Origin of the sequence: Phenylobacterium sp. (assembly GCF_035475775.1) — a bacterium.
GTDB lineage: Bacteria > Pseudomonadota > Alphaproteobacteria > Caulobacterales > Caulobacteraceae > Phenylobacterium.
The window spans coordinates 1-40,456 of the sequence record NZ_DATIMC010000057.1; the positions used below are offsets into that span (position 1 = coordinate 1).

Below are 40,456 nucleotides of genomic sequence, written 5' to 3' on the forward strand. Positions count from 1 at the left end.
CGTCGCAAGTGTGACGGGGCGTCAAGACGAAGGGGCTGGCGGCATGCTGACCAAGGGCGACGATTATCCGATCCACCAGACTCCGGAGCCGATCGCCTATGCGGGCTCGGATCGCAATTTCTACGACCGCTACTTCTTCAATGGCTATTCGCCGGACGGCTCGGAGTTCGTGGCGGTGGCGTTCGGGGTCTATCCGGCGCTCAACGTGGCCGACGCCCACGTGTCGATCATCCGCGACGGGGTGCAGCGCTGCCTGCACGCCTCGCGCATCCTCGGGCTCGAGCGGATGGACATCGCCGTGGGCCCGATCCGCATCGAAGTCATCGAGCCGCTGCAGAAGCTGAAGGTCACGCTCGCGCGCTCGGAAGGGATCGCCTGCGAGCTCGTCTTCGAAGGCCGGTCCTTCCCGATCGAGGAGCCCAGGTTCGTTCGCCGCAACGGCCCTCGGCTGTTCATGGACTACACGCGGCTCACCCAGAACGGCCGCGTCTCCGGCTGGCTGGAGGTCGACGGCGACCGGCGCGACATGGGTCCGGGCTGGACCGGCACCCGTGACCGGTCGTGGGGCATCCGCCCGGTGGGCGCGCCCGATCCGCAGCCGACGCCCGGGGGCGGGATCGCCGGCTTCTTCTGGCAATGGACGCCGGTGAATTTCGAGGACCGCAGCGTGTTCTTCCACGTCAACGCCGATCCGGACGGCAAGCCCTGGAACACCCGCGCAGTGATCCTGCCCGACGGCGCGGGGCCGGAGGGCGGCTGGCATTCCGATGTCCCCAGCATGGAGGATGTCGCGCTGAAGCCGGGAACCCGCCACGCCAGCGGCGGCACGCTCAAGATCCCGCTCGCGCAGGGCGAAGCCCGTGTCCGGCTGGAGCCGATCGGCCAGCCGTTCCTGATGCGCGGCATCGGCTACGGCGGCGAATGGCGTCACGGCGCGCTGAAGGGTGAGCTGGCCGTCGGCCGCGAGGACATCGAGCTCGCCGCCGTCGACATGGGCCAGCCGGAGAACTGGCACATCCAGGCGATCTCGAAGGCGACGTTCTCCGCGCCGAGCGAGCCGGAGCGTCAGGGAATCGGGGTGTTCGAGCAGCTGATCGCCGGGCCCTACAGGCCCTACGGCCTCTAGCGACGCCCGCGCGCGATTGACGGCGGAGGTCCGGCGCCCTCCCTTGGCGAGCAGCGGAAGCGCGGGAGGAATCGCAGCCATGACCGAGCCGCAGAGCGCGCCGGGCGGCGAGCAGAGCCGGGCCGGACAGGTCTTCCTCTACTTCGGCCCGCTCACCTTCCTGCTCTACCTGACCGCGCCCACCGCCTACCTGGTCGACTTCGGCACCTCCTACATGCTGAAGGACCAGCTGCACGCCACGGCGGAGCAGGTCGCCAACTTCCGCCTGATCACCGCCATCCCGACCTATTTCGCGGTGGTCTTCGGCCTGACGCGAGACCTCTGGAACCCGCTCGGGCGGCGCGACCGGGCCTACCTGTTCCTCTTCTCGCCGGTCATGGCGGCGATCTTCACCTGGCTGGCGGTGACCAAGCTCAGCTACGGCGGCCTGCTGGTCGGCATGCTGCTCCTGATGACGCTCTCCCGCTTCCAGTCGGCGGCCTACCAGGGCCTGATCGCGCTGATCGGCCAGGAGAAGCTGATGTCGGGGCGGCTGACGGCGCTCTGGCAGGTGGTGGCCTCATTCCCGCAGGTGCTGGGCGCGCTGGCGGGCGGCTGGGTCGCCGAGCACCTGAGGCCCAGCGAGACCTTCATCATCCTGGCGATCATGTCGCTGGTGCTGGGGGCCTACGGCGCCCTCAAGCCCGCCGCGGTGTTCCGCGGCGCCTACGACCAGCCGCTCGCCAAGGGGACGCACTTCTGGGGCGACGTGAAGCGGCTGGTGAAGCACAGGGCGATCTATCCGGCGGTGCTGATCGCCTTCATGTTCCAGTTCGCGCCGGGCTCCAACACGCCGCTGCAGTTCTATCTGCACGACAAGCTGCACGCCTCGGACGCCGTCTACGGCGAGTACTACGCTGTGTTCGCCGCCGCCTTCGTCCCGATGTTCTTCGTCTACGGCTGGCTGTGCAAACGGGTGTCGCTGCAGAAGCTGCTCTGGTGGGGCACCATCATCACCGTGCCGCAGATGATGCCGCTGGCGTTCATCCACTCGGCGCAGGCGGCGGTCTGGCTGGCCGCGCCGATCGGGATGATGGGGGGCATCGCCGCCGGCGCCTATTTCGACCTCGCCATGCGCTCCTGTCCCGCAGGCCTGCAGGGCACGCTGATGATGCTGGTGGAATCCGGCTTCCAGCTGTCCTACCGGGGCGGCGACGTGCTGGGCGCGAAGCTCTATAGCCTGAGCCCGACCAACGGCTTCCTCTACTGCGCGATCGCCACGACGGTGGTCTACGCCCTGATCCTGCCGGTGCTGCTGCTCATTCCCAAGGGGCTGATCGCCACGATGGACGGCGAGCGCAATCCCGAGCTCGACGCCGAGGCCAGCGCCGCAGCGGCGGCCTCAACCGGCTAGTGGTGCGAGAAGACCTGCATCAGCCGCGCCGCGGCCGGCAGCATCAGGGCGCCCAGCAGACACGGGAAGATGAACAGGACCAGCGGCACGGTGAGCTTGGCGGAGAGCGCCAGCGCCTTCTCCTCGGCCTTCAGCATGCGCTTGGCGCGCATGTCGTTGGCGAACACCGAAAGCGTCTCGCCGAGGCTCGTGCCCATCTCCTCGGCCTGTCGCAGCATGGTGGCCAGCGCCCGGGCGTCATCGATGCCCAGGCGGTCGGCGAAGGCGGCCCAGGCGTCCTTGCGGGCGCGGCCGGCGCGAAGCTCGAGCACCAGGAATTTCAGGTGGACGGTCAGGTTCGGATAGCGGCGGCCGAGTTCTTCGGTCACCCGCGTGACCGCCGCGTCGAGGCTTAGGCCGGCCTCCACCGAGGCGACCAGCAGGTCGAGCAGGTCCGGAAAGCCCTCGAGGTATTCGCGCTCGCGCCCCTGTCGGCGGATCTTCAGCACCTGGTCGGGCCCGAAGATCGCGGCTGCTGCGAAAGCGAAGGCCACGAAGAGCCCGCCCGGACCCTTGCCGGATCCCATCACCAGAGGCAGCGTCAGGATCACGGCCAGGGTGGCGACGACCAGCGCCGCGGCGCGCGCGCCCAGGTAGATCACCGGCGCTTCGCGGTTGTGGAATCCCGCCTGCATCAGCCGGGTGCGGAGCAGCGACAGCTTCGCCGGATCGCGCACCGCGCTCTGCTGGCCCAGGCGCCGCACGCCGGCCAGGACCTGGCCGGTGATCTGGCCGCCCGCCCGCGCGGGCTTGGGCGCAATCCCCGCCATCGCCGGTTGCAGCCGGGTGCGCCGCGCCGCCCTGAGGCGAAGCTCGCTGAAGGCGATGAAGCCGAGGCCTCCCAGGGCCGCCACCACCAGCAGCAGGCCCGCGACATAGATGAGGTTGTCGATGGTCATCGTCTCACAGCCGCATGTTGATCATTCGGCGCATGACCATGTTGCCGATGGCCAGCCACACGCCCAGGCCGATGAGGCCGTACTTCACGACCGGCTCGTTGATCACGTCGCCGTAGAAGTGCGGGTTGGAGATCATGATGAAGCCCATGGCGCAGAACGGCGCCGCGGTCAGGATCATCGCCGAGGCGCGGCCTTCCGACGACGCCGCCTTGATCTTCAGGCGCATCTTGTGCCGGTCGCGCACGGTGTTGGCGTTGAGCTTCAGAAGCCCCGTGAGGTTGCCGCCGGCGCGCTCCTGCAGCCGGATGGTGGCCGCGAACAGGTCGACGTCGGGGTGCTGGCAGCGCTCGGACATTCGTCCGATGGCCTGCTCCAGCGTCGCGCCATAGGCGATCTCGTCGGAGGCCATGCCGAACTCCGAGCCGATCGGATCGGGCATTTCACGGCCGACCAGCGAGACCGCCGTCGGCACGGGGTGGCCGGCCTCGAGGGAGCGCACGATGATTTCCAGCGCCTGCGGCAGCTGGAAGCCGAGCGCCTGGGCGCGGCGGTTGGCCATGAGTTTGAGGTAGCCGTATGGCACGCCCGCGCCGCCCATGGCTGCGCCGGCGATCACGCCCAGCGGACTATGGCCGAGCGCGAAGCCGCCGACCGCGCCGATGAGGCCGGCCAGGCCGACATAGGTGAGCCACTTCTTCTGGTCGTACGGCAGCCCAGAGGCCACGATCAGGTTCGAAAGCCACTGCAGTCGTCCGCCGCGCTCGCCGGCCGCGGTCAGGCCCCGTTGCTTGCGCAGCTCCAGCACCAGGGCCGAGATCCCCTCGACCTTGTCGGCGACCTTCAGCCGCTGGTTCAGCTTGCGCCGCTCGGTGGCGGTGGACAGCATGCCCACGCCCGCCTGGGCCGCCGAAAACACCGCGGCGAAGATCAGGATCAGGACGATCCATTTGCCGTCGAACTGCATGTCAGAGCGTCCGGGAGGGGTCGAAATTCGCCGGGTCGAAGGCGATGCCCCGGCGCATCATCTCGTCGAGGCAACGGGGTCGAAGGCCGGTGGCCCGGAATTCGCCGTGCACCGTGCCGTCGGCGTCGGTGTGGGTGCGGTTGAACATGAAGATGTCCTGCATCTGCACCACCTGGCCTTCCATGCCGGTGATCTCGGTGACGTAGGTGACCTTCCGCTTGCCGTCCGCCAGGCGCGAGGCCTGCACGATCAGCCCCACGGCCGAGGCGATCTGGGCCCGCATGGATTCGGCGGTGATGTTCATCCCGGACATCGCGACCATCTGCTCCAGGCGGGCGATCGCGTCGCGCGGCGTGTTGGCGTGAATCGTGGCCATGGAGCCTTCGTGGCCGGTGTTCATGGCGGAGAGCATGTCGAACGCCTCCTCGCCGCGCACCTCGCCCAGGATCACCCGGTCGGGGCGCATCCGCAGGGCGTTCTTGACCAGTTCCCGCTGGCGGATCTCGCCCTTGCCCTCGATGTTCGGGGGCCGCGTCTCCATGCGCACGACGTGCGGCTGCTGCAGCTGCAGCTCGGCGGCGTCTTCGATGGTGATCAGGCGCTCCCCATGGCTGATCGCGGCGGAGAGCGCGTTCAGCAGGGTGGTCTTGCCCGAGCCCGTGCCGCCGGAAATCACCGTCGAGACCCGCGCCTTCACCGCGCCATGCATGAAGTCGGCCATGGCCTGCGGCATGGCGTTGAACTCGATCAGCTTCTCGAGCGTCAGCGGCTTGGTGGAGAACTTCCGGATCGAGACCGCCGCGCCGTCGATGGCGATCGGGGCGATGGCGGCGTTGACCCGGGAGCCGTCGGGCAGGCGGGCGTCCACCATGGGCTGGCTCTCGTCGATCCGGCGCCCGACGCCGGCGACGATGCGGTTGACGATCCGCAGCAGGTGGTCGTTGTCGCGGAAGTGCACCGGGGTGAGCTCGAGCTCGCCCCTGCGCTCCACGTAGATCTGGTGCGGCCCGTTGATCAGGATGTCGTTGATCGACTCGTCCTTGAGCAAGGGTTCGATCGGCCCCAGGCCGACCATCTCGTCGTAGATGGACGCGCCCAGCTCCTCGACTTCCCCGGCGTTCAGCGCCACGCGCTCGCCGCGGACGAAATCGGAGACGAAGCCCATCACCTGGCGGCGGAGCTCGCCCTGCTCCAGCTTCTCGAGCTTGGAGAGGTCGAGCTCGTCGATCAGCCGCTGGTGCAGCTTCAGCCTCAGATCGATGTGCTGCGACTTGCCCGCGGCCGGGGGGGGTGGCGGCGCAGGCCGGGCCGGAGCGGCCGCCTCGACCTTGGTCTTCGGCTTGGGGGCCGGCTTGGGCGGCGCAGGCGCAGGCGCAGGTGCGGATGCAGCGGCAGCGTCAGGCGCAGGCGCCGGCGAGGCGGTGGGCGACGTCGAGGTGGCGCGGGAAAGACTGAATCGGCCCATCAGGCGGCCCTCGCGGCGTCGCGCCGAGCGGGCTCGGCGACCAGTTTCTCGACAAGCGCCTGCACGTCCTTGACGATCTTGGACTTCGGGCGGTGCTGGGCGACCGGGCCGCCGAGGTTGGCCGCGGCGGCGGCGGCTTCCCAGTCGGAGCTGACGCCGGCCAGCGCCTTGCGCTGCAGCGCCCGCTCGGCCTCGGTCATCGACGGCGCCGGTCCGAAGACGCGGCTCGCAAGCCGGTTCAGGACGATCTTGGGCTGCGCGATCCCGCTCAGCGCATGCTCCACCTCGTCGGAAAGCGAGCGGGCGGCGAGCAGCGCCGGCACGGTGAGCTCGGAGATCACCAGGATCTCGTCGCAGCCGGACAACGCCTCGAGCGACCACGCGCGCCGGTGACGCGGCATGTCCAGGATCACCCAGTCATAAGTCTCGCAGGCCACTTCGAGCAGGCGCAGAACCGCCTCGCGCGTGGCGAGATCGAAGCCCGTCGGGTCGCGCGGCGCCGCCAGCAGATCGAAACTCGGCGAAACCGCGGTGGCGAGCGCCTGCAGCACGGCGGAGTCGATGCGCTCCGGAGCCTGGGCGAAATCGGCAAGCCGGAGCGCGCCGTTGACCCCGAGATAGGCCGCCGCCGCCCCGTCGGCGAGATTGAGGTCGATCAGGCAGACCCGCGCGCTTTCGCGCGTGGAGAGCACGTGCGCCATTTCGATGGCGAGCATGGTCGCGCCGGAGCCTCCCACCGCGCCGATCACCGACCAGCAACGCGAGGCGCTGGCGGGGCCGGCCGGGACCGCCGCGGCCGCGAGGCCGGCGAGCAGGCCCTGGATCGCCGAGGTCAGCTGGTCGGGCGCAAACGGCGCCTCGAGGATGTCGGCGTGCTCGAGGCGGAGCAGATTGCGAACCAGGCCCGCGGGCAGGCTCGCGCCGACCATCAGCACCGGTGGCGGCGCCTTGGCCGCGGCGAGCGCCTTGACCGAAGCGGTCAGCGCCGCGGCGTCCCACGCGTCGGCGTCGATCAGCACCAGGTCGCAGGTGGCGAGCGAGACGTCCTCGAGGGCGTCGACGCCGACCGAGCTGACCTCCGCGCCCGCCAGCGGGCCCTCCTCGGCGAGGGCCGCCACCGCGGCGCCGAGCGCCAGGACGCGCCGACCGGTCAGGCCGTTCGCGCCTGACGAACGCTTGGATCCAAGCAGCGCCATGGGCTCACTTCATCTCTTTGGGCGCAGTGAGCGGCTTGTCCAACGCCTTGCCGTGCAGCAGGAGCTGCGAGGCCGTCGGCGTCTCGCCGGAGAGCGCCGCCTGGCGGCCGGCCGCGAAGTCCGCGGGCGTCGCCAGGTGCGGCGTCACCACGATCACCAGCTCCGTTTCATTGCGCTGCCAGCGGGTGGAGCGGAACAGCGCGCTGAGGATCGGGATGTTCCCGAGGCCGGGCACCTGGTTCACGCCGTTGGAATAGTTGTGCTGGAACAGGCCGCCGATGGCGAGTGAATCGCCGTTCTTCAGCTCGACCGTCGTATTGGCGCGTCGGGTGGTCAGCGCCGGGACGTTGATGTTGGCGAGCTTGAGCGAATTCGCCAGGTCGATCTGGCTGACTTCGGGTTCCACCTGCAGTCGGATGAGCCCGTTGTCCTCGACGATCGGCAGGAAGGTGAGCTTCACGCCGTACTGGCGGAAGTCGATGGTGACGTTGTTCAGGCCCTGCGGCACGGGATAGGGGAATTCGCCCCCGGCCAGGAAGCTGGCCTTCTCGCCGGACATGGCCACCAGATTGGGCTTGGCGAGCGTGCGGATCAGCCCCTTCGATTCCAGCGCATCCAGCCGCATGTCGATGGTGGTGTTGCCGGATCCGCCGGTCAGCCGCAGGGTGGTGTTGGCGGCGTCGCTGCCCACCAGCCCCAGGCCGTAGGCGAAGCTGAACGAATTGTTCTGGATCAGCGCCGAGAGCCCGATGTCATGGATCAGCGAGCGGCTCGCCTCCAGCACCCGGACCTCCAGCACCACCTGAGTGCCGCGCGCGGTGAGCTGTGAGTTGATCGCCTGGGGCGCAAAGCGCTCGGCGAGCGCCTTGGCGCGGTCGGCCACGCCGATGTTGGAGACCTCGCCCTGGAGCATCAGCTCGCCGCCGAGGTTGCGGACGCGGATCTGCTCGCGCGGAAAGGCCGCGGCCAGCTCGTCCTCGAGCGCGACGGGGTCGTAGCCCACGCGGATGTCGATCACCTCGTTCAGGCGGCCGCCAGGGCCGTAGACCAGCAGATTGGTGGCGCCGAGCGCCTTGCCGCGGACGTAGAAGCTGCGGTCGCCGGTGGCGATCACCTGGGCGATCTCGGCCTGCGCCACGACGATCTTGCTGGCCGGCTGGTCGAGCCGGAAAGCCAAGGTCTTGTCCTTCGGCACATAGATGACGCGGTTGAGCGCGGGCTCGGCCGCCAGCATCTGGGTGGCGTGGGCGACGGGCGCGAAGCTCGCGGCCGTGGAGGCCAGCGCGCAGGCGAGCGCGCCAATGAGGGGACGCTTCATGGAGGACACACTCTGCATGGGGTCACGCGCTGGGCGCGAAGCTGGACTTGTCGTCCTTCGGAGATTCCGCCTTGGTGGCGGAGACGGTCATCGGAGCCGGTGCGGCGGGCCGCGGGGCCGGCGCGGAGACGCCCCGGCCACCGTATTCCACGACTGAGATCACGGCGCTGAACGGACGCGCGGGGCCGAAGCGGCGGCGCGTGGCGTGGCCGCCGCCGGCGCGGATCGGCGCCGGGGCGCCGCCCGTGAGGAAGTCGCGGGTCAGCAGCGGCTTGGTGGCCTCGACCTCGGCCTCTCCGGTGCGGCGCAGCGCCAGCGACAGCGTGCCGAGCGTCGAGGCGATGGCGAGCTTCTGGGCGTCCTCGACGGAGACCTCGAGCGTCGCATTCTTCGGCTCGGCCGGCTTGTTGGAGTTGAGGTCGGCGTTGAGGTCGATGCCCAGCAGCCGGACGTCCTGCAGCACCACATCGGAGACGTAGGTGCGCACATTGCCTTGGGGCGTCAGGTCGCGCATCAGCACCACGTCGACGCGGTCGCCGGGCAGGGCGTGGCCGCCGACGCCGGCGACATCGTTCACGCGGATGGTGTAGGCGCGCATCCCGTCGGCGATCTCGGCGGCGACAGAAGGGCGAGCGCCGGGTCCGGAGAGCTTGCCCGGGAGGATGGCCTCATGGGCCGCGATCTGGGTCAGCGCCACCGGCGGGCCGCCGTGGTCCTGACTGAGCACCTGCTGCACGCTGGCGAAGGCGCCCTGCGGCGCGATGGCCTGCGGCACGCGGGCGACCACCAGCATGCGGGGGTCGAGCTTGTCGCCGAACTTGATGTCGGTGCTGGCGACCACGATCGGCACGCCTGCGCCCTGCGCGGCGGCCTGCTTGGCCGCGGCCGAGTTGGGCAGCACGGTCTTGGCGACGAAAAGGGCCGCTATTCCGAGGACGGCCGAGGCGCCGAGGCTGACGATCGTGACGACGCGCATGTCCCACCACTCATGGAAACCATCATTTCGCTCATAGGGTTAGCGGCCCGCGCCTTGCGATATCGCCAACAAGTTAGGTGAATCGCGGTCAATCAATCTGAACGGCGGCGCCGCCCGGCCCTGGCGCACGCGCCGGGCGAGGGGCTAGGCTCCGCCGGCCCGCCGAGCGGAGCGGCGGGCGTGGGATGTCATTCGAGCCGTTCAGGGACTGGTCGCGCCATGCAATTTCGTCATCTCGGCCACTCGGGCCTCAAGGTCAGCGCCGTCGGCCTCGGCTGCAACAACTTCGGCATGCGCATCGACGAGAAGCAGACCCAGGCCGTCGTCGACGCGGCTATCGAGGCGGGGATCAATTTCTTCGACACCGCCGACGTCTACGGCGGGACGAAGTCCGAGGAGTTCCTCGGCAAGGCGATCGGCAAGCGCCGCAAGGAGGTGGTCCTCGCCACCAAGTTCGGCATGGGCCAGGGCGAGCGGCAGGGCGGCTCGCGCCGCTGGATCGTGCAGGCCTGCGAGGCCAGCCTGAAGCGGCTCGGGACCGACTACATCGACCTCTACCAGATGCACCGCTACGACCCTGAGACGCCGCTCGACGAGACGCTCCGCGCCCTCGACGACCTGGTGAGCCAGGGCAAGGTCCGCTATCTCGGGAATTCCAACTACATGGGCTTCCAGATCGCCGACGCCGCCTGGACGGCGAAGACCAGGGGCTATGTCCCCTTCGTCTCGGCGCAGAACCAGTATTCGCTTCTGGAGCGCCGGGTGGAGCATGAGGTGCTGCCCGCCTGCGAGGCGTTCGGGTTGGGGTTCCTGCCGTTCTTCCCGCTGGCCTCAGGCCTGCTCACCGGCAAGTACCGGCGCGGCGAGCCGCCGCCGGAGGGCACGCGCCTGGCGGCCTGGGGCCCGCGCGGCGCCCAGGCGCTCAACGAGAAGAATTTCGAGAAGGTGGAGAAGCTGGAGGCCTGGGCCCGCGACCGCAACCACTCGATCCTGGAGCTGGCCTTCGCCTGGCTCATGGGCCACCCGGTGGTCTCCTCGGTGATCGCCGGCGCGACGTCGGCCGAGCAGGTGAAGTCCAACGCCGCCACTGCCGAGTGGGCGCTCACGCCGGAAGAGGTGAAGGATGTGGGCGGGCTGATCGCCTGAACCCCTTCACCGCTCGTTCCCGCGGAGGCGGGAACCCCTGCGGAGGAGCGGGTTGCAGGATCGTCGGCAGGTGTCTGGAAGTCGGCTTGGATCCCCGCCTGCGCGGGGATGAGCGGAGGGGGTATGTACGACCTTCTGAAAGGCCTGCGCGTGGTGGAGGGCTCGGCCTTCGTCGCCGGGCCTACCTGCGGGCTGCATCTCGCCCAGATGGGCGCCGAGGTGATCCGCTTCGACAACATCGGCGGCGGCCCCGACTTCCGGCGCTGGCCGCTCGCCGAGAACGGCGCGAGCCTCTACTGGGAGGGGCTGAACAAGGCCAAGAAATCGGTCGCCCTCGACCTCACCCGGCCCGAGGGCCGCGAGATCGCGCAGGCGCTGGCGACCGCCCCGGGCGATCGGGCGGGGTTGTTCGTCACCAATTTCCCGGTCGACGGCTTCCTCTCCTATGAGACCCTGAGCAAGCGCCGGGGCGACCTGATCTGCGTGCGCGTCATGGGCTGGGCGAACGGCGCCCAGGGCATGGACTACACGGTCAACGCCGCGCTCGGCCTGCCGCTGATGACCGGTCCGGCCGACGATCCGCGCCCGGTCAACCATGTGCTGGCGGCCTGGGACCTGCTCACCGGCGCCTATTGCGCCTTCAGCCTGGTCTCGGCGCTGATCGCCCGTGAGCGCGACGGCCAGGGCCGCGAGATCCGCGCGCCGCTCTCGGACATCGCCGCGGCCACCATGGCCAATCTCGGCATGACCGCCGAGACCGCGCTCGCGGGTCAGCAGCGCCCGCGGATGGGCAACGACGTCTTCGGCGCGTTCGGTCGCGACTTCGCCACCAGGGACGGCAAGACGCTGATGGTGCTGGCGATCACGCCGCGCCAGTGGGCCAAGGCCCTGGAGGTGCTGGGGCTCGCCGCCGAGGTCGCGGCCCTGGAAACCGAGCTCGGCGTCTCCTTCGCGCTCGACGAGGGCCTGCGCTTCAGCCATCGCGACCGGCTCTATCCGTTGTTCGAGCGCGCCTTCGCCAGGCGCACCGCCGCCGAGCTCGCCTCGGCCTTGGAGGCCGGCGGGGTCACCTGGGGCGCCTATCAGCCGCTGGAGGCGGCGCTGGAGGACACCCGGCTCTACAAGCACAATCCCCTCTTCCAGCCGGTGCGCCATCCGAGCGGGCTCACCTATCCGGCGGCGGGCGCGATGGGGACGATCCCGCAGGCCGAGCGTGCGCCGGTCGCGCCCGCGCCGCGGCTCGGCCAGCATACCGACGAGGTGCTCGCCGAGGTGCTCGGCCTCAGCTCGTCGGAGATCGCCCGCCTGCACGACCGGGGCGTGGTCGCGGGCCCCGGCTAGGGCCGCAAGGGCGCAGACTCCGTGCGGCTTTTTCGCTTGCGGCGCGCCGGACCATCGCGGAGTCTCGCGACGGGGGGATGACATGCGTAAAATATCGCTGCTGATCGGCCTTGTCGCGCTGGTGTCCGCCGGCGCTGCATCGGCCGGCGGCTATCGCGCGCCGCGCAACGCCTGGGGCCAGCCGGACCTCGGCGGGACCTGGAACTCGGACTTCGCCCTGCCGCTCGAGGCCACGCCCGGCGTGCCTCTGGTGCTGAGCGAGGCGCAGGCCAAGGCTTTCGCCCGACAGGTGGCCGAGGAGGTGAAGACCTATGCCTCTCTGAAGATCGACGGCGAGGTCCGCGACGTCGCCGACCACGACGCGCAAGGGGCGGGCGCGATCGTGAAGGGCGAGCGGCGGTCCCGCCAGGTCGTGCAGCCGGCCGACGGCATCATTCCCATGACGCCTCGGGCCCGCGGCCAGGTCCGCTTCGTCGAAAACGTGCTCCGCAACAGCTCCGAGCCGCCGATCCCGGCGGACGGGCCCGAGCAGCGGCCGGACTGGGAGCGCTGCATCGTCGGCCAGGGCCAGCCGCCGGTCGTCATCACCAACGACATTAATCCGCGCCTGATCGTGCAGACGAAGGCCGCGGTCGTGATCCTGACGGAGTACGGCCCGGACCTGCGGATCATTCCGTTCGCGGAGCAGCATGGGCCCGCCGTGCTCGCGGGTCCGTTGGGCGACTCCATCGCGCGCTGGGAGGGCGAGACGCTGGTCATCGAGACCGTGGGCTTGCCGGCGAGGGACGCCATCCGGCCGCTGCCGACCCTGCTGGTGCCCGCGAGCGCCACCGTCGAGGAGCGCTATACGCGCGTCTCTGCGACCGAGCTCCTCTACCAGTACACGGTCAAGGATCCCAGCGTGTACGCCGGCCCCTGGCTGGCCGAGTACTCGCTCTACCGCACCGACAAGCCGCTCTACGAGTTCGCCTGCCACGAGGGCAACTACGCCCTGCCCGACATCCTGGCGGGCGCCCGCGCCCAGGAAAGGGCTGCCGCCGCCAAGTAGCTCAGCGCGTGCGGCAGACCCGATGGTGGTGGCGCACGTGGCAGACGCGGACCACGTGGTGGCGATGATGCCGGCCGCTCACGCGATGATGGCGCGCGTGGCGGCGCACGGCGTGGCGATGGCGGCTCCTCAGGGCGCGGCGGTGCGTGACCGGCGCAGCCTCCTCGTAGCTGCGGGGCGGACGGCTGGACTCCACGGGACGCTCCCAGGGCGCCGGCTGGTACGCGCCGGGCGCGCGCGGGGCCGGGGCGGCGCCCGGCGGCGGCGGCGCGGGCGGCAGCGTCGCAGTGGTCGTCTGCGCGGCGGCCGCGGCGGCGAGGGTGGAGATGGCGCAGACCATGGCGGCGAGGGTGAGCTTCACGGGGTTCTCTCTCCTGGTGTGACGGGGGCGAGGTTAGCCTCTTGCGCGCGGGCGCGGGAGCTATTCGGGTTCGAGCACGATCAGCACGGCGCCCTCGACCACCTGATCGCCGGCCTTCGCCACGACATCTGCGACCTTGCCGTCGAGCGGCGCGGCGAGCGCGTACTCCATCTTCATCGCTTCGAGTGTCGCAAGGGTCTGGCCCTTGCTGACGCGCTGGCCGGTCTTGACGTTCACGGCGGTGAGCTTGCCGGGCATCGGGGCGCGGACCTGGCTGTCGCCGGCCGCGCCCTCGGCGTCGGCGCCCGGCGGGTGGTCCGCGAAGGCCATGGCTTCGCCGGACTCGAACACCACGATGTCGCCGTCCTCGGTGATCAGCACCGCGCGGTCGGGCGCGGCCTCGCTGCGCTGGACGATCACCGGCGCGCCATTGCGGAACAGGCGCACCGCCCTCTGCGGCCCGGCGTTCAGGCGAAAGCCGGCCAGCGCCCGCCAGGGCGATGCCTGCGGCTCGGCGAGCCCGTTCTCCGTCGCGACCATCGCCGCTTCGGCCGCCGCGGAAAGCGCCGCGGCCGACGGCTCCGCGGGCCGGGTCAGGGTCTCCAGGTTGCGCTCGATGAAGCCGGTATCGACGTCGCCGGCGATGAAGTCGGGCGCCTCCAGGCAGCGGGCGAGGAAGCCCGCGTTGGTCTTCACCGGCCAGACCTCGACCCCGTCGCAGGCCTCGCAGAGCTCGGCCACAGCCGCCTCGCGGCTCGGCGCATGGGCGATCAGCTTGGCGATCATCGGGTCGTAGAAGGGGGTGATCTCGCCGCCTTCCATGACCCCGGTGTCCGCCCGCACGGTCTCGGGCAGCCGGAAGTGCTCCAGCCGTCCGGTGGACGGCAGGAAGCGGCCGCCGGCCGTCGCCTCGGCGTAGAGCCGCGCCTCCACCGCGTGGCCGGTGAGCTGGATCTGGTCCTGGCTGAGCGGCAGCGGCTCGCCGGCCGCCACGCGGAGCTGCCATTCCACGAGGTCGAGCCCGGTCACCATCTCGGTCACCGGATGCTCCACCTGCAGGCGGGTGTTCATCTCCATGAACCAGATGCGGTCGGGGCGCAGGCCTTCGGAGGCGTCGGCGATGAACTCGACCGTGCCCGCGCCGACGTAGCCCACGGCCTGGGCGGCCTTCACCGCGGCTCCGGTGACGGCGGCGCGCGTCGCCGCGTCCATGCCGGGCGCGGGCGCCTCCTCGATGATCTTCTGGTGGCGGCGCTGCAGCGAGCAGTCGCGCTCGAACAGGTGGACGGCGTTCCCGTGATCATCGGCGAACACCTGCACCTCGATATGGCGCGGGCGGGTGACGTAGGTCTCCAGCAGCACGCGGTCGTCGCCGAAGGCGGCCTTGGCCTCGCGCCGGGCGCTCGCCAGCGCTTCGGCGAAATCCTCGGCCCGGTCCACCCGGCGCATGCCCTTGCCGCCGCCGCCGGCCACCGCCTTGATCAGCACGGGAAAGCCGATGCGCGCGGCTTGCGTCGCGAGCGCCGCCTCGTCCTGGTCCTCGCCCAGGTAGCCCGGGGTCACCGGCACCCCGGCCCTGGCCATCAGCGCCTTGGCGGCGTCCTTCAGGCCCATGGCGCGGATCGCGGCGGGCGACGGGCCGACCCACGTGAGGCCGGCGGCGATCACGGCCTCGGCGAACGCGGCGTTCTCGGAGAGGAAGCCGTAGCCCGGGTGGATGGCCTCGGCGCCGGTCTCCTTGGCGGCGGCGAGGATCGCCGCCCCGTCCAGATAGCTTTCCCGCGCCGGCGCAGGCCCGATCCGCACCGCCGCATCGGCCGCGCGCACGTGCAAGGCGCCCGCGTCGGCGTCGGAATAGACCGCGACGGTGGTCAGCCCCATGCGAGCCGCCGTGGCGAACACGCGGACCGCGATCTCGCCGCGATTGGCGACCAGGACCGAGCGGAACATGCCGGGCTACATCCGGAACACGCCGAAGCGGGTCTCGGGGATCGGCGCGTTCAGGGCGGCGCTGATCGACAGGCCCAGCACGTCGCGGGTCTGCACCGGATCGATGACGCCGTCGTCCCACAGCCGGGCGGTGGCGAAGTAGGGATTTCCCTCGTCCTCATAGGTCCGGCGGATCGGCGCCTTGAACGCCTCTTCATCCGCGGGGGTCCACCTGCCGGCGTCGCGGTGGACGGTGGCGAGCACCGAGGCGGCCTGCTCGCCGCCCATGACCGAGATCCGGCTGTTCGGCCAGGTCCACAGGAAACGCGGGGAGTAGGCCCGCCCGCACATGCCGTAGTTGCCGGCGCCGAACGAGCCGCCGATCAGCACGGTGAACTTGGGCACGTTGGCGCTGGCCACCGCGGTCACCATCTTGGCCCCGTCCTTGGCGATGCCGCCCGCCTCGTAGCGGCCGCCGACCATGAAGCCGGAGATGTTCTGCAGGAACACCAGCGGGATCTTCCGCTGGCAGGCGAGCTCGATGAAATGCGCCGCCTTCAGCGCGCTCTCCGAGAACAGCACCCCGTTGTTGGCCAGGATCGCCACCGGATAGCCCCAGATGCGCGCGAAGCCGGTAACCAGGGTCGCGCCGTAGAGCGGCTTGAACTCGTGGAGCTCCGAGCCGTCGACGATCCGGGCGATCACCTCGCGCACCTCGTAGGGCGCACGCACGTCGGGCGGAACGATCCCGTAGATTTCCTCGGGGTCGTAGGCCGGCGGCCGCGGCTCGGCGACCTCCAGGTCGACGCGCTTGACGCTGTTCAGGCTGGCCAGGATCGAGCGCACGATCGAGAGCGCATGCTCGTCGTCATTGGCCACGTGGTCGACCACGCCGGACTTGCGGCCGTGGGTGTCGGCGCCGCCCAGCTCCTCGGCCGAGATGACCTCGCCGGTCGCGGCCTTCACCAGCGGCGGGCCGCCCAGGAAGATCGTCCCCTGGCCGCGCACGATGATGGTCTCGTCGCTCATCGCCGGAACGTAGGCGCCGCCCGCCGTGCACGAGCCCATCACGCAGGCGATCTGGCTGATCCCGTCCGCGCTCATCCGCGCCTGGTTGTAGAAGATCCGCCCGAAGTGCTCGCGGTCCGGAAACACCTCGGCCTGGTGCGGCAGGTTCGCGCCGCCGCTATCCACCAGATAGATGCACGGCAGCCGGTTCTGCATCGCGATCTCCTGCGCGCGCAGGTGCTTCTTCACGGTGATCGGGAAATAGGCGCCGCCCTTCACCGTGGCGTCGTTGGCGACGATCATCGCCTCGCGCCCGCTGACCCGGCCGACGCCGGTGATGATCCCGGCGGCGGGCGCCTCGTCGTCGTACATGCCGTTGGCGGCGAGCTGGCCGACCTCCAAGAACGGCGAGCCCGGGTCGAGCAGGCGCATGACGCGATCCCGCGGCAGCAGCTTGCCGCGTCCGACGTGCCGCTCGCGCGACGCCTCCGGCCCGCCCAGCGCCGCCTCCGCCGCGCGCCCGCGCAGCGCCTCGGCCAGGGCGCGGTTCAGCTTGGCGTTCGCCCGGAAGCCCTCGGAGCGGACATCGACGGCTGAGCCGAGTTTCCTCATGGCTCACCTTCTGGCATGCGTTGCGGCCAAACCCAAGGTGGAGGCCGGGCGAGCCATGCCGGAGACGATCAAGCTCTACGACGCCGCGCCGGGCGTGGCGGTGGTCGCCTTCAACCGCCCCGAGGTCGCCAACGCGCTCTCCACCCAGATGGGGGAGGAGCTGATCGCCGCCTGGACCGAGCTCGCCGGCCGCGCCGACCTGCGCTGCGCGATCCTGACCGGCGAGGGCCGCCACTTCCAGGCCGGCGCCGACCTCAAGGAGCGCAACGGCATGACCGACGAGGCCTGGGCCGCCCAGCACAAGGTGTTCGAGGCCATGGCCCGCGCCCAGCTCGCCGTGCCGGCTCCGATCCTCGCCGCGGTCAATGGCGCGGCGATGGGCGGCGGCTGCGAGATGACGCTGCTCTGCGACTTCGCCTACGCCGCCGAGACTGCCCGCTTTGGGCTGCCGGAGGTGACGCTCGGCATCATGCCGGGGCTCGGCGGCACCCAGCTCCTCGCCCGCTCGGCAGGCGAGCGCCGCGCCATCGAGATCCTGGTCTCCGGCCGGCCGCTGTCGGCTCAGGAGGCGCTGGAGGCCGGCATCGTCAACCGCGTGGTCCCGGCCGGCGAGCTGATGGAGGCGGCGCTGGAGACCGCCCGCCGCATCGCCGCCAACGCGCCGCTCTCGGTGCGCGCGCTGAAGCGCGTCGTGCGCCAGGGCCACGCCCTGCCGCTCGCCGAGGCCATGGCGCTCGAGCTCGCGCACTACGACCGGCTGTTCACCACCGCCGACCGCCGCGAGGGCGTCGCCAGCTTCAACGAGAAGCGGACGCCGCAATTCCGCGGCAAGTGACGACCGCTCGTTCCCGCGAAGGCGGGAACCCATTCGGCGGCTCAGCTTGGATCCCCGCCTGCGCGGGGACGAGCGGTTGAGGAAGCGCGCCTTTGAGCGCTACGCTCCCGCCGGAGGAGGAGCCCATCCATGATCCGACGCGGCCGGCCGTACCTGGAGTTCCGCGAGGAGCCCGCCAGCCCCGAGACCGAGCAGCTGGAGCGGGAGGGCTACACGATCGTCCGCGGCCTGCTCGGCGCCGAGGAGGTGGCGCAGCTGCGCGAGGAGATCGGCGCAATCTTCGAGCGCGATCCGCCGGATCAGCGCGGCGAGCGGCCGCCCGAGGACGCCGCCATGTTCCGCTACGCCATGCTGAACCGCTCGCCCGCCGCGCAGGCGGCGGTGGCCAACCCCAGGCTGCTGGCGGTCATCGAGCCCCTGCTGGGCGAGGACTGCCACGTCATCGCCAACACCGCCTGGCGCAACCCGGCCGGCCAGCCGGGCTCGCACGGCGGCCAGAACTGGCACATCGACGCCGGCCCGCATGTGCCGCTGCCCGAGGGCGTGCGCTGGCCCGCCGAGATCCCGCATCCGGTGTTCGCCATCGGCGTGCACCTTTACCTGCAGGACTGCGCCCTGGAGGATGGCCCGACCGGCGTGATCCCCTACAGCCACCTCTCCGGCCGCCCCCCGCCCGCGGAGCGGCGGCTCGACGACGACCTCGCCTGGGACGGCCGCGGGGTGACGCCGTTCGTCGTCAAGGCGGGCGACGCGGGCCTGTTCGTCTCCGACATCTGGCACCGGCGGATGCCGACCCGCGACGGCGACCACGGGCGGTTCTTCCTGCAGGTCCACTACGGGCGGCGCGACATCGCCCAGCGGATCCTCACCACGGCGCAGGCCAACCAGCTCTCGCCGGAGGCCATCGCCCGCGCCCAGACGCCCCGCCAGCGGCGGGTGATCGGACTCCACGCGCCGTTCTTCTACGACGGCTGAGAATCCCTGCCCGGCCGGCTCACGACTTTGTCCGGTAGTCGCCGAACGCCCGGTCGCGGGCGGAAAGGCCCTCGGAGACGTTCTGGCGGATCTTCGCGAAGGTCTCGCGGCTGGAGGGCGTGGTCAGCGCCAGCGCCTGGATCTCTGTCCCGGCCCGGATCGCCGCCCGCAGGCCCATGATCTCCATGGCCCGGTGAACCGAGCGCTTGTTCATCTGCTGCACGTCGGTGGGGATCTTGGCGATGCGCTCGGCGATCGCCAGCACCTCGGCCTCCAGCCGCTCGGCCGGGAACGCGCGGTTGGCGAAGCCGACGCGCACCGCCTCGGCCCCGTCCATGGCGTCGCCGGTGAGCATCATCTCCATGGCCGGCCTGAGGCCGCACAGCCAGGCGTGGAACTGGTTGTCGGGCGGGCTCATCATGCGGACCGGCGGGTAGCCGATCTGGGCGTCCTCGGCGACGTAGACCAGGTCGCAGGCGGTCGCGAGCTCCGAGCCGCCCGCCAGGCACCAGCCGTGCACCTGGGCGATCACCGGCTTGGCGAGGTCCCAGATTCGGAAGCAGCCCTCGACCACGTGCCTCGCCCACTGGCCCGCGCCGGCCGCGGTCGCGAACGGCAGCGGCTCGCGCGTCCCGCCGCCCAGGTCGTAACCGGCCGAGAAGCAGCCGCCCGCCCCGCGCAGGATCGTCACCCTGACCTCCGGGTCTGCATCGGCCGCCTCCAGGCCCGCCAGCAGCTGCCCGCGCAGCCCGTTGGAGAGCGCGTTGCGCTTCTCCGGCCGGTTGAGGGTGAAGCGCCGCACGTGCGGCGCGGGATCGTCGACGAGCAGGACGTCCATGGCTTCCTCCGGTCTGTGGCTGGAGCTTGCGCCCATGTCGCCGCGGCAGGGAAGCCGTGGCGCCGGCGTGCGGGGCGCGGTAGTCACGGGTGCGATGAGGATGCCCGCCCCCGACGAAGCGACGCTCGCCCGCAAGGCGGAGATCGTGCGCGCGCTCAAGGCCATCGTCCCCGGCGAGGGGGTGATCGGCGAGCCCGCGGGGCTGATCCCGTTCGAATCCGACGGCCTCTCGGCCTATCGCCAGCGGCCGCTGGCGGTGGTGCTGCCGGAGACTGTGGCGCAGGTCTCCAGGGTGCTCGCCTGGTGCCAGGCGCACGGCGTCAAGGTGGTGCCGCGCGGCGCGGGGACCTCGCTCTCCGGCGGGGCCCTGCCGCTGCAGGACGGGATCATCCTGGGCATGGCCAAGTTCAACCGCATCCTGGAGGTCGACTACGACAACCGCTGCGCCGTCGTGCAGCCCGGCGTCACCAACCTGGCGATCAGCGAGGCGGTGCGGGCCGACGGCTTCTATTATGCGCCGGACCCGTCCAGCCAGATCGCCTGCACCATCGGCGGCAACGTGGCCGAGAACTCGGGCGGCGTGCACTGCCTGAAGTACGGCCTGACCACCAACAACCTGCTGGGCTGCGAGATCGTGCTGATGGACGGGCAGGTGGTCCGCCTCGGCGGCCGCGGCTACGACGCCGCCGGCTACGACCTGCTGGGCGTGGTGACCGGCTCCGAGGGCCTCTTGGGCGTGGTGACCGAGGTGACCGTCCGTCTCCTGCCGACGCCCGAGACGGCGCGCGCGCTGCTGCTGGGCTTCCCGTCGGTCGAGGCGGCCGGGGCGACCGTGGCCGACATCATCGCCGCGGGCGTGATCCCGGCCGGGCTGGAGATGATGGACAAGCCCGCCATCCGGGCCGCGGAAGCCTTCGTCCATGCCGGCTATCCCACCGACGCCGCCGCGCTGCTGATCGTCGAGCTGGACGGGCCTGAGGCCGAGTGCGCCGAGCTCGCCGCACGGGTGGAAGCGCTCGCCCAGGCGCGCGGCGCCGACTTCATCCGCGTCTCAAAGAACGACGCCGAGCGGCTTGCCTTCTGGGCCGGGCGCAAGGCGGCCTTCCCGGCCGTCGGGCGGATCTCGCCGGACTACTACTGCATGGACGGCACCATCCCCCGCCGCCAGCTGCCGCATGTGCTGACCCGCATCTACGAGCTGGGGCGGCAGTACGGCCTGGGCGTCGCCAACGTGTTCCACGCCGGCGACGGCAACCTGCACCCCCTGATCCTCTACGACGTCGAGACGCCCGGCGACCTGGAGAAGGCCGAGGCCTTCGGGGCCGACATCCTGAAGCTCTGCGTGGCGGTGGGCGGGGTGCTGACCGGCGAGCACGGCGTGGGGGTCGAGAAGCGCGACCTGATGGGCGAGATGTTCGACGCCACCGATCTCGCCTGCCAGCAGCGGGTCAAGTGCGCCTTCGACCCCGAGCTCCTGCTCAATCCCGGCAAGGTGTTCCCGACCCTGCACCGCTGCGCCGAGCTCGGCCGGGTGCACGTCCATCGCGGGAAGCTCGCCTTTCCGGAGCTGCCGCGGTTCTGATGCTGGACGCCAAGACCCGCATCCACGAACCGGCCTCGCCCGAGGAGGTGCGCGAAGTCATCGCCGAGGCGGCCCAGGTCGGGCGCCGGCTGGAGGTGGTCGGCGGCGGCACCAAGCGGTCGGTGGGCGCCGTGGCGCGGGCCGATGCGGTTCTGAGCCTGGCCCGGCTCGACGCCGTCCTGGACTACGCGCCGGAGGAGCTGGTGCTCACCGCCCGGCCCGGCGCGCGGCTGAAGGAGCTGGAGAAGCTCGTCGCCTCCGAGGGCCAGATGCTGCCGTTCGAGCCGCCCAGGCTCACCAGACTCCTGGGCGCCAGGGGCGAGCCGACCCTTGGCGGCGTGCTGGCGGCCAACCTCTCCGGCCCGCGCCGGGTGCGGGCGGGCGCGGCGCGCGACCACCTGCTGGGGTTTTCCGCGGTGAACGGCCGGGGCGAGGTGTTCAAGGCGGGCGGCAAGGTGGTGAAGAACGTCACCGGCTATGACCTCTCCAAGCTGATGGCGGGCTCCTGGGGAACGCTGGCGGTGCTCACCGAGGTCACCATCAAGGTGCTGCCGCGGCCAAGGACCGAGCTCACCCTGATGCTGTTCGGGCTGGACGAGCAGCGCGCCATCCAGGCCATGGCGGCGGCGCTGAACGCGCCGGCGGAGGTCTCGGGCGCGGCTCACATCCCGGCGGCCGTCGCCGCCCGCGCGCCGCTGAAGGCCGAGATGGCGGTCACCGCGCTTCGGCTGGAGGGCTTCGAGGCCTCGGTCAAGGCGCGCGCCGACAGCCTCGCCGAGCGGCTTCGGCGCTTCGGCCGCATCGACCGGATCGACGCCAGGCACTCGCGGCAGTTCTGGACCCAGGTGCGCGAGGTCGAGGCCTTCGCCGGCGATGCACGGCCGCTGTGGCGGATCTCCGCGCCTCCTGCCGCGGGCTGGCGCATCGGCGAGGCCGTGGGAGAGGCGCTCTACGACTGGGGCGGCGGGCTCGTCTGGGCGCCCTGGGAGGACGCCGCCGCGGTGCGCGCCGCGGCCCGGGCGGCGAGCGGCCACGCCATGCTGTGGCGCGGCGAGGCCGACGCGCCCGCCTTCGAGCCGCTGGAGGGGCCACTTGCGGCGCTCACCGCCCGGGTCAAGGCGGCCTTCGACCCCGACGGCGTGCTGAACCCCGGCCGGCTCGTCGCGGAGGTGCTGCGATGAAGACCGCCTTCACCCCCGAACAGCTCGCCGATCCGGAGTTCGCCGTCAGCCAGCAGGCGCTGCGCAACTGCGTGCACTGCGGCTTCTGCACGGCGACTTGCCCGACCTACGTGCTGCTGGGCGACGAGCGCGACAGCCCGCGCGGCCGCATCGAGCTGATCCGCGACATGCTGGAATCCGGCCGGGCGCCCACGCGGGAGGCGGTCACCCACATCGACCGCTGCCTTTCCTGCCTGGCCTGCGCCACCACCTGCCCGTCCGGCGTCGACTACGCCCAGCTGATCGGGCACGCGCGCAGCTATATCGAAGAGCGCCATCGCCGGCCGTGGCCGGAGCGGCTGCTGCGCTGGGCGATCCCGCAGGTGCTCACCCGGCCGGGGCGGCTGCGGGCCGCGCTCGCGCTCGGTCGCCACGTGCGGCGGCTGGAGCCCTGGCTCAGGCGCGCGCGCCTGCCCTCGCTGGCCGCCCTGCTGCGCCTGGTTCCGGAGCCCGGGCGGCCGAATCGCGGCGTCGGGGTCCATCCGGCGGTCGAGGCGCGCCGCGGGCGGGTGATCCTGCTGCAGGGCTGCGTCGAGCCGGAGATGGCGCCGCAGATCCGCGACGCGGCGGTCCGGCTGCTCGCCCGCGCCGGGTTCGACGTGGTGCTGGCCAGGGGCGAGGGCTGCTGCGGGGCCATCCCGGAGCATCTCGGGCAGGCGGCCGAGGCGCGCGCCCTGGCGCAGCGCAACCTGCGCGCCTGGGGCCAGGCCGGCGAAGCGGCGGCGATCGTGACCACCGCCGCCGGCTGTGGGACGACGCTGAAGGCCTATGGGCGCATCCTGGGCGAGGCGGGCGCCGGGGTTGCGGCCAAGGCGCGCGACATCCTGGAGTTCCTGGACGAGGTCGGCCTGCCGGAAATCTCCAATCCGCAGGGCCTGAGCGTCGCCTATCACGCGCCGTGCTCGCTGCAGCACGGCCAGCAGATCAAGGCGGCCCCGGCGCGCCTGCTGCGGGCGGCGGGCTTCGACGTCCGCGAGGTGGCGGAGGGCCATCTCTGCTGCGGGTCGGCCGGGGTCTACAATATCCTGCAGCCCGAGCTCGCCGGCCGCCTGCAGGCGCGCAAGGCCGCCAACATCGCCCGCACCGGCGCGCTGATCGTGGCGGCCGGCAATGTCGGCTGCATGGCGCAGATCGCGCCTGCGGTGTCAGCCCCGGTGCTGCATCCGGTCGAACTGCTGGATTGGGCGACCGGGGGGCCGCGCCCGCTGTCGCTGGATCAGGTTGTCGCCTTGGCGAAAGCCGCCCAGCCCGCAGATGCCGGCTGAACGGCGGGCGCGGTCAGCGCCGGTTCAGGTCGCCGCGCAGGCGTCGGCCAGGCCGCGATCCACCGGGATCGGGGCTTCCGCGGCGCCGGCGCCGCCCGGCGGGCGGCGGGAACTCACGAAATGTCCGAATCCGGGCGGGCCGCCGCGTCCCTTGGGCCGGATAGGGTGCTTGGACAGGGACCGGAGGCGCTCAAGCAGGTCATCGAGCGTCTCGCTCGACCCCTGGAGGTCTGGTTTCAGCTGTCGGTCGGTCATGGGCCGCCTTATGCCATTTTCCGCGACAGAACGCCACAGTTAAGAGAACAGAAATCTCTGGCGGCGCCCGATTCGTGATTCGTTGACCGCCGCAGCGGCAAGCCCGTAGGGTCCGCCTCCTGTCCCGGGAGGCGCACATGAAGCTCTACCAGTCCATCGGCCCCAATCCGCGGGCCGTGAAGATGTTCATCGCCGAGAAGGGCATCGACGTGCCCCGCCAGGACATCGACCTGATGGGCGCGGAGAACCGGCGCGCGCCCTACACCTCGAAGAATCCGGCCGGCCAGTCGCCGTGCCTGGAGCTCGACGACGGCTCGCACCTGTCGGAGATCACCGCCATCTGCGAATACCTCGAGGAAAAGCATCCGAACCCACCGCTGATCGGCGCGACGCCCGAGCAGCGCGCCGAGACGCGGATGTGGACCCGCCGTGTGGACCTGAAGATCTGCGAGCCGCTGGCCAACGGCTTCCGCTTCAGCGAGGGCCTGCAGCTGTTCAAGGACCGCATCCTGACCGTGCCGGAGGCCGCGGCGGGACTGAAGTCCATGGCCAAGGACGGCGAGACCTGGCTGGAGACCAATTTCAAGGGACCGTGGCTCGCGGGAAGCCGCTTCACCCTCGCCGACATCCTGCTCTTCAGCTTCATCGACTTCGGCGGCCAGGTGGGCCAGCCGCTCGATCCCGGCTTCGAGAAGCTCACCGCCTGGTTCGAGCGCGTGAAGGCGCGGCCGAGCGCGGCGGCCAGCGCCTGAGGCGGAGCGGGCCGATCCCCGCGGGATCGAAGGGCGGCTTGATGGGTTTTGCCGCCCATGCAGAGACCGGTGGCTGACACCCGCGCCGCGCCCGCCTCCGGTGCGCCGGACGGCCTGCCCGTCCCGCGCCGCTACTGGTCGGTGGCGACCATCTGGCTGGCGATGCTGATGTCGGTGCTGGACGGCGCGATCGCCAACGTCGCCCTGCCGACCATCGCGCGCGAGCTGCAGGCCTCGCCGGCGGGCTCGATCTGGATCGTCAACGCCTACCAGCTGGCGATCACCGTCACCCTGCTGCCGCTGGCCGCGCTCGGCGACAAGCTGGGCTACCGTCGCGTTTACATGGCGGGCCTGGCGATCTTCACCGTGGGCTCGCTGGGCTGCGCCCTGTCGCACTCGCTCGTCCAGCTCACCACGGCCCGCGTGCTGCAGGGCCTGGGCGCCGGCGGGATCATGAGCATCAACGCCGCCCTGGTCCGCCAGACCTATCCGCAGCGGATGCTCGGCCAGGGCATCGGCCTGAACGCGGTGGTGATCTCCATCTCGGCGGCGATCGGGCCGACGGTCGCCTCGGGCATCCTCTCGATCGCCTCGTGGGAGTGGCTGTTCGCGATCAACGTGCCGATCGGGGTGGTGACCATCGCCATCGCGTCGCGGGCCCTGCCGCGCACCGAGGGCTCGGGCCGCAAGCTCGACGTGACCTCGGCGATCCTCAACGCCGTCGCCTTCGGTTTCCTGATCATGGGCGCGGAGGGCGTGGTGCGCCAGAGCCTCGTGCTGGGTCTGGTCGAGCTGGCCATCGGGGCCATGGCGGCGGGCCTGCTCACCTGCCGCGAGCTGGGCCGGCCCGCGCCGCTGGTGCCGTTCGACCTGCTGCGCATCCCGATCTTCGGGCTGTCGATCGCGACCTCGATCGTCTCCTTCGCCGCCCAGATGCTGGCCTACGTCTCGCTGCCCTTCTACTTCCAGGGCGTGCTCGGCCGCAGCGCGGTGGCGACCGGCTTCCTGATGACGCCCTGGCCGCTGGCGGTGGGCCTCACCGCCCCGTTCGCCGGCCGCCTCGCCGACCGCTATCCCGCGGGCCTGCTGGGCGGGATCGGCCTGGGCGTCTTCGCGGTCGGGCTGACGCTGCTTTCGATGATCCACCCGGGCGCCTCCAACCTGGACATCGTCTGGCGGATGGCGGTCTGCGGCATGGGATTCGGCTTCTTCCAGTCGCCGAACAACCGCGCGATGCTGGATTCTGCGCCCATGCACCGTTCCGGCGCGGCCGGCGGCATGCTGGCCACGGCGCGCCTGCTGGGCCAGACCGCCGGCGCGGTCACCACGGCGGTCTTCTTCCACCTCGCCGGCACACACGCCACCACGGTCGCGCTCGCCACCGCCGCCGGCGTCGCCGCGCTCGCCGCCCTGGTCAGCCTGCTCCGCCTGAAGCTCGCACCGCCGTCACGCCCGCCCCGTGACGAGATCGGCCAACTCGCAGCCTAGCCAACATCCTTCTCCCCTTGCGGGAGAAGGTGTCGGGCGAAGCCCGACGGATGAGGGGTCGCACGGCGCAGGCGGTTGTGGTCTATCGGCTGGTCTGGGTGAGAAGGTGCAGCCGTGAAGGTGGCCATCGCCATGATGTTGATGTTGGCGCCCTCGGCATCCGCCGCAGGCCGGAGTGATCACGGTCTTGCCTCGGAGCTCGTGCGAGAGCGGCCGGCCGAAGTGCAGGCGGCGCATGAGTTCAACACAGGGCTGAGGAGCATCGGATCAACAGCACGGGTTGCGCACTGCACGGAGCTACGGCAGGCGCACCCCGGCAAAGTGCAAACGATCTACGGAGGCAGGTGCGCGCTGTCTAACAAGATCCAGGTGGTCATGTGCGCCGACACCGCCGTCGGGAACTTTGCGCTCAGCTACGACGGCGACGTGTCGGACTTCATGGACAATTGCGGGGGCTGATCGCCGCCTCGCCGGCCCCTAACCCACCATCCTCTGCCGACCTTCCCAGTAGGGCTTGCGCAGCTCGCGGCGCAGCACCTTGCCCGAGGCGTTGCGCGGCAGGGCCTCGATGAAGTCCACCGACTTCGGCGCCTTGAAGCCGGCGATCCGCGCCCGCGCCCAGGCGATGATCGCCTCGGGCTCGGGCCTGGCGCCAGGCGCCGGGACCACTATGGCCTTCACCGCCTCGCCCCAGCGCTCGTCGGGCACGCCGATCACCGCCACGTCGGCGACGCCGGGCGCGCCCATGATCGCGTTCTCGACCTCGGCCGGATAGACGTTCTCGCCGCCGGAGACGATCATGTCCTTCACCCGGTCGTGGACGAAGAAGTAGCCCTCGGCGTCGCGGTAGCCGGCGTCGCCGGTCCTGAGCCAGCCCTGCGGCGTGACCGTCTCGGCGGTGGCTTCCGGCCGGTTCCAGTAGCCCGCCATGACCAGCTCGCAGCGCATCGCGATCTCGCCGATCTCGCCGACCTCGGCGTTGGAGCCGTCGTCGCGCAGGATCTTCACCTCGATGGTGGGCCACGGCTTGCCGCACGAGCGCAAGAGCTCGCCCTCGTGCGCGGCCGGCGGCAGGTAGGTCCCCGCGCCGGTGGATTCGGTCATGCCATAGAACTGGATGAAGCCGCAGCCGAACCGCGCCTTGGCCTGCGCCAGCACCGCCTCGCCGATCGGCGAGGCGCCGTAGGCGATGGTCTTCAGGCTGGAGAGGTCCGCCGTCGCGATCTCCGGCGCCTGCAGCAGCATGTTGATCATCGCCGGCACCAGGAAGACGTGCGCCACGCGCTCTTGTTCGATCAGCCGCAGCACCTCGGCCGGCCGGAACTCCGGCAGCAGGATCACCCGCCCGCCCGCCGCCAGGCCGGAGAAGCTGATGTTGGTCCCGGCCACGTGGAACAGCGGCATGACGATCAGCACGGTGTCGTCCGGCCCGTAGTCGAAGCCTTCCACCTGGGTGCGCAGGTCGAGGAAGGCGGTGTAGTTGGCGTTGTTGAGCCGCACGCCCTTGGGCAGGCCGGTGGTGCCGGAGGTGTAGAGCTGCAGCACGTCATCTTCGGCCCGGGGCTCCGAGGGCGGCGGCTCGGGCGCCGCGTCGCGCAGGGCCTCGTAGCTCTCGAAGCCGGCGCAGTGGCCGCCCACGCCGATCAGCCCGATCGGCCGGTCCACCTGCTGCACCACTTGCTCGGCGGCGGCGAAGAACTCCGGCGTCACGAAGAACAGCTCGGCGCCGGAATCCTTCAGGATGAAGGCGATCTCCGGGATCGCCAGGCGGCTGTTGATCGGCGCGAGGCACACCCGCGCCAGCGCCGCGCCGAAGAAGATCTCAAAGAACGCCTCGGAGCTTCGGCCGAGCCAGGCGATGCGCTGGCCGGGCCGGACGCCCTGCGCCGCCAGCAGCCCCGCGGCGCGGCGGGCGCGCGCGTCCAGCTCTGCGTAGCTGAGCCGTCGATCCTCGATCTCGACGGCGGTGCGTGCGCCGAAGCTGGCGGCCTGGACGCGGGGAATGTCGGCGAGACGCCGGATCGGATCGCTCATCGCCCGGATTGCTAGCGCATCCGGTCCCGCGCCGCCACGGCGAAGCCGCTCAGGCGCCGGCCTGGCCGTAGAGGATCAGGCTCGACAGGTCGTCCGGCGCGGCGTCGCGGCGGATGCGCGGCCCGAGCGGGCTGGCCGTGCGGCGCCGGGTCCGGCGCACCCTCACGACGATGGGCGGCGGCTTCTGCCGGATGGCGCGACGCAGCGTGGTCATGGCCTCTTCTCCATGCTGACGCTGTCAAACAGCTGCGCTTTGCCGCCGGTTCCGCAGGCGCGCGGATTCAGTCGAGTTTGAACCGCACGAAGCCCATCGCCCCCTGCGGCTCGCTGCGGCCATAGGAGGCGCGAAGCGCGCCCGGCACGAAGTTGATCGCGTAGAGGCCGCCGACGCCAAAGCTCCAGTGTGGGGTGAGGCTGAAGTCCCGCACCGCCCCGACCGAGACCTTGCCGACCGTGACCGCCGGCCCATGCGCGCCCGGCGGCAGGGCGAGCTCGTCGCTCGCGACCCGCTCGGCGCGCGCGAAGATCGTCCAGTCGAGGTTCGGCCTGACAGCGCTCTCCAGCGCATAGCCGTCCAGGTCGCCATGCGCGCTCGTGCGCCGGCCCCAGGCCGCGGTCGTCGACCAGTAGCCGCCATGGCCGAACGGGACGGTGTAGATCGCGCTCGCCGACCAGCGGCGAATGTTCTCATCGGGCTCCAGCTGCTCGGGGCTCTTCTGGTCGGCCCAGGAGGCCTGCAGCGCCCAGTTGGCGCTTGGATTCCAGGAGATCCTGGCGGCCGTGGAGTCGAGCTTCGGAGCCTCGATGTCGAAGCGGTGCTGGTCGGGCTCGCGGCCGCGGAACCGCGAGACCTCGAGCTTCCAGTTCCGGTGGATGTAGCCCGCGGTCACCACGCCCATGCTGATATGGGTGGAATCCAGCCAGTGGTGGGTGATCGGCGCCTCGGGTGAGTCCATGATCGACAGCCGGTGCATGAAGGCCGGCGGCCCGAACGCCGGCTCGCCCGGCAGGCCTGCGTAGACGAACAGACTGTCCTGCCGCGCCAGCCGGTAGGCGTAGGCGCCCGAGAGCTCCATGAACAGGTCGTGCGGGTGCTGCCGGTCGACCAGCGGCGTGACCCCGTTCGCCGTCTCGCCGGTCTGCAAGAGCTCGGGGAAGCCGCTCTTTCCCATGAACGGCTCGGGGCTGAGCATGGCGCGCAGCTGCACCGTCCCCCTGTCGCCCACTTCGCGCTTGGCCATCGCCATCAGCATGCCCGAGACGAAGGCCTTGTCGCCGCCGCGCGGGCCCTGCTGCCAGTCATAGACCCCATCGATGGTGGCGTGGACCATCACCATCCAGGGGCCTTGCATCAGGTGCAGGCCCGCGTGCGGCGAGGCGTCCGGCTGCCACGAGGTGCCCGAGGCCTCGCGGTTGATCGCATAGTCGCCGAGCGCGGCGGACATCATGCTCCGCATGCCCGACATCCCGGCCATGTCGGACGTCGGCTGCGGTTGGGCCGGCATGGGCATGTCGTGTCCGGGGTCCTGCGCCAACGCCGGCGCCGCGAAGAGGGCGGCCGCGGCGGCCGTCGCCAGCAGCAGTCTCATCTGTGCGTCCGTTCGAGGAGCTCGATCAGCTCGGCCGCCTTCTTGCGCTGTTCGTTCTTGTCACCGCTGACGATGGCGCCTTCGATGCAGTGGCCGAGGTGATCGTTGAGGATCTCCGTCTCGACTCGGGCAAGCGCAGCTCGCACCGCCTGCACCTGGGTCAGGATATCGATGCAGTAGCGCTCGTCCTCCACCATCCGGGCGATGCCGCGGACCTGCCCCTCGACGCGCTTAAGGCGATTCAACAGGCCGGGCTTGTTCTGGTCTTTCATGGACGGCAGCATATACCCGCCCCCGGTAATTGCAATATGCCCAGCGGGGGTATACCTGTGGGCCCATGGCTCATTCCCATCACCCGCATCACCAGCACGACCAGCCGCCGGCGGACGGCGACGCCGCGACCGATCCGGTCTGCGGCATGAGGGTGAACCCCGCAACCTCCCCGCACCACGCCCAGCACGAGGGGCGCACCTATCACTTCTGCGGGAACGGCTGCCGGACGAAGTTCGTCGCAGACCCCGGCAGGTACCTGTCGCCCGCCCCGGCCGAGCCTTCTCCACCCGCGCCGCCCGGGACCATCTACACCTGCCCCATGCACCCCGAGATCCGGCAGGAAGGCCCAGGCGCCTGCCCGATCTGCGGCATGGCCCTGGAGCCGGCGACGGTGACGGCCGACGCCGGCCCGAGCCCCGAGCTGGCCGAGATGAGCCGCCGGTTCTGGATCGGCCTCGTCCTGACGGTTCCGGTGTTCGTGCTCGAAATGGGCGGTCACGTGACCGGCCGAATACTGCTCGCGCCGCAGACGTCGAACTGGGCCCAGTTCGCGCTGGCGAGCCCTGTCGTGTTGTGGGCGGGCTGGCCGTTCTTCGTGCGCGGCTGGGCCTCCCTGCGCACCGGCAAGCTCAACATGTTCACGCTCATCGCCATGGGCGTCGGCGTCGCCTGGCTCTACAGCGTCGCGGCCGTGCTCGCGCCGGGCGCCTTCCCGCCCGCCTTGCGCGACGCCGCCGGTGCGGTTCCGGTCTATTTCGAGGCGTCGGCGGTGATCACCGTCCTGGTGCTGCTCGGCCAGGTGCTGGAGCTTCGGGCGCGCGAGCGCACCTCCGGGGCGATCAGGGCGCTGCTCAACCTGGCGCCCAAGACCGCGCGGCGCCTGCGCGCCGACGGCGCGGATGAGGAGGTCGCCCTCGGCCTGGTCCAGGCCGGCGACCGTCTGCGGGTGCGCCCGGGCGAGAAGGTCCCCGTCGACGGCGAGATCCTCGACGGCCGCGCCTCGCTCGACGAGTCCCTGGTCACCGGCGAATCCATGCCGGTCACCAAGGAAGCCGGCGCCAAGGTGGTCGCGGGCTCGATCAACAAGACCGGCTCCTTCGTCATGCGCGCGGAGAAGGTCGGCGCCGAGACCTTGCTCGCCCGCATCGTCCAGCTGGTCGCCGAGGCGCAGCGCAGCCGCGCGCCGGTGCAACGCACGGCCGACCGGGTGTCGGCCTGGTTCGTGCCGGCGGTGATCGCCGTCGCCGCGATCGCCTTCGTCGCGTGGGCCGCGGTCGGCCCGCAACCGCGGCTCGCCTATGCCCTGGTGGCCGCCGTCTCGGTGCTGATCATCGCCTGTCCCTGCGCGCTGGGGCTGGCGACGCCGATGTCGATCATGGTGGGGGTGGGCCGCGGCGCGCAGGCGGGCGTGCTGTTCAAGGACGCCGAGGCGCTCGAGCGCTTCGAGAGGATCGACACCCTGGTCGTCGACAAGACCGGCACCCTGACGGAAGGGCGCCCGGCGGTCACCGCGGTCCGGCCTGCGCCAGGCCACGACGAGGCCGAGCTCGTGCGACTCGCCGCCAGCCTGGAGCGCGGCAGCGAGCACCCGCTGGCCGAGGCCATCCTGCGCGCCGCCAAGGACCGCAACCTCGTGCTCTCCGAAGCGAGCGGGTTCGACTCGCCGGCCGGCCTGGGCGTGCTCGGCGTGGTGGACGGCAAGCGCATCGTGCTCGGCGGCGCGCCGCTGATGCAGGAGCAGGGGATCGATGTCGCCCCGCTGGCCGCGGCGGCCGAGAGCTTCCGCCGGGAGGGCGCGACGGCCATCTTCGCCGCCGTGGACGGGCGGCTCGCGGGCGTTCTCGGGATCGCCGATCCGGTGAAGGCCACGACGCACGAGGCTGTCCGCGCACTCGCGGCCGAAGGCGTTCGCCTGGTGATGTTGAGCGGCGACAACCGCACCACGGCCGAGGCGGTGGCGAAGGCGCTCGGCATCGCTGAGGTCCAGGCGGAGGTCCTGCCGCAGGACAAGGCCAAGGTGGTCCGGAGGCTCATGGCCGAGGGCCGCTCGGTGGCGATGGCCGGCGACGGCGTCAACGACGCCCCGGCGCTCGCCGCCGCGGACGTAGGGATCGCCATGGGCGCGGGCGCCGACGTGGCGATCGAGAGCGCCGGGGTCACCCTGCTGCAGGGCGACCTCGGGGGGCTGGTCCGCGCCCGCCGCCTCTCGCGTGCGGTGATGCGCAACATCCGCCAGAACCTCGCCTTCGCCTTCGTCTACAACGCCGCCGGCATTCCGATCGCGGCGGGGGCGCTCTACCCGGCCTTGGGCTGGCTGCTGTCGCCGCAGATCGCCGCCGCCGCCATGGCGCTCTCGTCGGTCAGCGTGATCAGCAATGCGCTGCGCCTGTCCGCGGCCAAGCTATGAAGCAAGAGGCGACAGAGGCGACACAACCGCTCGAGATGATATATCCTGGTTCGGTGTCGGGGGCGTCGCCGTCTCAATGGACAAGCTTTCGTACGACTACATTCCCCCAAGTCGGGTCGACTTGGCGCGAGAGGCCGATTTCAGGCTGGGGCGGTGTTGCATCCGGCCCTCGCGGCGCCACGTGGAGGCCGACGGCGAGGTCCAGACCGTGCAGCGGCGGGTCATGCAGGTCCTCGTCGCACTGGCGACCAGCACCAGCGAAGTCGTTTCCAGGCGCGAATTGGTCATCCGCTGCTGGGCCGGACTGTCGGTCTCCGATGACGCGGTCGACAGGTGCATCGGCCAGCTGCGCCGGCTCGCCTCCAGCTGGACGGACCCTCCGTTCGAGATCATGACCATCCCGGGGGTCGGCTACCGGCTCGAGCCGAGCTCGGCCGGCTCGACGCCGGCCTCTTCCGTGCGACGGGCCCACCGGCCGCGCATGGCCGTCCTGCCGTTCACAACCCTGAGTCCCGATCCCTCACACGGCTATCTCGCCGAAGGCATCGTCGAGGAGATCGTGACGTCGCTGTCGCTGTTCACCACCTTCGAGGTGATCTCGGCCGGCGCCGGGATCATTCTCGAGGGGCGGAATCTGACGCCGCGCGAAGCGGCGCGGGAGCTCGGCGTCGACTACCTGCTCGATGGAAGCGTCCGACGCGATGGCGAGCGCATCCGGGTGACGGTCCATCTGATCGATGGGCGCACCGGCGCGGAGCTGTGGGCTGACCGCGTCGAGGACGCCGGCGGGGATGTCTTCGCCATCCAGGATCGAGTCGCCGAACGTCTGGCCGGAGCGCTCGAAGCCATGGTCGAGGACATCGGTCTCGCCGCGGCCTCGCGCGGCGCGCCGGCCGATCACGACAGCTACGATCTCCTGCTGCGCGCGCTGGAGCAGTTCCGGCTCTCGGGCAAGGCCGCGATGCTGGAGTCCATCGAGCTCCTGGAGCGCGCGATCGGGCTCGATCCGACGTTCGCCGTCGCGCTTGGACATTCGGTCGTCTGCCATCGCCAGGTCGTCGATCATGAATGGTCGGACGACACCGAGATGTTCCGCCGGCGCGGCCTGGCCTACGCCCAGCGCGCGCTGGTGGCGGCGCCCCGCGACGCCAGGGTGATCGCCCATGTCGCGGCCGGGGTATCGGGCCTGGACGACAGCCAGGATCGCGGTCTGGCCCTCGCCGAGGAAGCCATTTCGCTCAACCCCGCCTCCGCCTTCGTGTGGCTGATCAGCGGCTCGATCCGGCTCAGGGCCGGAGAGCCCGACCTGGCGGCGGGTCATCTCGAACGGTCGCTGCGCCTGGATCCGATCTCGAACCGCAGCGGCTTCGCCCGGATGTATCTCGCCTCTGCGCGATTCCAGCAGCGCCGGTTCGACGAGGCGCTCGCCCTGTTCCGTACGACCACCCACCGCCTGCCGCTTAGCCACGCCATCCTGGCCTCGCTTCACGGCCATCTCGGCGAGCGCGATGCGGGCCGCCAGGAACTGGCGAACTTCGAACGCAGCGACGCCGGCCGGATCGAGAAGTTCGTGCGGATCTGGTTCCCGGGGGCTCGCTACCGGGCCCTGTTCCTCGACGGCCTGAGCTTGATCGAGGACCCGGGAAATCCGCACAGCCGCGCCGTGCGCCGGGTGCGTTAGCCTCCGAGGCCGGCAATGCCGATCTCGGCTTTCGATCCGTTGCGGAGCCTGAGCCGAACCGTGTTGCGCAGGCGCCGCGCATAGCCCAAGCAATCGGGACGGCGGCCAGCCTTTCTGGGGGGACGTTGATGGCGTCGCAATGGATGACCCGCCCCATGGGCCTGTTTCAGGGCGGCTCGCAGGTCGAAAACTTTCGGGAGATGGCGACCATCTATCCGGTCCGCGTCGTGCGCCGCGCCTCGAAGGCCGCGCCGTTCGAGGCGGGCGAGCCATTGGACATTCCGGCAGCGTTCGAGTTCGAGGGCAGGACCCTCGACACGGCGCAGTTCCTTTCCGAGATGGAGACCACGGGCCTGCTGGTGCTGAGGGACGGTCGGCGCGTGTTCGAACGCTATTGGCTGGGCAACGACGCGACCACGCAGTCGGCCTCATGGTCAGTGGGCAAGTCGTTCGTCTCGGCGCTCGTCGGCCTCGCCATTGACGAGGGCGCCATCGGGTCCGTCGAGGAGCCCGTCTGCCTCTACGCGCCGATGCTGAAGGGCGGCGCCTACGATGGCGTGCGGCTTAAGGACGTGCTGCAGATGTCGTCCGGCGCGCGCTGGAACGAGGACTACAGCGATCCCGAGTCGGACATAAACAGATGGCTCCGCATGCTGGCGGACGGCGGGTCGATCGACGCCTTCGCCGCGGGTTGCGTCCGCAGTCGCGAGCCGGGCACGTTCAATCGCTACAACTCCACCGACACCCATGTCCTCGGGATGGTCGTGCGCGGCGCGACCGGCCGCTCGCTCACCGAATACCTCCGCGAGAAGCTCTGGGACCCGCTCGGCGCTGAGGCGGACGCCTTCTGGGTCGTCGATTCGACCGGCGCCGAAATGGCCGCCGGGGGGCTGAACGCCGTCCTGCGCGACTACGCCAGGCTCGGCGAACTCTATCGTAATGGCGGCGTCTGGAACGGGCGCCGGCTCCTCTCGGAAGCTTGGGTGAGGGCCTCGGTGACGCCGGACGCGCCTCACCTCATGCCGGGACCGCGGCCGGGCGCCGACTCTTCCCTGGGCTACGGCTTTCAGTGGTGGGCGCCGGGCAACGGCGCCTATTGCGCCATCGGCGTCTACAACCAGTTCGTCTGCGTCGACCCGGGGACCCGCACGGTCGTCGCCCAGACCGCGGCGTTCCGCCGATACGGCGCCGACCGCCAGCCCGAGTCCTATCGGGTGGGCGATTGCCTCGCGCTGTTCCGCGCCATCGCAGACGCTTGATCCGTCGCCGTCCGAAGGTCAGCGATCCACCTCGCGCTGACGGCCGAAGAGTCACGTTCCTGCCTGTATGCAGGCAAATGACCCCTCCCGCCCATGGCGGACTGGGCGAGTGCTTGCGTTTCATGGCGGGTGCGCTACGGCAAGATCATGTCAGAGACTGTGGGAAACCGCTGAGCGTCTCGCCGATGCGAGACACGTCGCAGCAGCTACCAGGGCCGCGGAGATCGCGGCTTACCGGGCGGCTGCCCGTTAGGTTCCCTGCAGGTTCATCATCATGCAAATCCGACAGGAGCGTCTAGACGACGCGGCCGCGATCCACGCGCTCACCGACGCGGCTTTTGAAGGCATGCCGTTCAGCGATCAGACCGAAGCCAAGGTCGTCGACGCCTTGAGAGCGGCAGGCGCGTTGACGCTTTCGCTCGTGGCGACGGAGGCCGGGAATATCGTCGGCCATGTCGCTTTCTCTCCCGTCAAGATCAATGGCGAGGCGAGCGACTGGTACGCCCTCGGACCCGTGTCCGTGTGGCCGGGTCGCCAGCGGCTGGGCATCGGTCAGGCCCTGATCCGCGAAGGACTGGAACGCCTCCAATCCATAAGGGCAGGCGGGTGCGTTCTCCTCGGTGACCCGGCGTATTATTGCCGTTTCGGGTTTGAGAGCGATCCAGACCTCTACGATGTCGGCGCCCCGCCCGGCGCCTTCCAGTGCTTGACCCTCAACGGCTCCCGACCAAGCGGCGAGGTTACCTTCCACCCGGGCTTCGACGCTTCGTAAAGCCGAACGCGGCCTCTCATTCAGGGGCCGCTCCCAATCATCCTGAGCGGAGTCTCGCCGCCCGCCTCGACCCATCCAACGTGGATACAACCGGCGCTGGTGACGCGATGGCTTTCGCCGCCAGACAAGCTCATCGCATCGCATCTGGCCGCCCGCGGGGATGAGCGGTGGGCCGATCGTCCGACCGCGTCCTTCCGCGTTGGCCGCGATGGCCCTGCGCCTGCGCAGCTTTGCCGCGCCCCCCGGCCAATTGTGGAGGCTGATCGCCCGCCTATAGTCCGGCTCGGGGCGAAGGCGATCTTGGGAGCCGCCATGCGTGCGCATCGTCGTGATCTGCTGAAGGCCGCCTTGGGCCTCGCCGGCGCCGGACTGTTCGGCCCGCGCGCCCTGGCCGCCGCGACCGCGCCGCGCAGCCTGTCGCTCCATAACCTGCACACCGGCGAGTCGCTCAGGGCGACCTACTTCGAGGACGGCGCCTACCTGCCGGACGCGCTCGAGGCGATGAACCACCTGTTGCGCGATTTCCGCACGGGCGAGGCGCATCCCATCGCGCCGGGCCTGCTGGATCTGGTGAGCATCCTGCGCAATAGAGTCGAGAGCGACCAGACGGTCCAGGTGATCTCCGGCTACCGTTCGCCCGCGACCAACGCCGCCCTGCGCGAGCGCAGCCACGGCGTGGCGGCCCACAGCCTGCACATGCAGGGTATGGCCATGGACATCCGCCTCCCCGGGGTCGACCTCGCCCACCTGCGCGACGCCGCCCTCGACCTCCGGCGGGGCGGCGTCGGCTACTATCCCGACTCCGATTTCGTCCACGTCGACGTGGGTCGCGTCCGGCGCTGGTGAGCCGCCCATCCCGCCATGCCGAAGGAGGTCAGCGCCGGGGTCCTGGTCTATCGCCGCCGCGGCGGTGAGCCGGAATTCCTGCTGGCGCATCCCGGCGGCCCGTTCTGGGCCCGCCGCGACGAGGCGGCCTGGTCGATCCCCAAGGGCCTCGTCGAGGCCGGCGAGGAGACCTGGACCGCGGCGGCGCGCGAATTCCGTGAGGAGCTCGGCCAGCCGATCGAAGGCGACCCGCAGCCGCTGTCGCCGTGCCGGACCAGGGCCGGCAAGCTCATCCACGCCTGGCTGGTCGAGGCCGACCTCGATCTCTCCCGGCTGGAGAGCAACAGCTTCGAGATGGAGTGGCCGCGCGGGTCGGGCCGGATGCAGAGCTTCCCGGAAGTCGACCGCGCCCGCTACTTCGGCCCGGCCGAGGCGCTCCGGAAGATCCACCTGGGCCAGAAGCCGCTCATCCTGGAGGCGCTGGCGCGCCTGGGCTCGCGGGCTCCCGGCCCACGCGACTGACGCGCAGGTTGCGAAATCTGATCCGCTCGCAGACCGACGTGATGCAACGTCCCGTGTTTTCGGCTAGAGGGGAGACAGCTGAACAACTGTTAGGCACAGAGGGGAGCCGCATGGAGGAAGGGCCCGACAGGCTTGATCAGGCGCTTGGACTGGCCATCCGGCTCAGGCGCCACGCACGCGGCTTGAGCCAATCGGCGCTGGGCGAAGCGATCGGCGTCTCGTTCCAGCAGGTCCAGAAGTACGAGCGCGGCTCCAACCGCGTCAGCTTCTCCACCATGGTCCGCATCTGCCAGGCCCTGGGCTGCCAGGTCTCCGATCTGGTCGGCGAAGTGCAGGAGCTGGGCGCCGCGGCGAGCGCCGACGGCTCCGCGAGCGAGCCCCTGACCCAGCCGGAGGCGGGGCCGATGCTCGAGGCGCTTTCGCAGATCCGCTCGCCCGGCGTGCGCCGCGCCGTGCTCGAGCTCGCCCGCAGTCTCGCCCGGGAGAAGTGAGGCCGGCGCGCCGCCGCTCGCGCCCAGTTGATTGGCGTCCGAGCCGCCGCCGCGCGAAGGTCATCTCGGGAGTTGTCCGATGACCGATCTGCAAGTCAGGGTGTCGCCCGTCGAGGGCGGGTGGCGGGTTCAGTCCGCCGGCATCGCCGATCTCATGTTCCTGTCCGGCGCCCGCGCCGAGGAGAAGGCCCGCAGCCTGGCCGCGTGCCTCGCCCGCTGCGGGGCCGACGTGCTGCTGGTGATCTGCGACCGGGCGAGCCGCGTCGTCGGCACCCGCCGCTACTTCGCCATGGCCTGAGGCCGCCGGGCGAGCGGCGGATCGGTCTCGCCCCCTGCCGTGGGGCGCATGAACACCCGCGTGATCCGCGGGTCCGTGGCCCTGATCCGCCCGATCAGCTCATCGAGCGCGGTCTCGAGCTCCTGGCGGCTGAGGCGATCCTGCAGGTGCAGGGTCAGGCCCACCAGGATCTCCTGCGGGCCGAGGTGGACGGTGAGGACCTCCGGGATCGCGGCCACGCGCCGGTCGCTCTCCAGCACCGCGCGGATGCGCGCCACCACCCGCGGCGCGGCGGCCTCGCCCGTCAGCAGGCTGCGGGTCTCGTTGGCCAGGAAGGCCGCGACCAGCACGAGCAGCAGCCCGATGGCGATCGAGGCCGCGCCATCGGCCCAGCCCAGGCCCAGGAAGGCCGAGGCCGACACGCCGGCGAGCGCCAGCACCAGGCCCACCAGCGCCGCCCCGTCCTCGAGGATCACCGAGAAGATGTTGGGGTCCTTGCTGCGCCGGATCGAGCGCAGCAGGGGCGTGTCGGCGCGGATCCGGTTGAGCGCCCTTAGCGCCACCACGAAGGACGAGCCCTCCGCCAACATGGCGAGCCCGATCACCACGAGATTGATCCATGGCCGCTCGATCGGGGCGGGCGCAGCGAGCTTGTGCAGGCCCTGCCACACCGAGGCGGCGCCGCCGAGCGCGAAGATCATCAGGGCCACGACGAAGGACCAGAAATAGGCCTCCATCCCGTGGCCGAAGGGATGGCCCGCGTCCGGCGGCCGGCCGGCGCGGCGCATGCCGAGCAGCAGCAGACCCTGGTCGCCGGTGTCCACCAGCGAGTGGATCGCCTCCGTCAGGATGGCGGAGCTGCCCGTGAAGACGTAGGCCGCGAGCTTGGCCGCGGCGATCGCCAGGTTGCCGGCGAGCGCCGCCAGCACGACGCGGGTCGAGCCGTTCAGGGCAGGGCTCCCGCCTCAGGCGTGCTTGCGCCCGCCGCCCGGCGAGATGCCGGGTCCGTCGTCGATCTGGCCGCCGGCGCCCACGTCGCGGTCGGGCTCGGCCGAATCCGCCTTCGGGTCGCCCCAGCGGGAGCCGCGCTGCCGCGGCTTGGCGTTCGGCGGGCCGCGGTCGCTTGGCGATCGGGCGGGCTGTTCTTGCTGCCTCTCGGCCATGGCGGGTCTCCTTGTCGCTCAGGCGCAAGGACTCGTGCGGCGGCGCGCCTGTTCCCGATGTCCGGCCGATACGCCTGCGCCTCAGAGCTCGAGCATGTCGAAATCGCTCTTCGGCGTGCCGCACATGGGACAGGCCCAGTCTTCCGGGATATCGGACCACCGCGTGCCCGGCGCGAGGCCCTCGTCCGGATCGCCGGCCGCCTCGTCGTACAGATAGCCGCAGGTGCGGCACTGCCAGGTCCTGTAGGGGGTCTCGGTCACGGCGGCGCTCATTGCGCCATGACCGGCGAGCGGTGGCAAATGCGAAGCGCGTCCGGCGAAGTTAAGCCGCCGAAACCATCTTCCTTCAGGGCTTTTCCAGGCGGCCGGCCGACAGTGGCGCGAGCGGTGGAGAGCCCGATGAAACTGATCCCAATGCCTCTGGCGGGCGCGGGTGGACGCAACGTCTACGTCAACCCCAGCCAGGTCGTCTGCCTGATCGACCTGGGCGACCGGCGCACCCAGCTGGTCACCACCGGTCTGCAGGGCGAGTCTTCCATCAGCCTGCTGCTCGAGCTGTCGCCGCCCGAGGCGGCGCGCCTGTTGCTGAGCGGCCAGGAGACGCCCTCGCCGCGCGCCGCCGCGGCCTGAGCCGACCGGCGCAGGTCAGACGCGGATATCCAGCCGCCGGCGGGGCCCGCGCCGCGCGCTGCGGCGCAGCCGGACGGCGCGCGCCAGGACGAGCAACCGCCGAAACAGCCGCAGACTGAGAACCACCAGCACGCCGCTGTCCCAGGCCGGCTCGCCCGCCGCTCTGAGCCGGATGGCCGGGGTCTCGCCGAGGCGCGTCATCCGCGACTGCAACTGCAGCCTGGTCGCGCCGTCCGGGCTTGGCCCTTCGGGATCGTCGTCCGCAGGCGGGTAGGACATCGGCCGCTCGGTTCCGGGTGGCGATGGGGGAGAGAGCGCCGGACCACGCCTCGACCGGGCCGAAGCTGGAGTGACGCTCCGCACGGCTAAGGGAACGGCGGGAGCGCCGTGCGGAGCGTCGGCCATGAGTCTGACGAACAGCAGACGCGCGAAGCTAGTCGGGCTTGCGTTTCGGGGCGGTGCACCAAGAGGGTTTCGCCGGGGTAACCTCGTTCACCCGCGC

41 protein-coding genes are annotated in these 40,456 nt (G+C 71.0%); 22 read left to right on the forward strand and 19 right to left on the reverse strand.

From position 1 onward, the window contains the following. The first annotated feature begins 43 nt into the window (after positions 1 to 43). Both VLI41_RS06815 and VLI41_RS06820 read left to right on the forward strand, forming a co-directional pair. Positions 44 to 1,126 (forward strand): hypothetical protein, encoded by a 1,083-nt coding sequence (locus VLI41_RS06815; RefSeq protein ID WP_325267354.1) that lies wholly within the window; start codon positions 44 to 46, stop codon positions 1,124 to 1,126. Positions 1,127 to 1,205: 79 nt separating this feature from the next. Then, positions 1,206 to 2,519, forward strand: a complete 1,314-nt coding sequence (locus VLI41_RS06820) for an MFS transporter (protein WP_325267314.1) — start codon at positions 1,206 to 1,208, stop codon at positions 2,517 to 2,519. On the opposite strand, the gene VLI41_RS06825 is transcribed toward VLI41_RS06820, so the two are convergent. Genes VLI41_RS06825 through cpaB form a run of 6 tightly spaced genes read right to left on the reverse strand, consistent with a single transcriptional unit; the run spans position 2,516 to position 9,376 of the window. Further along, positions 2,516 to 3,457: a type II secretion system F family protein gene (locus tag VLI41_RS06825; RefSeq protein WP_325267315.1), complete on the reverse strand. Its 942-nt coding sequence runs from the start codon at positions 3,455 to 3,457 to the stop codon at positions 2,516 to 2,518. The two genes, VLI41_RS06820 and VLI41_RS06825, sit on opposite strands and share 4 nt — an antisense overlap. Before the next feature lie 4 nt (positions 3,458 to 3,461). After that, the gene (locus VLI41_RS06830) at positions 3,462 to 4,421 is read right to left on the reverse strand and encodes a type II secretion system F family protein (RefSeq protein WP_325267316.1); all 960 of its coding nucleotides are present in this window, start codon (positions 4,419 to 4,421) and stop codon (positions 3,462 to 3,464) included. 1 nt (position 4,422) lies between these two features. After that, entirely contained in the window at positions 4,423 to 5,886 is a 1,464-nt protein-coding gene (locus tag VLI41_RS06835) for a CpaF family protein (protein ID WP_325267317.1), read from the reverse strand. After that, positions 5,886 to 7,082 carry an AAA family ATPase gene (locus tag VLI41_RS06840; RefSeq protein ID WP_325267318.1) on the reverse strand — a complete coding sequence of 399 codons (1,197 nt, stop codon included), beginning with the start codon at positions 7,080 to 7,082 and terminating at the stop codon, positions 5,886 to 5,888. The genes VLI41_RS06835 and VLI41_RS06840 overlap by 1 nt, the downstream gene beginning before the upstream one ends. Positions 7,083 to 7,086: 4 nt before the next feature. Beyond that, the gene (locus tag VLI41_RS06845; protein ID WP_325267319.1) at positions 7,087 to 8,400 is read right to left on the reverse strand and encodes a type II and III secretion system protein family protein; all 1,314 of its coding nucleotides are present in this window, start codon (positions 8,398 to 8,400) and stop codon (positions 7,087 to 7,089) included. Positions 8,401 to 8,422: 22 nt separating this feature from the next. Continuing rightward, the gene (cpaB, locus tag VLI41_RS06850; protein WP_325267320.1) at positions 8,423 to 9,376 is read right to left on the reverse strand and encodes a Flp pilus assembly protein CpaB; all 954 of its coding nucleotides are present in this window, start codon (positions 9,374 to 9,376) and stop codon (positions 8,423 to 8,425) included. A gap of 219 nt (positions 9,377 to 9,595) precedes the next feature. Here cpaB and VLI41_RS06855 point away from each other — a divergent pair, with 219 nt between their 5' ends. From VLI41_RS06855 to VLI41_RS06865, 3 genes are all read left to right on the forward strand, one after another. Further along, the gene (locus tag VLI41_RS06855) at positions 9,596 to 10,522 is read left to right on the forward strand and encodes an aldo/keto reductase (protein ID WP_325267321.1); all 927 of its coding nucleotides are present in this window, start codon (positions 9,596 to 9,598) and stop codon (positions 10,520 to 10,522) included. A 123-nt stretch (positions 10,523 to 10,645) separates the two neighbouring features. Next, on the forward strand, positions 10,646 to 11,863 hold the full coding sequence (locus VLI41_RS06860) for a CoA transferase (RefSeq protein ID WP_325267322.1): 1,218 nt from the start codon (positions 10,646 to 10,648) through the stop codon (positions 11,861 to 11,863). 82 nt (positions 11,864 to 11,945) lie between these two features. Beyond that, entirely contained in the window at positions 11,946 to 12,911 is a 966-nt protein-coding gene (locus VLI41_RS06865) for a hypothetical protein (RefSeq protein ID WP_325267323.1), read from the forward strand. Between the two features lies 1 nt (position 12,912). Here VLI41_RS06865 and VLI41_RS06870 read toward each other — a convergent pair whose 3' ends face one another. The 3 genes from VLI41_RS06870 to VLI41_RS06880 are packed head-to-tail and all read right to left on the reverse strand — an operon-like array spanning position 12,913 to position 16,821. Continuing rightward, entirely contained in the window at positions 12,913 to 13,272 is a 360-nt protein-coding gene (locus VLI41_RS06870; protein ID WP_325267324.1) for a hypothetical protein, read from the reverse strand. A 60-nt stretch (positions 13,273 to 13,332) separates the two neighbouring features. Beyond that, a complete protein-coding gene (locus VLI41_RS06875) occupies positions 13,333 to 15,222 on the reverse strand; it encodes an acetyl/propionyl/methylcrotonyl-CoA carboxylase subunit alpha (RefSeq protein ID WP_325267325.1) in 1,890 nt (629 codons plus the stop codon). Between the two features lie 6 nt (positions 15,223 to 15,228). Next, positions 15,229 to 16,821, reverse strand: coding sequence for a carboxyl transferase domain-containing protein (locus tag VLI41_RS06880; RefSeq protein ID WP_325267326.1), 1,593 nt, complete (start codon positions 16,819 to 16,821; stop codon positions 15,229 to 15,231). 55 nt (positions 16,822 to 16,876) lie between these two features. On the opposite strand from VLI41_RS06880, the gene VLI41_RS06885 reads away from it, so the two are divergent. After that, complete coding sequence (locus tag VLI41_RS06885) at positions 16,877 to 17,656, forward strand: enoyl-CoA hydratase/isomerase family protein (RefSeq protein WP_325267327.1); 780 nt, start codon at positions 16,877 to 16,879, stop codon at positions 17,654 to 17,656. Positions 17,657 to 17,785: 129 nt separating this feature from the next. Next, positions 17,786 to 18,631, forward strand: coding sequence for a phytanoyl-CoA dioxygenase family protein (locus VLI41_RS06890; protein ID WP_325267328.1), 846 nt, complete (start codon positions 17,786 to 17,788; stop codon positions 18,629 to 18,631). Between the two features lie 19 nt (positions 18,632 to 18,650). Here the strand turns inward: VLI41_RS06890 and VLI41_RS06895 are convergent, their stop codons facing one another. Continuing rightward, positions 18,651 to 19,469 carry an enoyl-CoA hydratase/isomerase family protein gene (locus tag VLI41_RS06895; protein WP_325267329.1) on the reverse strand — a complete coding sequence of 273 codons (819 nt, stop codon included), beginning with the start codon at positions 19,467 to 19,469 and terminating at the stop codon, positions 18,651 to 18,653. Between the two features lie 100 nt (positions 19,470 to 19,569). Here VLI41_RS06895 and VLI41_RS06900 point away from each other — a divergent pair, with 100 nt between their 5' ends. Genes VLI41_RS06900 through glcF form a run of 3 tightly spaced genes read left to right on the forward strand, consistent with a single transcriptional unit; the run spans position 19,570 to position 23,536 of the window. Next, entirely contained in the window at positions 19,570 to 21,051 is a 1,482-nt protein-coding gene (locus VLI41_RS06900) for an FAD-linked oxidase C-terminal domain-containing protein (protein WP_325267330.1), read from the forward strand. Continuing rightward, positions 21,051 to 22,232, forward strand: a complete 1,182-nt coding sequence (gene glcE / locus VLI41_RS06905; RefSeq protein WP_325267331.1) for a glycolate oxidase subunit GlcE — start codon at positions 21,051 to 21,053, stop codon at positions 22,230 to 22,232. Before VLI41_RS06900 ends, glcE begins: the two co-directional genes overlap by 1 nt. Further along, positions 22,229 to 23,536, forward strand: a complete 1,308-nt coding sequence (glcF, locus tag VLI41_RS06910; protein ID WP_325267332.1) for a glycolate oxidase subunit GlcF — start codon at positions 22,229 to 22,231, stop codon at positions 23,534 to 23,536. Before glcE ends, glcF begins: the two co-directional genes overlap by 4 nt. Positions 23,537 to 23,560: 24 nt before the next feature. Here the strand turns inward: glcF and VLI41_RS06915 are convergent, their stop codons facing one another. Then, entirely contained in the window at positions 23,561 to 23,791 is a 231-nt protein-coding gene (locus tag VLI41_RS06915) for a hypothetical protein (protein WP_325267333.1), read from the reverse strand. Positions 23,792 to 23,928: 137 nt separating this feature from the next. Here VLI41_RS06915 and VLI41_RS06920 point away from each other — a divergent pair, with 137 nt between their 5' ends. From VLI41_RS06920 to VLI41_RS06930, 3 genes are all read left to right on the forward strand, one after another. After that, the gene (locus VLI41_RS06920; RefSeq protein WP_325267334.1) at positions 23,929 to 24,543 is read left to right on the forward strand and encodes a glutathione S-transferase family protein; all 615 of its coding nucleotides are present in this window, start codon (positions 23,929 to 23,931) and stop codon (positions 24,541 to 24,543) included. A gap of 69 nt (positions 24,544 to 24,612) precedes the next feature. Further along, positions 24,613 to 26,031 carry an MFS transporter gene (locus VLI41_RS06925; RefSeq protein ID WP_325267335.1) on the forward strand — a complete coding sequence of 473 codons (1,419 nt, stop codon included), beginning with the start codon at positions 24,613 to 24,615 and terminating at the stop codon, positions 26,029 to 26,031. 114 nt (positions 26,032 to 26,145) lie between these two features. Then, positions 26,146 to 26,490, forward strand: a complete 345-nt coding sequence (locus VLI41_RS06930; RefSeq protein WP_325267336.1) for a hypothetical protein — start codon at positions 26,146 to 26,148, stop codon at positions 26,488 to 26,490. Between the two features lie 18 nt (positions 26,491 to 26,508). Here VLI41_RS06930 and VLI41_RS06935 read toward each other — a convergent pair whose 3' ends face one another. The 4 genes from VLI41_RS06935 to VLI41_RS06950 all read right to left on the reverse strand — a co-directional run bounded on the left by VLI41_RS06935 (position 26,509) and on the right by VLI41_RS06950 (position 29,926). Continuing rightward, a complete protein-coding gene (locus VLI41_RS06935; RefSeq protein ID WP_325267337.1) occupies positions 26,509 to 28,065 on the reverse strand; it encodes a long-chain-fatty-acid--CoA ligase in 1,557 nt (518 codons plus the stop codon). 49 nt (positions 28,066 to 28,114) lie between these two features. Further along, complete coding sequence (locus VLI41_RS06940; protein ID WP_325267338.1) at positions 28,115 to 28,279, reverse strand: hypothetical protein; 165 nt, start codon at positions 28,277 to 28,279, stop codon at positions 28,115 to 28,117. Between the two features lie 67 nt (positions 28,280 to 28,346). Then, positions 28,347 to 29,654, reverse strand: coding sequence for a hypothetical protein (locus tag VLI41_RS06945; protein WP_325267339.1), 1,308 nt, complete (start codon positions 29,652 to 29,654; stop codon positions 28,347 to 28,349). Further along, positions 29,651 to 29,926, reverse strand: coding sequence for a metal-sensitive transcriptional regulator (locus VLI41_RS06950; protein WP_325267340.1), 276 nt, complete (start codon positions 29,924 to 29,926; stop codon positions 29,651 to 29,653). The genes VLI41_RS06945 and VLI41_RS06950 overlap by 4 nt, the downstream gene beginning before the upstream one ends. Positions 29,927 to 29,991: 65 nt before the next feature. On the opposite strand from VLI41_RS06950, the gene VLI41_RS06955 reads away from it, so the two are divergent. The 8 genes from VLI41_RS06955 to VLI41_RS06990 all read left to right on the forward strand — a co-directional run bounded on the left by VLI41_RS06955 (position 29,992) and on the right by VLI41_RS06990 (position 38,182). Beyond that, complete coding sequence (locus VLI41_RS06955; RefSeq protein WP_325267341.1) at positions 29,992 to 32,334, forward strand: heavy metal translocating P-type ATPase; 2,343 nt, start codon at positions 29,992 to 29,994, stop codon at positions 32,332 to 32,334. A gap of 76 nt (positions 32,335 to 32,410) precedes the next feature. After that, entirely contained in the window at positions 32,411 to 34,015 is a 1,605-nt protein-coding gene (locus tag VLI41_RS06960) for a winged helix-turn-helix domain-containing protein (RefSeq protein WP_325267342.1), read from the forward strand. Between the two features lie 155 nt (positions 34,016 to 34,170). Continuing rightward, positions 34,171 to 35,274 carry a serine hydrolase gene (locus VLI41_RS06965; protein WP_325267343.1) on the forward strand — a complete coding sequence of 368 codons (1,104 nt, stop codon included), beginning with the start codon at positions 34,171 to 34,173 and terminating at the stop codon, positions 35,272 to 35,274. 274 nt (positions 35,275 to 35,548) lie between these two features. Then, positions 35,549 to 36,046, forward strand: a complete 498-nt coding sequence (locus VLI41_RS06970) for an N-acetyltransferase (RefSeq protein WP_325267344.1) — start codon at positions 35,549 to 35,551, stop codon at positions 36,044 to 36,046. 312 nt (positions 36,047 to 36,358) lie between these two features. After that, a complete protein-coding gene (locus VLI41_RS06975; RefSeq protein WP_325267345.1) occupies positions 36,359 to 36,892 on the forward strand; it encodes a DUF882 domain-containing protein in 534 nt (177 codons plus the stop codon). A 15-nt stretch (positions 36,893 to 36,907) separates the two neighbouring features. After that, positions 36,908 to 37,393, forward strand: a complete 486-nt coding sequence (locus VLI41_RS06980; RefSeq protein WP_325267346.1) for an NUDIX domain-containing protein — start codon at positions 36,908 to 36,910, stop codon at positions 37,391 to 37,393. Between the two features lie 110 nt (positions 37,394 to 37,503). Next, a complete protein-coding gene (locus tag VLI41_RS06985) occupies positions 37,504 to 37,884 on the forward strand; it encodes a helix-turn-helix transcriptional regulator (RefSeq protein ID WP_325267347.1) in 381 nt (126 codons plus the stop codon). A gap of 79 nt (positions 37,885 to 37,963) precedes the next feature. Continuing rightward, positions 37,964 to 38,182 carry a hypothetical protein gene (locus VLI41_RS06990; protein WP_325267348.1) on the forward strand — a complete coding sequence of 73 codons (219 nt, stop codon included), beginning with the start codon at positions 37,964 to 37,966 and terminating at the stop codon, positions 38,180 to 38,182. Here VLI41_RS06990 and VLI41_RS06995 read toward each other — a convergent pair. The 3 genes from VLI41_RS06995 to VLI41_RS07005 form a co-directional block, all read right to left on the reverse strand. Further along, positions 38,164 to 39,090 carry a cation diffusion facilitator family transporter gene (locus VLI41_RS06995; protein ID WP_325267349.1) on the reverse strand — a complete coding sequence of 309 codons (927 nt, stop codon included), beginning with the start codon at positions 39,088 to 39,090 and terminating at the stop codon, positions 38,164 to 38,166. The genes VLI41_RS06990 and VLI41_RS06995 overlap by 19 nt on opposite strands. A 36-nt stretch (positions 39,091 to 39,126) precedes the next feature. After that, on the reverse strand, positions 39,127 to 39,324 hold the full coding sequence (locus tag VLI41_RS07000) for a hypothetical protein (RefSeq protein WP_325267350.1): 198 nt from the start codon (positions 39,322 to 39,324) through the stop codon (positions 39,127 to 39,129). 81 nt (positions 39,325 to 39,405) lie between these two features. After that, the gene (locus tag VLI41_RS07005) at positions 39,406 to 39,585 is read right to left on the reverse strand and encodes a rubredoxin (protein WP_414692532.1); all 180 of its coding nucleotides are present in this window, start codon (positions 39,583 to 39,585) and stop codon (positions 39,406 to 39,408) included. 138 nt (positions 39,586 to 39,723) lie between these two features. Here VLI41_RS07005 and VLI41_RS07010 point away from each other — a divergent pair, with 138 nt between their 5' ends. Then, positions 39,724 to 39,954, forward strand: a complete 231-nt coding sequence (locus tag VLI41_RS07010) for a hypothetical protein (RefSeq protein ID WP_325267352.1) — start codon at positions 39,724 to 39,726, stop codon at positions 39,952 to 39,954. Between the two features lie 15 nt (positions 39,955 to 39,969). Here the strand turns inward: VLI41_RS07010 and VLI41_RS07015 are convergent, their stop codons facing one another. Beyond that, entirely contained in the window at positions 39,970 to 40,233 is a 264-nt protein-coding gene (locus VLI41_RS07015; protein ID WP_325267353.1) for a hypothetical protein, read from the reverse strand. Positions 40,234 to 40,456: the final 223 nt, after the last annotated feature.

Bases quoted from the DNA above. Each gene is read 5' to 3' on its own strand.
- VLI41_RS06815 (WP_325267354.1), top strand. From the start codon at position 44: ATGCTGACCAAGGGCGACGATTATCCGATCCACCAGACTCCGGAGCCG.
- VLI41_RS06820 (WP_325267314.1), top strand. From the start codon at position 1,206: ATGACCGAGCCGCAGAGCGCGCCGGGCGGCGAGCAGAGCCGGGCCGGA.
- VLI41_RS06825 (WP_325267315.1), bottom strand. From the start codon at position 3,457: ATGACCATCGACAACCTCATCTATGTCGCGGGCCTGCTGCTGGTGGTG.
- VLI41_RS06830 (WP_325267316.1), bottom strand. From the start codon at position 4,421: ATGCAGTTCGACGGCAAATGGATCGTCCTGATCCTGATCTTCGCCGCG.
- VLI41_RS06835 (WP_325267317.1), bottom strand. From the start codon at position 5,886: ATGGGCCGATTCAGTCTTTCCCGCGCCACCTCGACGTCGCCCACCGCC.
- VLI41_RS06840 (WP_325267318.1), bottom strand. From the start codon at position 7,082: ATGGCGCTGCTTGGATCCAAGCGTTCGTCAGGCGCGAACGGCCTGACC.
- VLI41_RS06845 (WP_325267319.1), bottom strand. From the start codon at position 8,400: ATGAAGCGTCCCCTCATTGGCGCGCTCGCCTGCGCGCTGGCCTCCACG.
- cpaB (WP_325267320.1), bottom strand. From the start codon at position 9,376: ATGCGCGTCGTCACGATCGTCAGCCTCGGCGCCTCGGCCGTCCTCGGA.
- VLI41_RS06855 (WP_325267321.1), top strand. From the start codon at position 9,596: ATGCAATTTCGTCATCTCGGCCACTCGGGCCTCAAGGTCAGCGCCGTC.
- VLI41_RS06860 (WP_325267322.1), top strand. From the start codon at position 10,646: ATGTACGACCTTCTGAAAGGCCTGCGCGTGGTGGAGGGCTCGGCCTTC.
- VLI41_RS06865 (WP_325267323.1), top strand. From the start codon at position 11,946: ATGCGTAAAATATCGCTGCTGATCGGCCTTGTCGCGCTGGTGTCCGCC.
- VLI41_RS06875 (WP_325267325.1), bottom strand. From the start codon at position 15,222: ATGTTCCGCTCGGTCCTGGTCGCCAATCGCGGCGAGATCGCGGTCCGC.
- VLI41_RS06880 (WP_325267326.1), bottom strand. From the start codon at position 16,821: ATGAGGAAACTCGGCTCAGCCGTCGATGTCCGCTCCGAGGGCTTCCGG.
- VLI41_RS06885 (WP_325267327.1), top strand. From the start codon at position 16,877: ATGCCGGAGACGATCAAGCTCTACGACGCCGCGCCGGGCGTGGCGGTG.
- VLI41_RS06890 (WP_325267328.1), top strand. From the start codon at position 17,786: ATGATCCGACGCGGCCGGCCGTACCTGGAGTTCCGCGAGGAGCCCGCC.
- VLI41_RS06895 (WP_325267329.1), bottom strand. From the start codon at position 19,469: ATGGACGTCCTGCTCGTCGACGATCCCGCGCCGCACGTGCGGCGCTTC.
- VLI41_RS06900 (WP_325267330.1), top strand. From the start codon at position 19,570: ATGCCCGCCCCCGACGAAGCGACGCTCGCCCGCAAGGCGGAGATCGTG.
- glcE (WP_325267331.1), top strand. From the start codon at position 21,051: ATGCTGGACGCCAAGACCCGCATCCACGAACCGGCCTCGCCCGAGGAG.
- glcF (WP_325267332.1), top strand. From the start codon at position 22,229: ATGAAGACCGCCTTCACCCCCGAACAGCTCGCCGATCCGGAGTTCGCC.
- VLI41_RS06915 (WP_325267333.1), bottom strand. From the start codon at position 23,791: ATGACCGACCGACAGCTGAAACCAGACCTCCAGGGGTCGAGCGAGACG.
- VLI41_RS06920 (WP_325267334.1), top strand. From the start codon at position 23,929: ATGAAGCTCTACCAGTCCATCGGCCCCAATCCGCGGGCCGTGAAGATG.
- VLI41_RS06935 (WP_325267337.1), bottom strand. From the start codon at position 28,065: ATGAGCGATCCGATCCGGCGTCTCGCCGACATTCCCCGCGTCCAGGCC.
- VLI41_RS06940 (WP_325267338.1), bottom strand. From the start codon at position 28,279: ATGACCACGCTGCGTCGCGCCATCCGGCAGAAGCCGCCGCCCATCGTC.
- VLI41_RS06945 (WP_325267339.1), bottom strand. From the start codon at position 29,654: ATGAGACTGCTGCTGGCGACGGCCGCCGCGGCCGCCCTCTTCGCGGCG.
- VLI41_RS06950 (WP_325267340.1), bottom strand. From the start codon at position 29,926: ATGAAAGACCAGAACAAGCCCGGCCTGTTGAATCGCCTTAAGCGCGTC.
- VLI41_RS06955 (WP_325267341.1), top strand. From the start codon at position 29,992: ATGGCTCATTCCCATCACCCGCATCACCAGCACGACCAGCCGCCGGCG.
- VLI41_RS06960 (WP_325267342.1), top strand. From the start codon at position 32,411: ATGGACAAGCTTTCGTACGACTACATTCCCCCAAGTCGGGTCGACTTG.
- VLI41_RS06965 (WP_325267343.1), top strand. From the start codon at position 34,171: ATGGGCCTGTTTCAGGGCGGCTCGCAGGTCGAAAACTTTCGGGAGATG.
- VLI41_RS06970 (WP_325267344.1), top strand. From the start codon at position 35,549: ATGCAAATCCGACAGGAGCGTCTAGACGACGCGGCCGCGATCCACGCG.
- VLI41_RS06975 (WP_325267345.1), top strand. From the start codon at position 36,359: ATGCGTGCGCATCGTCGTGATCTGCTGAAGGCCGCCTTGGGCCTCGCC.
- VLI41_RS06980 (WP_325267346.1), top strand. From the start codon at position 36,908: ATGCCGAAGGAGGTCAGCGCCGGGGTCCTGGTCTATCGCCGCCGCGGC.
- VLI41_RS06985 (WP_325267347.1), top strand. From the start codon at position 37,504: ATGGAGGAAGGGCCCGACAGGCTTGATCAGGCGCTTGGACTGGCCATC.
- VLI41_RS06990 (WP_325267348.1), top strand. From the start codon at position 37,964: ATGACCGATCTGCAAGTCAGGGTGTCGCCCGTCGAGGGCGGGTGGCGG.
- VLI41_RS07000 (WP_325267350.1), bottom strand. From the start codon at position 39,324: ATGGCCGAGAGGCAGCAAGAACAGCCCGCCCGATCGCCAAGCGACCGC.
- VLI41_RS07010 (WP_325267352.1), top strand. From the start codon at position 39,724: ATGAAACTGATCCCAATGCCTCTGGCGGGCGCGGGTGGACGCAACGTC.
- VLI41_RS07015 (WP_325267353.1), bottom strand. From the start codon at position 40,233: ATGTCCTACCCGCCTGCGGACGACGATCCCGAAGGGCCAAGCCCGGAC.